The organism is Cupriavidus malaysiensis, assembly GCF_001854325.1.
GTDB classification, from domain to species: Bacteria; Pseudomonadota; Gammaproteobacteria; order Burkholderiales; family Burkholderiaceae; genus Cupriavidus; species Cupriavidus malaysiensis.
This window is the reverse complement of sequence record NZ_CP017754.1, coordinates 460,241-517,018: the sequence shown is the minus strand read 5'-3', so window position 1 is coordinate 517,018 and position 56,778 is coordinate 460,241. Positions and strand designations below refer to the sequence as shown.

49 protein-coding genes and 1 pseudogene (2 of these 50 only partly in view) are annotated in these 56,778 nt (G+C 71.6%); 30 read left to right on the top strand and 20 right to left on the bottom strand.

Annotated features, from left to right (window positions below):
- Positions 1-178, bottom strand: the 5' portion of a protein-coding gene (locus tag BKK80_RS02115; RefSeq protein WP_071068546.1) for a GntR family transcriptional regulator. Its footprint begins 551 nt before the window's first position; only the first 178 of its 729 coding nucleotides appear in the window; it begins with the start codon at positions 176-178; its stop codon lies beyond the left edge, outside the window.
- A gap of 198 nt (positions 179-376) precedes the next feature.
- Between BKK80_RS02115 and BKK80_RS02110 the strand changes: the two genes are divergently transcribed.
- The 4 genes from BKK80_RS02110 (at position 377) to BKK80_RS02095 (ending at position 5,543) form a co-directional block, all read left to right on the top strand.
- On the top strand, positions 377-1,675 hold the full coding sequence (locus BKK80_RS02110) for an MFS transporter (protein ID WP_071010656.1): 1,299 nt from the start codon (positions 377-379) through the stop codon (positions 1,673-1,675).
- Between the two features lie 114 nt (positions 1,676-1,789).
- Complete coding sequence (locus tag BKK80_RS02105; RefSeq protein ID WP_071010655.1) at positions 1,790-2,518, top strand: maleate cis-trans isomerase family protein; 729 nt, start codon at positions 1,790-1,792, stop codon at positions 2,516-2,518.
- A 44-nt stretch (positions 2,519-2,562) separates the two neighbouring features.
- On the top strand, positions 2,563-3,984 hold the full coding sequence (gene hydA / locus BKK80_RS02100; protein WP_071010654.1) for a dihydropyrimidinase: 1,422 nt from the start codon (positions 2,563-2,565) through the stop codon (positions 3,982-3,984).
- 821 nt (positions 3,985-4,805) lie between these two features.
- Entirely contained in the window at positions 4,806-5,543 is a 738-nt protein-coding gene (locus tag BKK80_RS02095) for an aspartate/glutamate racemase family protein (protein WP_071010653.1), read from the top strand.
- A 92-nt stretch (positions 5,544-5,635) separates the two neighbouring features.
- Here the strand turns inward: BKK80_RS02095 and BKK80_RS02090 are convergent, their stop codons facing one another.
- A complete protein-coding gene (locus tag BKK80_RS02090) occupies positions 5,636-6,568 on the bottom strand; it encodes a LysR family transcriptional regulator (protein ID WP_071010652.1) in 933 nt (310 codons plus the stop codon).
- A 146-nt stretch (positions 6,569-6,714) separates the two neighbouring features.
- On the opposite strand from BKK80_RS02090, the gene gstA reads away from it, so the two are divergent.
- On the top strand, positions 6,715-7,341 hold the full coding sequence (gene gstA / locus BKK80_RS02085) for a glutathione transferase GstA (protein ID WP_071010651.1): 627 nt from the start codon (positions 6,715-6,717) through the stop codon (positions 7,339-7,341).
- Between the two features lie 31 nt (positions 7,342-7,372).
- On the opposite strand, the gene BKK80_RS02080 is transcribed toward gstA, so the two are convergent.
- From BKK80_RS02080 to BKK80_RS02070, 3 genes are all read right to left on the bottom strand, one after another.
- Complete coding sequence (locus BKK80_RS02080) at positions 7,373-8,161, bottom strand: oxygen-binding di-iron domain-containing protein (RefSeq protein ID WP_071010650.1); 789 nt, start codon at positions 8,159-8,161, stop codon at positions 7,373-7,375.
- A gap of 143 nt (positions 8,162-8,304) precedes the next feature.
- Positions 8,305-8,958, bottom strand: a complete 654-nt coding sequence (locus BKK80_RS02075) for a glutathione peroxidase (RefSeq protein ID WP_083383906.1) — start codon at positions 8,956-8,958, stop codon at positions 8,305-8,307.
- 110 nt (positions 8,959-9,068) lie between these two features.
- The gene (locus tag BKK80_RS02070; protein WP_071038492.1) at positions 9,069-10,565 is read right to left on the bottom strand and encodes an MDR family MFS transporter; all 1,497 of its coding nucleotides are present in this window, start codon (positions 10,563-10,565) and stop codon (positions 9,069-9,071) included.
- Positions 10,566-10,941: 376 nt separating this feature from the next.
- Between BKK80_RS02070 and BKK80_RS02065 the strand changes: the two genes are divergently transcribed.
- Together BKK80_RS02065 and BKK80_RS02060 are read left to right on the top strand one after the other, a co-directional pair.
- On the top strand, positions 10,942-12,111 hold the full coding sequence (locus BKK80_RS02065) for a BMP family ABC transporter substrate-binding protein (protein ID WP_071068545.1): 1,170 nt from the start codon (positions 10,942-10,944) through the stop codon (positions 12,109-12,111).
- Positions 12,108-13,193, top strand: a complete 1,086-nt coding sequence (locus BKK80_RS02060) for an aromatic ring-hydroxylating oxygenase subunit alpha (RefSeq protein ID WP_084084633.1) — start codon at positions 12,108-12,110, stop codon at positions 13,191-13,193. Before BKK80_RS02065 ends, BKK80_RS02060 begins: the two co-directional genes overlap by 4 nt.
- A 185-nt stretch (positions 13,194-13,378) precedes the next feature.
- Here the strand turns inward: BKK80_RS02060 and BKK80_RS02055 are convergent, their stop codons facing one another.
- Together BKK80_RS02055 and BKK80_RS02050 are read right to left on the bottom strand one after the other, a co-directional pair.
- Entirely contained in the window at positions 13,379-13,819 is a 441-nt protein-coding gene (locus BKK80_RS02055) for a CBS domain-containing protein (protein WP_071010648.1), read from the bottom strand.
- A gap of 260 nt (positions 13,820-14,079) precedes the next feature.
- Positions 14,080-14,817: a TetR/AcrR family transcriptional regulator gene (locus BKK80_RS02050; protein WP_083383904.1), complete on the bottom strand. Its 738-nt coding sequence runs from the start codon at positions 14,815-14,817 to the stop codon at positions 14,080-14,082.
- Positions 14,818-14,871: 54 nt separating this feature from the next.
- Here BKK80_RS02050 and BKK80_RS02045 point away from each other — a divergent pair, with 54 nt between their 5' ends.
- Complete coding sequence (locus BKK80_RS02045; RefSeq protein ID WP_236903714.1) at positions 14,872-16,065, top strand: DUF2855 family protein; 1,194 nt, start codon at positions 14,872-14,874, stop codon at positions 16,063-16,065.
- Positions 16,066-16,264: 199 nt separating this feature from the next.
- The gene (locus BKK80_RS38105; RefSeq protein WP_071068544.1) at positions 16,265-16,735 is read left to right on the top strand and encodes a CDGSH iron-sulfur domain-containing protein; all 471 of its coding nucleotides are present in this window, start codon (positions 16,265-16,267) and stop codon (positions 16,733-16,735) included.
- A gap of 32 nt (positions 16,736-16,767) precedes the next feature.
- Here the strand turns inward: BKK80_RS38105 and dbpA are convergent, their stop codons facing one another.
- The 6 genes from dbpA to BKK80_RS02010 all read right to left on the bottom strand — a co-directional run bounded on the left by dbpA (position 16,768) and on the right by BKK80_RS02010 (position 24,228).
- Positions 16,768-18,180, bottom strand: coding sequence for an ATP-dependent RNA helicase DbpA (dbpA, locus tag BKK80_RS02035; protein ID WP_071010646.1), 1,413 nt, complete (start codon positions 18,178-18,180; stop codon positions 16,768-16,770).
- Positions 18,181-18,678: 498 nt separating this feature from the next.
- Positions 18,679-19,563: a DUF72 domain-containing protein gene (locus tag BKK80_RS02030; RefSeq protein ID WP_071068543.1), complete on the bottom strand. Its 885-nt coding sequence runs from the start codon at positions 19,561-19,563 to the stop codon at positions 18,679-18,681.
- 76 nt (positions 19,564-19,639) lie between these two features.
- A complete protein-coding gene (locus BKK80_RS02025; protein WP_071010644.1) occupies positions 19,640-20,593 on the bottom strand; it encodes an N-carbamoyl-D-amino-acid hydrolase in 954 nt (317 codons plus the stop codon).
- Positions 20,594-20,667: 74 nt separating this feature from the next.
- The gene (locus BKK80_RS02020) at positions 20,668-21,957 is read right to left on the bottom strand and encodes a Zn-dependent hydrolase (protein WP_156811105.1); all 1,290 of its coding nucleotides are present in this window, start codon (positions 21,955-21,957) and stop codon (positions 20,668-20,670) included.
- A complete protein-coding gene (locus BKK80_RS02015; RefSeq protein WP_071038495.1) occupies positions 21,954-23,186 on the bottom strand; it encodes a diaminopropionate ammonia-lyase in 1,233 nt (410 codons plus the stop codon). Before BKK80_RS02015 ends, BKK80_RS02020 begins: the two co-directional genes overlap by 4 nt.
- 154 nt (positions 23,187-23,340) lie before the next feature.
- A complete protein-coding gene (locus BKK80_RS02010) occupies positions 23,341-24,228 on the bottom strand; it encodes a MurR/RpiR family transcriptional regulator (RefSeq protein ID WP_071010642.1) in 888 nt (295 codons plus the stop codon).
- 521 nt (positions 24,229-24,749) lie between these two features.
- Here BKK80_RS02010 and BKK80_RS02000 point away from each other — a divergent pair.
- From BKK80_RS02000 to BKK80_RS01925, 16 genes are all read left to right on the top strand, one after another.
- The gene (locus BKK80_RS02000) at positions 24,750-25,544 is read left to right on the top strand and encodes a transporter substrate-binding domain-containing protein (protein ID WP_071068541.1); all 795 of its coding nucleotides are present in this window, start codon (positions 24,750-24,752) and stop codon (positions 25,542-25,544) included.
- Positions 25,545-25,691: 147 nt separating this feature from the next.
- On the top strand, positions 25,692-26,351 hold the full coding sequence (locus BKK80_RS01995) for an amino acid ABC transporter permease (protein ID WP_071010639.1): 660 nt from the start codon (positions 25,692-25,694) through the stop codon (positions 26,349-26,351).
- Between the two features lie 12 nt (positions 26,352-26,363).
- Positions 26,364-27,014: an amino acid ABC transporter permease gene (locus tag BKK80_RS01990; RefSeq protein WP_071010638.1), complete on the top strand. Its 651-nt coding sequence runs from the start codon at positions 26,364-26,366 to the stop codon at positions 27,012-27,014.
- 70 nt (positions 27,015-27,084) lie between these two features.
- Positions 27,085-27,897, top strand: coding sequence for an amino acid ABC transporter ATP-binding protein (locus BKK80_RS01985; RefSeq protein ID WP_083383901.1), 813 nt, complete (start codon positions 27,085-27,087; stop codon positions 27,895-27,897).
- A gap of 518 nt (positions 27,898-28,415) precedes the next feature.
- Positions 28,416-29,213, top strand: coding sequence for a class II aldolase/adducin family protein (locus BKK80_RS01980; RefSeq protein ID WP_071010637.1), 798 nt, complete (start codon positions 28,416-28,418; stop codon positions 29,211-29,213).
- Positions 29,214-29,330: 117 nt separating this feature from the next.
- A complete protein-coding gene (locus BKK80_RS01975) occupies positions 29,331-30,896 on the top strand; it encodes an ABC transporter substrate-binding protein (protein WP_071010636.1) in 1,566 nt (521 codons plus the stop codon).
- Between the two features lie 28 nt (positions 30,897-30,924).
- Positions 30,925-31,899 carry an ABC transporter permease gene (locus BKK80_RS01970; protein WP_071010635.1) on the top strand — a complete coding sequence of 325 codons (975 nt, stop codon included), beginning with the start codon at positions 30,925-30,927 and terminating at the stop codon, positions 31,897-31,899.
- A complete protein-coding gene (locus tag BKK80_RS01965; RefSeq protein ID WP_071010634.1) occupies positions 31,896-32,738 on the top strand; it encodes an ABC transporter permease in 843 nt (280 codons plus the stop codon). Before BKK80_RS01970 ends, BKK80_RS01965 begins: the two co-directional genes overlap by 4 nt.
- Positions 32,735-34,405 (top strand): dipeptide ABC transporter ATP-binding protein, encoded by a 1,671-nt coding sequence (locus tag BKK80_RS01960; protein ID WP_071068540.1) that lies wholly within the window; start codon positions 32,735-32,737, stop codon positions 34,403-34,405. Before BKK80_RS01965 ends, BKK80_RS01960 begins: the two co-directional genes overlap by 4 nt.
- Positions 34,402-35,430, top strand: a complete 1,029-nt coding sequence (locus BKK80_RS01955) for a 2-hydroxyacid dehydrogenase (RefSeq protein ID WP_084545461.1) — start codon at positions 34,402-34,404, stop codon at positions 35,428-35,430. The genes BKK80_RS01960 and BKK80_RS01955 overlap by 4 nt, the downstream gene beginning before the upstream one ends.
- 90 nt (positions 35,431-35,520) lie before the next feature.
- On the top strand, positions 35,521-36,939 hold the full coding sequence (locus BKK80_RS01950; protein ID WP_071068539.1) for an aspartate aminotransferase family protein: 1,419 nt from the start codon (positions 35,521-35,523) through the stop codon (positions 36,937-36,939).
- A 74-nt stretch (positions 36,940-37,013) separates the two neighbouring features.
- Positions 37,014-37,946: a DMT family transporter gene (locus BKK80_RS01945; protein ID WP_084545622.1), complete on the top strand. Its 933-nt coding sequence runs from the start codon at positions 37,014-37,016 to the stop codon at positions 37,944-37,946.
- A 2-nt stretch (positions 37,947-37,948) separates the two neighbouring features.
- Positions 37,949-38,674, top strand: a complete 726-nt coding sequence (locus BKK80_RS01940; RefSeq protein WP_071010631.1) for a GntR family transcriptional regulator — start codon at positions 37,949-37,951, stop codon at positions 38,672-38,674.
- The gene (locus BKK80_RS01935; protein WP_071068538.1) at positions 38,671-39,699 is read left to right on the top strand and encodes a histone deacetylase family protein; all 1,029 of its coding nucleotides are present in this window, start codon (positions 38,671-38,673) and stop codon (positions 39,697-39,699) included. Before BKK80_RS01940 ends, BKK80_RS01935 begins: the two co-directional genes overlap by 4 nt.
- 62 nt (positions 39,700-39,761) lie before the next feature.
- Positions 39,762-40,832 carry a phosphotransferase gene (locus BKK80_RS01930; RefSeq protein ID WP_071068537.1) on the top strand — a complete coding sequence of 357 codons (1,071 nt, stop codon included), beginning with the start codon at positions 39,762-39,764 and terminating at the stop codon, positions 40,830-40,832.
- Positions 40,833-41,011: 179 nt separating this feature from the next.
- Positions 41,012-42,259, top strand: coding sequence for an aspartate aminotransferase family protein (locus BKK80_RS01925; RefSeq protein WP_071070629.1), 1,248 nt, complete (start codon positions 41,012-41,014; stop codon positions 42,257-42,259).
- Positions 42,260-42,289: 30 nt separating this feature from the next.
- Here BKK80_RS01925 and BKK80_RS01920 read toward each other — a convergent pair whose 3' ends face one another.
- On the bottom strand, positions 42,290-42,631 hold the full coding sequence (locus tag BKK80_RS01920; protein ID WP_071037648.1) for a nucleotide pyrophosphohydrolase: 342 nt from the start codon (positions 42,629-42,631) through the stop codon (positions 42,290-42,292).
- Positions 42,632-42,850: 219 nt separating this feature from the next.
- Positions 42,851-43,681 carry an AraC family transcriptional regulator gene (locus BKK80_RS01915; protein WP_071010627.1) on the bottom strand — a complete coding sequence of 277 codons (831 nt, stop codon included), beginning with the start codon at positions 43,679-43,681 and terminating at the stop codon, positions 42,851-42,853.
- Positions 43,682-43,815: 134 nt separating this feature from the next.
- Between BKK80_RS01915 and BKK80_RS01910 the strand changes: the two genes are divergently transcribed.
- The 4 genes from BKK80_RS01910 (at position 43,816) to BKK80_RS01895 (ending at position 50,929) form a co-directional block, all read left to right on the top strand.
- Positions 43,816-44,694 (top strand): NAD(P)-dependent oxidoreductase, encoded by an 879-nt coding sequence (locus BKK80_RS01910; protein ID WP_071068536.1) that lies wholly within the window; start codon positions 43,816-43,818, stop codon positions 44,692-44,694.
- A 309-nt stretch (positions 44,695-45,003) separates the two neighbouring features.
- Positions 45,004-46,599, top strand: a complete 1,596-nt coding sequence (locus BKK80_RS01905) for an efflux transporter outer membrane subunit (RefSeq protein WP_418235876.1) — start codon at positions 45,004-45,006, stop codon at positions 46,597-46,599.
- Positions 46,596-47,762, top strand: a complete 1,167-nt coding sequence (locus BKK80_RS01900) for an efflux RND transporter periplasmic adaptor subunit (protein WP_071068534.1) — start codon at positions 46,596-46,598, stop codon at positions 47,760-47,762. Before BKK80_RS01905 ends, BKK80_RS01900 begins: the two co-directional genes overlap by 4 nt.
- Before the next feature lie 65 nt (positions 47,763-47,827).
- Entirely contained in the window at positions 47,828-50,929 is a 3,102-nt protein-coding gene (locus tag BKK80_RS01895) for an efflux RND transporter permease subunit (RefSeq protein ID WP_071068533.1), read from the top strand.
- A 237-nt stretch (positions 50,930-51,166) separates the two neighbouring features.
- Here the strand turns inward: BKK80_RS01895 and BKK80_RS01890 are convergent, their stop codons facing one another.
- A complete protein-coding gene (locus BKK80_RS01890; protein ID WP_071010622.1) occupies positions 51,167-51,928 on the bottom strand; it encodes a hypothetical protein in 762 nt (253 codons plus the stop codon).
- Positions 51,929-52,053: 125 nt separating this feature from the next.
- Entirely contained in the window at positions 52,054-52,962 is a 909-nt protein-coding gene (locus BKK80_RS01885; RefSeq protein ID WP_071068532.1) for a LysR family transcriptional regulator, read from the bottom strand.
- Between the two features lie 166 nt (positions 52,963-53,128).
- Between BKK80_RS01885 and BKK80_RS01880 the strand changes: the two genes are divergently transcribed.
- A complete protein-coding gene (locus BKK80_RS01880; protein ID WP_071068531.1) occupies positions 53,129-54,148 on the top strand; it encodes a zinc-dependent alcohol dehydrogenase family protein in 1,020 nt (339 codons plus the stop codon).
- Positions 54,149-54,173: 25 nt separating this feature from the next.
- On the opposite strand, the gene BKK80_RS01875 is transcribed toward BKK80_RS01880, so the two are convergent.
- The 3 genes and pseudogenes from BKK80_RS01875 to BKK80_RS01865 form a co-directional block, all read right to left on the bottom strand.
- Positions 54,174-55,451: a DUF445 domain-containing protein gene (locus tag BKK80_RS01875; RefSeq protein ID WP_071068530.1), complete on the bottom strand. Its 1,278-nt coding sequence runs from the start codon at positions 55,449-55,451 to the stop codon at positions 54,174-54,176.
- A gap of 202 nt (positions 55,452-55,653) precedes the next feature.
- Positions 55,654-56,103, bottom strand: coding sequence for a DUF3293 domain-containing protein (locus tag BKK80_RS01870; RefSeq protein WP_071010618.1), 450 nt, complete (start codon positions 56,101-56,103; stop codon positions 55,654-55,656).
- Between the two features lie 209 nt (positions 56,104-56,312).
- Positions 56,313-56,778: pseudogene (locus BKK80_RS01865) on the bottom strand (M81 family metallopeptidase); its annotated part runs 1,004 nt beyond the window's last position; the annotation flags it as partial.

The following is a 56,778-nucleotide window of genomic DNA, read 5'->3' as shown; positions in this document are numbered from 1 at the left end:
CCTCGCGCAGCGGCGTCTTCGACACATCGAACAGTTCGCAGAAGGCGCGCTCGTCGACGCGGGCACCAGGCGGCAGCTCGCCCTCCTCGATCATGGTCCGCAGCCGGGCGGCGATTTCGGCCGACATGCCGAGCGTGCGCAGGCGCGGGGTGGAAGCAAGCGTTTGTGTCACAGACATCACCAAAAGGGGGACAGACGGGGCGAATGCACCAGCGCAAGGCTATCACACACCAAAAATGTGCGCTTGCATCATAATAAAATCAGTAACTTACATAGATTGTAATTACAGATTACGTATCCTATACTCCGGCCTGTTGCGCGACACCCATTCCATAACAGCCCCCTTCCACCCCAAGGAACCTAGGAGACAAACGTCATGCAAACCACCAGCCGGGCCGGCGCGCTCGCGGAGACCAGGAGCTCCGTGCGCTGGAAGATCTTCCTGATGATGCTGTTCCTCATCGCGATCAACTACATCGACCGGGCCTCGCTCTCGGTGGCGATGCCGCTGATCGCCAAGGAATTCGACCTCAGCCCGACCATGCAGGGCCTGATCCTCAGCGCCTTCTTCTGGACCTATGCCCTGATGCAGGTGCCCGGCGGCATGCTGGCCGACAAGTACAAGCCGCGCATCGTGATCGCCACCGCCACCGTGTTCTGGGGTGCCTTCCAGGCCCTGGCCGCGGTCTGCACCAGTTCCACCGCGCTGCTGCTGACGCGCCTGGGACTGGGCGCGGCGGAAGCGCCGATATACCCGGCCGGCGGCAAGCTCAACGCGATCTGGATGACGCAGAACGAGCGCGGCCGCGGCGCCACCCTGCTCGACGGCGGCGCGCCGCTGGGCGCGGCGCTGGGCGCCATCCTCATCACCTGGCTGATCACCGCGCTGGGCTCGTGGCGCCTGTCCTTCGTGGTGGCCGGCGGCGGCACGGTGCTGGCCGGGATGTGGGCCTGGTACTACATCCGCAACCATCCGCGCGAACACAAGGGCGTCAACGAGATCGAGGCGAAGTACATCGAGGAGGCCCAGGCCAGCGAGCACCGCGCCGAACCCGCCAACCTGTCGGGCCGCTCGCTCGACTTCTTCAAGTACCGCTCGGTGTGGTGCATGGCGCTCGGCTGGATGTGCTTCAACACCGTGTTCTACGGCCTGCTGACCTGGATGCCGAACTACCTGAACAAGGTGCACGGCTTCGACATCAAGGCCATGGGCGGCGCCAGCTTCATCATCTTCTTCTCCGGCTTCGTCGGCGAACTGATCGGCGGCTGGATCGCCGACAAGTGGAAGGCCGCCGGCGGCTCGCCCAACCGCGTGATGCGCACCCTATTCGGCATCGCCGCGGTGGTGGCCACCGTGTCGATCTTCTCGGTCGCCTACGTCAAGGACGCGGTGGTGGTGGTGGCGCTGCTGTCGTCCACGCTGTTCTTCCTGCGCTGGTGCGGCCTGTTCTGGTGCATCCCGTCCATCCTCGGCACCCGCGACAAGGTGGGCTTCCTCGGCGGCGTGATGAACCTGGGCGGCAATATCGGCGGCATCTCGGTGCCCATCATCGTCGGCATGATCGTGCAGTACACCGGCTCCTACTTCCTGGCGCTGATGTTCTTCGCCGCCGCCGGCGTGGGCCTGCTGATCGCCTCGACCGCCATCGACTACGAGAAGAAGCTGCCGGTGTGACGCCGCGCCGGCCACGGCCGGCGCCCCCCGGCACCTCCACGACAGAGACAACGACAAACGCGGCGGCGCGGCCCTCCCGGCCGCGACCGCGCGCCACCTCCTGAGAGCAGAACCATGAGCAAACCCATCCGCCTCGGCATGCTGACGCCGTCCTCCAACACCGCGCTGGAACCGATCACCAGCGCCATGGTGAGCGGCCTGCCGGGTGTCAGCGCGCATTTCTCGCGCTTCACCGTCACCGAGATCTCGCTGCGCGACCAGGCCCTGGGACAGTTCGACCTCGACAAGATCCTGGGCGCGGCGCAACTGCTGGCCGATGCGCGCGTCGACGTGATCGGCTGGAACGGCACCTCGTCCGGCTGGCTCGGCTTCGAGCGCGACGAAGCGCTGTGCCGCCAGATCACCGAGGCCACCGGCATCCCCGCCACCACCTCGGTGCTGGCGCTCAACGAGATCCTCGACAAGACCGGGGCACGCCGCTTCGGCCTGGCCACGCCCTACCTGGCCGACGTGCAGCAGCGCATCGTCGCCAACTACGCGCGCAGCGGCTTCGACTGCGTGGCCGAGCGCCACCTCGACCTGCACGTCAACTACAGCTTCGCCGAGGTCGAGGAAGCCACCATCGCGCGCATGGTGCGCGAGCTGGCGCAGACGCGTCCGCAGGCCATCACCACCTTCTGCACCAACCTGCGCGCGGCCCACCTGGTGGAAGCGCTCGAGGCGGAGACCGGCATCCCGGTGTACGACACCATCGCCACCGTGGTGTGGAAATCGCTGCGCCTGGCCGGCGTGGACACGCGCGCGCTGGCCGGCTGGGGCCGGCTCTTCCGCGAAGTCGAATAGGCCCGCGCCGCAGACAGGCAACGACAGCAACAGGAGACCAGACCATGCCCGCCCACGACACCCTCGATCTCGTCATCCGCAACGCCGACGTGGTGACCGCATCGGACCGCTTCCAGTGCGACATCGGCGTACGCGACGGCCGCATCGCGGTGCTCGGCCACGACCTGCCGCGCGGCGCGCGCGAAGTGGATGCCACCGGCCTGCTCGCGCTGCCCGGCGGCGTCGACGGCCACTGCCACCTCGACCAGCCGATGCCCGACGGCCTGCGCATGGCCGACGATTTCTTCACCGGCACGCGCGCCGCCGTGTGCGGCGGCACCACCACCGTGATCCCCTTCGCCGCGCAGGAGAAAGGCGGCTCGCTGCAGGCCGCGGTGGACGACTACCACCGCCGCGCCGAAGGACGCGCCGTGGCCGACTACGGCTTCCACCTGATCGTCGCCGACCCCACGCCGAAGGTGCTGCGCGAGGAACTGCCCGCGCTGATCCGCCGCGGCTACACCTCGTTCAAGGTCTACATGACCTACGACGACCTCAAGCTGTCCGACCGCGAGATGCTGTCGGTGCTCGAGGTGGCCAAGGAGAACGGCGCGCTGGTGATGGTGCACGCGGAAAACGCCGACTGCATCTCCTGGCTCACCGACAAGCTGATCGGCGAAGGACGCATCGCCCCGCGCTTCCACGGCCTGGCCCGCCCGGCCGCGGTCGAGCGCGAAGCCACCCACCGCGCCATCACCTTCGCCGAACTGGTCGACGTGCCCATCCTGATCGTGCACGTCTCCGGCCAGGAAGCCATCGAACAGATCCGCTGGGCCCAGGGCCGCGGCCTGCGCATCCTCGCCGAGACCTGCCCGCAATACCTCTACCTGACCGCCGATGACATGGGCCTGTCCGGCGACCATGGCTATGAAGGTGCCAAGTGCGTGTGCAGCCCGCCGCCGCGCGACTTCGAGAACCAGGCCGCGGTCTGGCGCGCGCTGGCCGGCGGCGTGTTCAGCGTGTTCTCCTCCGACCACGCGCCCTTCAACTACGACGACCCGGCCGGCAAGCAGCCTGGCGGCGAACGCCCGTCCTTCGACCATATCCCCAACGGCGTGCCCGGCATCGAGACGCGGCTGCCTCTGCTGTTCGACGGCATCGCGCGCGGCAAGCTGACACTGCACCAGTTCGTCGCCCTGACCTCCTACCGGCCGGCGCGGCTGTACGGCCTGTACCCGCGCAAGGGCACCATCGCGGTCGGCGCCGATGCCGACATCGTGCTGTGGGACCCGGCGCGCAAGGTGCGCATCGCCAATGCGGAGCTGCATCATGCGGTGGACTACACGCCTTATGAGGGGATCGAGGTGACCGGGTGGCCGGTGCACTGTTTCTCGCGGGGCGAGATGCTGGTGGAGGGGGGGAGGTATCTGGAGCCCCTGGCGGGGCGGGGGAGGTTTTTGGCGGCGGGGGTGCCGGTGATGGATTGAGGGGGTTCGATGCTTGGTTCGAGCGGTGTCGGTTTGCGGGGCAACGGCCTGTTTCGGTTCTCGTGACTTGGTGCTTTGGTTGGGGCGATGTCGGTGTGCGAGGCAAAAGCCTGTTTCGACTCCCCTGCGGGGAGCCGACCTACTTTCTTGTCTTGCCAAGAAAGTAGGCAAAGAAGGCGCGCCGGGTGCGGCTCAACACCCCCTCGCGTGCTGAGGCAAAGAGCGGCCGGGCCCCAACTCGGATCGCCTTAAGGCGATCCTCAGACAGGGGGCCCTCTTTTCCGCTCTTTGCCTCAGCACGCGAGGCGCCGCACACGGCAGGGAACAGACGCCACGCCTCGCTTCGCTTCGGGTGGGGGGTGTTCGGCCAGCGAGCTGGCCGAACACGAAGGCTCAACCAGCCAAGCCAGCATGCAAGAGCAAGCCCGCTCGCATACCAACGGTTTGGCCTTTCCCTCCCGTGTGCGGCGCCTCGCGAATGGGCCCCGGCCGCCGATGAAGCCCGTCCGCTGTCTGAGCGGCCGCAGGCCGCGAGTTCGGACGGGCGCGGCGGCCGGGGCCCATTCGCGAGGGGGGGTCGCCGCACCCGGGTCGCCTTTCTTTGCCTACTTTCTTTGGCGAGACAAAGAAAGTAGGTCGGCTCCCCGCAGGGGAGTCGAAACAGGCCGTTGTCTCGCAAACCAACACCGCCCGAACCCACACGACAAGCGTCAAGTCACGAGAGCCGAAACAGGCCGTTGAATCGCAAACCGACACCACCCGAAACCAAGCCCAAGAACACCAGCAAACCAAGCCCCCAAACAAAACAAGGAGCCCCCATCATGCAACTCCTCATCATCAACCCCAACACCTCCCAATCCGTCACCGACCTGATCGAAGCCGAAGCCAGGCGCAGCCTCTCCCAAGGCACCCGGATCACGATGGCCACCGCCCCCTTCGGCGTCGCCTACATCGAAACCCGCTTCGAAGCCCTGGTCGGCGGCTACGCCACCGCCTGCGCCGCCGCCGAGCATGCGGGCCGCTTCGACGGCCTGGTGGTGGCGGCCTTCGGCGATCCCGGCCTGGCCGGGCTCAAGGAGCTGTTCGACGTGCCGGTGGTCGGCATGACCGAAGCGGCGCTGGCCAGCGCCTGCCTGCTCGGCCAGCGCTTCTCCATCATCGCCATCTCGCACCGCATCGAAGCCTGGTACCGCGAATGCGTGGCGGCCAACGGCCTGACGTCGCGCCTGGCGAGTGTGCGTTCGCTGCAGGAGCCGCTGCGCGACATCGGCAGCGTGCAGCAGGACCACGCCGCACGGCTGGAACAGTTGAGCCTGCAGGCGGTGCGCGAGGATGGCGCCGATGTGATCATCGTCGCCGGCGCACCGCTGGCGGGTCTGGCGCGCGAGCTGAAGGAGCGCATCCCGGTGCCGGTGGTGGACGGCGTGTCGAGCGCGGTGCGGCATTGCGAATCGCTGGTCGCGCTGGCGCCGCGCGGTGCGCGCGAGGGCAGTTTCGCGCGGCCGCCGCGCAAGCCGAACGTGGGCCTGCCGCCGGCGCTGGCGCGCCTGCTGGACTGAGGGACTGAGGGACTGCGGGATCGACCGATCGTGCCGCTGGCCACGGCGGCACGGGCCTGTCCTGCGCTACCCGGCGTGACGATCCGCCCTCCCTATTCGGGCACGGCAATGCGCGCGGCCAGATGCGTCACCACCGCGGCGATGCGGCGCAGGTGGCGCGACTCGGGATGGGTCAGCAGCCACAGGTCGGTCTCGCAGGGCTCCAGCGCCGGCGTCAGCGCCACCAGGTGCGGGCTGCGCGCGGCGATGGCCAGCGAGATCACGCCCGCGCCCAGGCCGGCCGCCACCGCTTCGGCCAGGCTGCCGATGCTGTTGACACCGTACTGCGGCACCACGCGCGGCAGGTGCTTGCGGCGCCAGCGCACCGAGGGATGCTCGGGCAGCGCCTCGTCGGGCCCGATCCACGGCAGCGCCGACAGTGCGGCAGCGTCCCAGCCGGGCGCCGCCGCCGCGCCGTCCTGCTGCGCCGGCAGCGGCGCGACCTGCTCGGCCAGCCCGCGCGCGGCGAACACGGCCACGCGCAGCGGGCCGAGGCGGCGGCCGATCAGGTGCGGCGGCGGCTGGCGCGTGGCGCGCACGGCGATGTCGGCATCGCGCCGGCTCAGGCTGGCCAGTTCGTTGGTGGCCGCCAGCTCGAAGCGCAGGCCGGGATGGGCGCGGCCGAAATCGCTCAGCGCAGGCAGCAGCAGCGCATGCAGCACGGTGTCGGTGGTGGAGATGCGCACCAGGCCGCTCAAGGTGCCGGCGCTGCCCGCGGCATGGCCGCGCGCGGCCTCCAGCTCGGCCTCGATGCGCTCGGCATGCTGGGCGAACTGCTGCGCCAGTTCGGTGGCCAGGTAGCCCGCGCGGCTGCGCTCGAACAGGCGCCGGCCCAGCCCCTTCTCCACCCGTTGCAGCACGCGGAACACGGTCGAGGCGTCGACCCCGAGGCGGCGCCCGGCCTCGGCCAGCGTGCCGCCGCGCACCAGCGCGAGCACTGCGTCGAGGTCGGCCGGCGTCAGCTGGTATTGCGAGTTTGCAGCCATGATTTGCGGCGATGCGCATTGCGATTGCGGGCCCGCAATCCTAGACTGCTCCGGTTGCCGCCACAAGCCCGGCCACCGGAACAGGCGCCGCCCCTGCCGTGCACGCGCGCCACCGCTCCGCCAATCAACGCCAACCGGAACCCGACATGAAGCTCTACTACACGCCCGGCGCCTGCTCGCTCGCCACTCACATCGCCCTGCGCGAGGCCGGCCTGCCCTTCACGCTGGCCCGCGTCGACCTCGCCACGCACAAGCTGGCAGAGCCCGAGAACGGCAGCGACGATTTCTATGCCATCAGCCCGCGCGGCTACGTGCCGCTGCTGCAGCTCGACAACGGCTCGCGCCACACCGAGGGCGTGGCCCTGCTCGAATACGTGGCGGACCGCGTGCCCGAGCGCGCCCTGCTGCCGGCGCCCGGCACGCCCGAGCGCATGGAGGCGGTCGGCTGGCTGGCGCTGGTGGCCACCGAGCTGCACAAGGTGTTCAGCCCCTGGCTGTGGCACAAGGAAACCGCCGCCAGCACGCGCGAGGACTGCAAGGCCAAGCTGGCGCTGCGCTTCGCCGAGCTCGACGCGCACCTGGCGCGGCGCGAATACCTGATGGGCGATACCTTCACGGTGGCCGACGCCTACTGCTTCACCGTGGTCAACTGGGCCAATATGCTCGGCCTCCCGCTGGGCGCCTATCCCTCGCTGCAGGCCTACCTGGCGCGCGTGGCGGCCCGCCCCAAGGTACGCGAGGCGCTGGTGGCCGAGGGCCTGGCCAAGGACTGAAGCGGAGCGCGTGCCGGCGCCGGCCCTGGCCTCAGTGGGCGCCGGGCACGCGCGGCACCCGGTAGTGCTCCTGGGTCAGCAGGTCCAGCCCGCAGGCCAGCGAGCCCACCCAGTCGATGAAGCGCGCCACCATCGCCTTGCCGCGCAGCGGCGGGCCGTGCTGCGGCACGATCCATTCGATGTCCAGGCCGCGCGCCATCCCGGCCCACAGCCGGCAGGCGCGGTTGCCGCTCATGTAGCGCTGGTGGAAGGGCAGCATGGCGGCGACGTGGGCATCGAAGTCGGTCACCACGGTGCCGGCCTCGGCCGCGCTGGTCATGGCCGCGCCCAGGTCGCCCGAGAACAGGATCTTGCTGACCGGGTCGTAGAACTGGAAGTTGCCTTCCGAATGCAGGAAGTGGGCCGGCACCGCCAGCAGGTGGCAATGCCCGAGCGGGATGGCGGCGCCCGGGTCGGGCAGCGTGACGATGCGCCCGGCGGTCTTGCCGGCCTGGCAGAAATGCGGCAGGAAACGGGCCCACACGCGCGAGATCAGCACCTTGCTGTCGGACGCGGTCAGCCAGCGCCCGACCGAGGCGACGATGTCGGGGTCGGCGTGCGAGGCCAGCACGTAGTCCAGCTGCTTGGGCGGGAAGTAGCGGCTGATGGCGAGATAGAGCTCGCCGTAGGTCATGTGGCCGCCAGGGTCGATCAGGGCGCCGTGGCCATGGTCCACCACCAGGAACTGGTTGGTCTGCACGACCTCGCCGTGCTCCTCCTCGACCAGGTCGGCGAACATCAGGCAGCTGTGCCCGTCCGCCTCGTAGAGCGTGATTGCCATCGTCTCGCTTCCTCGCCCGCGCCGCCTCCCCGGGGAACGGCGCCGACGGGGGCGGCCGGTGGCGCGCAAAGCGTCGAGGCTAATGCGGCGGGCGCGGCGCCGGCTTGACGCAGGTCAAGCGGCGCGCGCGGCGGCCGCGCGCGCTATCGCGATGCGTCCAGCAACTGCTCGATGCGGGCGACGAAGGGCGCCTCGTCGGGCTTGGTCAGGCTGTTGAAGCTGGCCACCACCCGTCCGTTGCGGTCGATCAGGTATTTGTAGAAGTTCCACTTCGGCGCGGTGCCGGTCTCCTTGGCCAGCAGCGCATACATCGGATTGACCTCGCTGCCGCGCACATGGCTCTTGCCCAGCATCGGGAACTTGACGCCGTAGGTGTTGTAGCAGAACTCGGCGATCTCCTTGGCCGAGCCCGGCTCCTGCGAGAAATCGTTGGAGGGGAAGCCGAGCACCACCAGGCCGCGCTCGCGGTATTTGCTGTACAGGGCTTCCAGGCCTTCGTACTGCGGCGTGAATCCGCAATAGCTGGCCGTGTTGACCACCAGCACCACCTTGCCGGCGTACTGGCAGAGATCCTGCGGCGCCTCGTCCTGCAGGCGCGGGAAGCGGAAGTTCAGGGCGGCGGGACAGGCGCCCGGACGGGCGCCGGCAGGTGCGGCCGCGGGCTGGTCCGCCGCCGCGGCCGCACGCGGCAGCGCGGCGGCGGCCAGGGCCAGCAGGGTGGCGCCGAGCAGGACCGGCAGGCTGGCGGCGGGCGCGGCGCGGCGCGCGCGCGGCAGGGCAAGGGGGAACGCGTGCATGGCGGGGGCTCCGGAAGTCGGTTTGCCCTGTAGTGTATGCCGGCCGGTGCGCGGCCGCGCAGGAGGCAAGGCGCGCCAGGCAGCCGCGACGGCGCCGCGCGCCGCCCGCCTCACTCCATCGCCAGGGTGGCGGCGTGCTCGGTCACGCTGCTGCGCAGTTCCACGTCGGGACCGCGGCGCGCGATCAGCAGGGCCAGCAGCGCGGCGGCGGCGCCGGCGGCGAAGATCAGGTGGAATCCGGAGGCCACTCCCGCGCCGAGCGCGTCGCGCACGGCCGGCGCAAGCTGCGCCAGCGCCTCGCTGCCGTGGCGCAGCGCGCCCAGGTCCAGTTCGGCCGGCAGTCCGGCCGCGGCCTGGGCCCGGCGGAACTCCAGCGTCAGCAGCGTGCCGGCCAGCGCGCCGCCGAAGGCGCTGCCGAGCGAGCGCAGCACCAGCAGGGCGCCGGTGCCGGCACCCATGTCGCGGCGCTCCAGCGCGTTCTGCACATTCATCAGCGTGCCCACCATGGCCACGCCGAGGCCGACACCGGCCACCACCATGGCCAGCAGCACCACCGGCAGCGGGATCGTCGCCGGCACCACGGCCAGCACGGCCAGGCCCACCACGGCGGCGGCCAGGCCCGCCACCAGCAGGCCGCGCAGGCGGCCCAGGCGCGGCGCCAGCCAGGCCACGATGAAATTGCCGGCCACCGTCGCCAGCAGGAAGGGCACCACCAGCAGGCCGGACAGCGAGGCGTCGGCGCCGCGCACCAGCTGGAACTGCAGCGGCAGGGCGAAGATGCACAGGAAGATGTCGAGGGCGGCCAGCGCCGAAGCCGCCGCGCCCAGCACGTAGGCACGGTTGGCGAACAGCCGCGGCGGCAGCATCGGATCGGCGGCGCGGCGCTCCTGCCAGGCCAGGGCCGCCAGCGCCGCCAGCGTGGCCAGGGCGAGCCCGCCCATTTCCGGCGACAGCCAGTCGAACAGGTCGCCGCCCCAGCTCATGGCGAGCAGGAAGGTGACGATGGCCACCGTCAGCAGCATGGCACCCAGCCAGTCGACGCGCAGCCGGCCGCCGGCGCGCGGCAGCGCCAGCCGCGCCAGGCCCCGGTGGCACATCAGCATGGCCAGCAGGCCGAGCGGCACGTTGATCCAGAACAGCCAGCGCCAGGACATATGGTCCGACACCCAGCCGCCCACCAGCGGCCCGGCGATCGACGCCACCGCCCACACCGTGGCCAGGTAGCCCTGGTAGCGGCCGCGCTGGCGCGGCGCCACCACGTCGGCGATGGCCGCCTGCGCCAGCGACATCAGGCCGCCGCCGCCCACGCCCTGCAGCGCGCGGAACAGGATCAGCTGTCCCAGCGACTGCGCCATGGCGCAGGCCACCGAGGCCAGCATGAACAGGGCGATCGCCGCCAGCAGCAGGCGGCGCCGGCCGAAATGGTCGGACAGCTTGCCGTACAGCGGCGTGGTCACCGTCGACACGATCAGGTAGGCGGTCACGATCCACGACAGGTGGCCGAAACCGTTGAGGTCGGCGGCGATCGCCGGCACCGCCGGGATCACCACGGTCTGGTCGAGGGCGGCCAGCAGGATGCACAGCACGATGCCGCCGATCACGCGCATCACGGCCTGGTGGTCGTGCACGGGCGCGGCGGACTCCGCGGCTGGGGCGGAGGGGGAGGAAGACGTTGACATCGGGGGAACTGCCGTCAAGATGCAGCCAACGGCTGCGAAGGCATGGCGAGACGCGGGATCTCCCGCCCGCCGGCGCATCCGGGTGCGGATACGGTGGCGCTGGCCGCCTGCTTATTCAGTGAACGCATAATTATATGCGTGCAGCGGCTATCGCGTTGGTACCAATCCGGGCGGATGGATGGTGCCACGGCATGGGCTGGGCCGTGCCATCGCCAGGCGGGAGCGCGCGGCCGCGCTGGCACAGCGCTTGCTCGCCCTGTGGCGTAACCGACGCGCCGGCTTCCCGGCCCTCACAGGAGACCCCATGACGCTCACCCGCCGCCGCCTGCTGCAATGGTCCGCCGCGCTGGCCGCCGCCCCCCTCGCCGCCTGCGGCCGCAAGGAAGACGTGCCCGCCGCGGCGCCCGCCTCCGCCTCCGCCGCCGAGGCCGCGTCCGCGCCTGCTGCCGCGGCCGCCGTCACCGGCAAGCCGCTGGAGATCGGCTTCGTCTACCTCGGCCCGGTCGGCGATGCCGGCTGGACCTATGCCCACGAGCGCGGACGCCAGGCCCTGATCGAGGCCTTCGGCGACCGTATCCGCACCACTTACGTGGAAAACGTGCCCGAAAGCGGTGCCGAGGCCGAGCGCGTCTTCCTCGATCTCGCCAGCCAGGGCAAGCAACTGATCTTCGGCACCAGCTTCGGCTACATGGAACCGATGCTGAAGATCGCCAGGCAATTCCCCGAGGTGCGCTTCGAGCACGCCACCGGCTACAAGACCGCGTCCAATCTGGGCGTCTACGCCGGCCGCATGCACGAGCCGGCCTTCCTGGCCGGGGTCATCGCCGGCCAGATGACGCGCAGCAACGTGCTGGGCTTCGTCGGCGCGGTGCCCATCCCGGAAGTGATCCGCAATATCAATGCCTTCACGCTGGGCGCGCGCGCCGTCAACCCGAAGGCGGTGGTCAAGGTGGTCTGGGTCAACAAGTGGTTCGACCCCGGCAGGGAGCGCGAGGCGGCGGAAGCGCTGGCCGCCCAGCACGCCGATGTGCTGATCCAGAACACCGATTCGCCGGCCGTGCTGCAGTACGCCGAGGAAAAGGGCCTGCGCGCCTTCGGCTGGGACTCCGACATGTCGCGCTTCGGGCCCAGGGCGCACCTGGCCTCGGCGGTCTTCAACTGGGGCGTCTATTACAAGCAGACCGTGGGCGACCTGCTGGCGGGCCGCTGGCAGCCCGCCACCACCTGGTGGGGCATCAAGCAGGAGATGAACGACCTGGTCTCGCTCGACGACAAGCTGCCGGCCGCGGTCCGCGCCAGCCTGGCCAGCCATCGCCAGGCCATCGTCGCGCAGGGCAATGCCGCCATCTTCCGCGGCCCGCTGCAGGACAACACCGGCAAGACCGTGCTCGCCGCGGGCGCCAGCGCCGACGACGCGGCCTTGCTGGCGATGAACTATTACGTGGCCGGCGTCGAAGGCAGGATCCCGTCATGAGCGCACACCCGCAAGACCGTCCGCAAGACCACCCCCAAGCCGCCCCGCAACATGCCGCGGTGGCGGCCGGCCAGGACGCCACCGGCCCGGAACACGATCAGTGGCACCCCGTCCTCGCGCTGGAGCACGCCGATGGCGACGGCCCCTATCCCGTGCGCCTGCTCGAGCGCGACCTGGTGCTGTGGCGCAATGCCGATGGCTGGCATGCCTGGGACGACCGCTGCCCGCACCGCGGCGCCGCCTTCACGCTGGGCCGGGTACAGGACGGCCTGCTGCGCTGCGGCTACCATGGCTGGCGCTTCGAGAGCAGCGGGCGCTGCACGCGCTATCCCGCCCATCCCGGACTGGTGCCCGCCCCGCGCGCCTGCGCCGTCACCCATGCGGTGCGCGAGGCCTACGGCCTGCTGTGGGTGCGCCTGGCCCGCGCCGGCGACGGCGCAGCGCCGCCCCCCGCGCTGCCGCCCTTTCCCGAATCCGGCGCAGCGGGCTGCCGGCAGGTCATCGCCGGACCCTACGATGTCGCCACCTCGGCCCCGCGCCTGGTGGAGAACTTCCTCGACATGGCCCACTTCGGCTACGTCCATGACGGCTACCTCGGCGATCCCGAGCACACCGAGGTGCCGCCCTACGAGGTCGAGGCCAGCGGCGACCCGCGCGCGCCCGACGCGCTGCGCACCATCGGCTGCCGCGCCTGGCAGCCGCGCTCGCATGCCAGCGCCGAGGGCGGCGCCATGGTCGAGTACGAATACCGCGTGGTGGCGCCCTATACCGCCGTGCTGACCAAGGTGCCCGACCTCGGCGACGACCACCGCGCCGCCATTGCGCTGTTCATCTGCCCGCGCGAGCCGGAGGCCAGCCGCGTGTGGTTCGTCATGTCGCTGGTCAGCGAGGACGACGACGCCAGCCTGCGCGCCTTCCAGGACACCATCTTCCTGCAGGACCAGCCCATCGTGGAATCGCAGCGGCCGCGCCGCCTGCCGCTGGCCACCGGCGTGGAAGTGCCGCAGCCGGCCGACCGCATGGCGAGCGCCTACCGGCGCTACCTGGCGGCGCACGGGGTGCGCTTCGGCACGCTGCCCTGAAGCCGGCCACGAGCAGGCGGCGGCGCGGCGCAGCAGAAGACGAAACGCGGGACGGGGCGAAGCACGAAAGACGAAAGACGGAAGACGGAGGTGTGAAAGAGCGGCAGGCGGGAAGGAACCGGCGGGACCCGCCGGCCGCTCCCTGGCGGCCGGCTTGCGCGCAGCGCTGTGCGGCGCCCGGGACGTCAGCTATGCGTCCCCGTGATGTAGTGCTCGAGTTGCTCGATGATGAAGCGCTGTTCGGAGATGATGTCCTTGACCAGGTCACCGATCGACAGCATGCCGATCAGGTCCTCGCCCTGCATCACCGGCAGGTGGCGCAGCCGGTGCTCGGTCATCAGCGCCATGCACTCGTCGGTGCTCTGGTCGCCGCGCACGTAGATCACGGCCGTGGTCATGATCTCGCGCACCAGCGTATCGCGCGAGGTGCGCTGCATCAGGATCACCTTGCGCGCGTAATCGCGCTCGCTGAGGATGCCGACGATCTTGCCGTACTCCATCACCAGCAGTGCGCCGATACCCTTCTCCGCCATGAGCTGCAGCGCCGAATAGACCGTGGCCCCCGGCTGGATGCTGAAGATCGCCTGGCTGGACTTCGCTTCCAGAACCTGTCGTGCGGTTTTCATCCCCGACTCCTTGTTGTCGCGCCCAGAGAGTAGTGCTGCCCACCCCGGCCCTGGCCGGAGCGCGGACGGGGCCCTCCCCCGATGTGCCGCCGCCTCGTTTCTCCAGATTAGCAAAGGTTGGCGCCGCCTTGCAGGGTGACGCAGGCGATTCTTTGTAACCGCGCCACGGTGCGTGGCCCGCTCCCCCCGATGCCGCGCCCGGCGGGAGGCCCCCTCCATCGCGCGGCCGGCCGCTCCGGCGGGCACGCGCGGGCACCGCTTCATTGCGGCCTGGGGTGCGGCCCGGGGTGTGGCCCGGGGGGTGGCCCGGCACCAATGCCGCAGGCCTGCTCCAGCGCCAGTACACAGAAGCGCTCCATCTGCAGCGCCCAGTCGCTGGCCGGCGGCACCGGCGCCAGCAGCAGGCGGTAGCGGCGCGCGCCCCAGACGGCCTGCGCCAGGCTGGCCACCACGGCCGCGTCCGGCTGGCGCGGCAGGTCCGGGCAGGCGGCCAGCACCCGCAGCCACGCCGCGCACAGCTCCTCGAAGAAGCGCTGGTGGTGCTTGGGCTCGGCGATGCGCGCCTCGAGCGCCATCATGTCGCGGTCGTAGGCGGTCCAGGCGCCGTCCTCCGCGCTGCAGCACAAGCGCACCAGGCGCCCCACCCGTTCGCGCCAGTCCGCGGCCGGCGCGTGCGCCGCCTCGTCCTCGATGCGCGCCAGCAGCCGCTCGATGGCATGGCGCACGAAACCCGACAGCAGGGCTTCCTTGTTGGGGAAGTATTCGTACAAGGTGCCCACCGAGCACCCCGCCTCCAGCGCCACCGCGCGCGTGGTCACGCCGGCCCAGCCGCGCGCCTGCCAGATCCGAACAAAGGCCTCGTAGATGGCCGCCACGGTGAAGCGCGCGCGCTGCTGGGACGGCCGCTTGAGCGGCCTGGCCGGGCGTGCGGCCGCGCCGTCCGTGGCCGCGGCGTTTCCGAACCCGGCGCGGCCGGCGCGGCGATACAGTCGAGTCATCGATGACAGGGCGCACCGGCCGCAGGGGCCGGGCGCGGCAACCAGGAGAGAGAGATGACGGCAGGCATGGCAACGGAGACGATGGTGCAGGCGCCCGCGCACAGGGATGCGCACAGGGATGCGCACAGGGACGCGCAGACGGACGGTCAGCTCGAGGTGACGCGGCTGCTCACGCGCAAGGATGCCTTAAACGAGAGCCGGCTGGAAGCCGCGCAAGAGCCCGCCGGCGCGGCCGCGGGCGAGGTCCTGCTGAGGCTGGACCGCTTCGCCCTGACCACCAACAACATCACCTATGCCGCCTTCGGCGAGGCCATGCAGTACTGGCAGTTCTTCCCCACCGGCCAGGCCGGCTGGGGCCAGATGCCGGTCTGGGGCTTCGCCGACGTGGTCGCCTCGGGCGTGCCGGGCATCGAGGCCGGAGAGCGCTTCTACGGCTACTTCCCCATCGCCAGCCACGTGCGCATGCAGCCCGAGCGGGTCACGCCGCGCGGCTTCTACGACGCCAGCGCGCACCGCCGCACGCTGACCTCGGCCTACAACCAGTACACCCGGGTCAGCCAGGATGCCGCCTACCGGCGCGAGCTGGAGGACTACCAGATGCTGTACCGCCCGCTCTTCCTCACCTCCTTCATGCTGGCCGACTTCCTCGCCGACAACGGCTTCTTCGGCGCCACCCGGCTGCTGTTCTCCAGCGCCTCCAGCAAGACCGCCTACGGCACCGCCTTCTGCCTGCGCGGACAGGCCGGCCTCGCGCTGCACGCGCTGACCTCGCCGCGCCACCGCGGCTTCGTCGCCGGCCTGGGCTGCTACGGCGCGGTGAGCGACTATGCCGCGCTCGAATCGATCGATACCGCCACGCCCACGCTCTACGTCGACTTCTCCGGCGACGAAGCCCTGCGCGAACGCGTGCACCGCCACCTCGGCGATGCGCTGGTCTACGACTGCTTCGCCGGCTCGGCGCAGAACACCGGCTTTCTGCGCGAGGCTGCCTTGCCGGGACCGGCACCGGCGTTCTTCTTCGCCCCCGTGCAGATCCGCAAGCGCAACGCGGACTGGGGGCCGGAGGAGGTCAACCGGCGTTTCCATGCGGCACAGCAGCAATTCATCGACCATGCCAGGGAACCCGCCCACGGCTGGCTCACGCTGGTGCGCGAGCAAGGCTTCGCGGCCGCGCGCGAGCGCATCGCCAGCCTGGCCGAAGGGCGCGCGGAGCCGCGCGAAGGCTATGTGGTGCGGCTCGGCGGCTGACCGCCGCGCCCCGCATGTCACGACCGTGTCACGACCGTGGCGCGGTCGAGGTGCGGTGGTGGTGCGGTGGTGGTGCGGTGGTGGTGCGGTGGTGGTGCGGTCGCGATCGAGTGATCGCGGGCGAAATTCTCCTGCCCCAAGGCCGGGGTCAGGCGCTATAACGGAAAGACCACCGCGCGGCAACCAGGAGACGCCATCCATGGCCAGCGAAACCGCCGCGGGCAAGCCCGCCTCCACGGCCGCGCCAGCGGCCGCCGGCGCGAGCGAAGCCACGCTCGTCAATATCGTCCGTCTGTGCGAAAACGGCCCGCTGGCCGTGCGAGCGCCGGTGCTGATCGACGGCCGGCCAGCCGGCCTGCGCGTCAGCCTGTGCCGCTGCGGCGGCTCGCATCGCAAACCCCTGTGCGACGGCAGCCATGCCGAGAACGGCTTCCAGGCACCGGGAGACATACCGCCCGGCCCCTGCGCCGTGCTGGCCAGCAGCGGCGGGCCGCTGGCGGTCCACCCGATCCCGAACGGGCCGCTGCACGTGAAAGGCAACCTGGAACTGGTGGGCGCAAGCGGCCGGCTGATCGACCGCATGGAGGAAGCGTGGCTGTGCCGCTGCGGGCATTCGGGCAACAAGCCCTTCTGCGACGGCACCCACAAACGCATCGGTTTCCGCACCTGAGTGTGCGGCGCCGGCGCGCCGGCCGGAACGGCTTACTCGGTCAGCATGCGCACCTTGACCTTGCGCCCCTTCAGCTTGCCGTCGTTGAGCCGGCGCATCGCCTCGCGTCCGATGGCGCGGTCCACCGCCACGTAGGTCGACATCTCCATCACGTTGATCTTGCCGATCTGCTCCTTGCTGAAGCCGGCGTCGCCGGTCAGCGCGCCCAGCACGTCGCCAGGGCGGATCTTCTCCTTGCGCCCGCCCAGGATCTGCAGCGTGACCATCGGCGGCAGCAGCCGCTCGGGGCTGGCCGGCGTCAGCTCGGCCAGCGGATGCCAGACCACCTCGGTGCCCTGCGCCTGCTCGATGTAGCCGACGCGGCCCATCTCGCCCAGGCTGGCCAGGCTGAAGGCCCAGCCGTCCTCGCCGGCGCGCCCGGTACGGCCGATGCGGTGGACGTGCACCTCGGGATCGGGCGTGACGTCGACGTTGATCACCGCCTCGAGCTGCGCGATGTCCAGCCCGCGCGCCGCCACGTCGGTGGCCACCAGCACCGAGCAGCTGCGGTTGGCGAACTGCACCAGCACCTGGTCGCGCTCGCGCTGCTCCAGCTCGCCATGCAGCGCCAGCGCCTGGAAGCCCTGCGCGCGCAGCAGTTCGACCAGGTCGCGGCAGCGCGCCTTGGTATTGCAGAACGCCAGCGTGCTGGCCGGACGGAAATGGTCGAGCAGGCGGCCCACGGCGGCCAGGCGCTCGCCCTCCTCGACTTCATAGAAGCGCTGGCGGATGGTGTCGCCGGCGTGCTGCTCGACCAGCTTCACTTCGCGCGGCTCGCGCAGGAACTGCCGGCTCAGCTTGGCGATGCCATCCGGATAGGTGGCCGAGAACAGCAGCGTCTGGCGCGCCTTCGGGCAGGCGCTCGCGACCATGGCGATATCGTCGAAGAAGCCCATGTCGAGCATGCGGTCGGCTTCGTCGAGCACCAGCGTGTTGAGCGCGTCGAGCTGCAGCGTGCCGCGCTGCAGGTGGTCCAGGATGCGGCCCGGCGTGCCGACGGCGATATGCGCGCCGTGGGCCAGGCTCTCCACCTGCGGGCGCATCGGCGTGCCGCCGCACAAGGTCAGCACCTTGACGTTGTCGGCACCGCGCGCCAGCCGGCGGATCTCCTGCGTCACCTGCTCGGCCAGCTCGCGCGTGGGGCACAGCACCAGCGCCTGGGTGGCGAAGCTGCGCGCATCGAGCCGTTGCAGCAGCGCCAGCGCGAAGGCGGCGGTCTTGCCGCTGCCGGTCTTGGCCTGCGCGATCAGGTCGTGGCCGGCCAGCGCCAGCGGCAGCGCGGCGGCCTGGATCGGCGTCATGTCCTGGTAACCGAGCTGCGCCAGCGTCGCCAGCGTGGCGGGCGGCAGGGGCAGGCGGGAGAAGGGGGTGCCGTCGGACGGCTGGGGGGTCTGGCTCGAGGTCATGCCGGATTGTAGCCCGGCGCCTGGGCCAGGGCGTCACATATGCCGTCCGGTCTTGTGATGCCTCCGGCTTGGGTGCGTTTCGGCGGCTCCGGCCGGCCTACGGGATTTGCGCCGCGACGGTTTGCTCCCCTCTCCCGCCTGCGGGAGAGGGGTTGGGGGTGAGGGCGGGCGCTGGCTGTGCCGCAGTGGCTGGGATCACACCGTCGGCTTCGTCTTTGCGCTCGCGTGCTGGATCACACCGTTGGCTTCGTTGGATGTGGCACCTTGCTAAACCACCCCTCACCCCCACCCTCTCCCCATGCGGGGAGAGGGAGCCAAGACCGTGTGCTTGGCGCTCGGAGTTGGTGCATCGTCGGCTCCGTCCAGCGCGACGTGGTCCGCACCGCGCCGGTCCGCTCCCCTCGCCCGCCTGCGGGAGAGGGGTTGGGGGAGAGGGCCGGCCTTCGCTGGCACGACGGCATTCACTTCGCGCCGGTGCCCGCCCTCACCCCCGCCCCCTCAGGCCGGCGGCCAGCCCGGCCCACGCCAGCCGAGCCGGTCCAGCAGCGCCTGCGCCGCGGCCGGCGCGCGCTCCTTGGCGCCGTTGATGAAGAAGACGAAGACCTCGCGCTGCCGGCGCGGCGCCGGTGCCTCGCCGACGCGCGGCAGGTCGGCCGGTTCGTCGCCGGCGGACCACGCCATGGCGCGCTCGCGCCAGGCGTCCAGGGCCTTGGGTGCATAGCCGTGCTTGAGCTTCTCGCTGCTGCCCATCAGCCGCGCGTAGACGAAATCCGCGCTGAGGTCCGCCAGCGAGGGGAACCTGGGCGAATCGGCGAATACCGTCGCCATCCGGTAGCGGCGTGCCAACGCGAGGTAGTCCGGCGAGGCGAAGCTCTCGTGCCGTACCTCCAGCACGTGCCGCAGGCGCACACCCTCCACCTGCGCCGGCAGCAGGTTCAGGAAGGTCTCGAAGTCCTCGGCCTCGAAGCGCTTGGCCGGCGCGAACTGCCACACCACCGGCCCCAGCTTGTCGCCCAGCGCGGCGATGCCGCTGTCGAGGAAGCGCGCCACCGAATCGCCCGCTTGCGCGAGCACGCGGCGGTTGGTGGCGAAGCGCGAGGCCTTGACCGAGAAGACGAAGCCATCCGGCGTCTGCTCGCGCCACTTGAGGAAGGACGCGCGCTTCTGCGTGCCGTGGTAGGTGCTGTTGATCTCGATGGCGCTCAGGTGCCGGCTGGCGAATTCCAGCTCGCGCGCCTGCGCCAGCCCGGCCGGATAGAAGTTGTCGCGCCAGGGCGCATAGGCCCAGCCACCGATGCCGACGCGGATGCGCGCGGCCGCCGCCGCCTCCTTCGAACTTGCCGTGACCGCCGCCGCCCTGCCGCTGCCTGCCTTGCCTGCCATCGCCTGCTCCTGCGGGGAGATGGCTGGCAGTGTAGCCGCAAGCGCGCCCCTGCGTGCCGCTGGCCGCGCGAGCGCCTCAGCCCGCCACCGCGCTGCCGTCCGCCATCAGCGTCTCGCCCTTGCGCGCCACGATCATGCCGTAGGCGTGCGGCTGGCGGTGCAGGTCGAAGTTGAAGGTGGTGCGCTTGTAGACCGCGCAGAAGTCCAGGTCGCAGCGCGCCAGGGCGAGTTCGTCGTCCTTGGTGACGCAGCGCGCCACCACCTCGCCCGATGGCGCCACCACGCAGCTGCCGCCGATGCTGTCCACGCCCTCCTCCATCCCGGCCTTGGCCACGCCCGCGACCCAGGTGCCGTTCTGGTAGGCGCCGGCCTGCAGCGAGAGCTGGTTGTGGAACAGCGAGAGGTCATCGTGCGCGGGTGCGGGGGCGTTGTGCACGGGCGTGTTGTAGCCGATCAGCACCATCTCCACGCCCTGCAGGCCCATCACGCGGTAGGTCTCGGGCCAGCGGCGGTCGTTGCACAGGGCCATGCCGACCTTGCCGCCGAAGGCCTCGTTGACGCCGAACCCGTCGCCGGCGGTGAAATAGCGCTTCTCCAGGTGCTGGAAGCGGCGCCACGGCTCGTGCTCGCGATGGCCGGGCAGGTGGACCTTGCGGTATCTGCCGACGATGCGGCCGCCGCGGTCGACCAGGATCGAGGTGTTGTAGCGTTGCCTGCGCCCCCCCTCCTCGGCCAGTTCGGCATAGCCGAGATAGAAGCCCACGCCGAGTTCGCGCGACAGCTCGAACAGCGGCAGGGTGTCGGGGCCCGGCATCTCGCGCTCGAAGAAGCTGTCGAGCTCGGCTTCGTCCTCGATGTACCAGCGGGGAAAGAAGGTGGTCAGCGCCAGTTCGGGGTAGACGATCAGGTGGGCGCCGCTGGCGTGCGCCTCGCGCATCAGCGCGCACAGGCGCTTGACGACCTGGGCGCGGCTGTCGGCGCGGGCGATGGGACCGAGCTGGCCCAGGGCCAGGTTGACGATTCGGGTCAAAGGGAATCTCCGGTGATGCGGTAAAGGGATCTGCGCTGGTGAGGGCGCTGGTGAAGGCGATGGCGATGGCGCTCTCAAGGCGCGCCGAGCGGCCGGTCGGCGCGCGCCAGCAGCACGCGCATCAGCACGCGGGCGCCGTCGACCAGGTCCTCGGGGCGGGTGAATTCGCGCACGTTGTGGCTCAGGCCGCCCACGCTGGGCACGAAGATCATCGCCGCCGGGCAGGCGCGCGCCAGCATCTGCGCGTCGTGGCCGGCGCCGCTGGGCAGGCGCATGGCGGGCAGCCCGAGCGCCTGCGCGTGCCGCGCCACCTCGTCCACCAGCGCGCAGTCGAAGGCCACCGGGGCGAAGCGCGCCAGCGCGCGGCGCGACCATGCCAGGCCGGCCTCCTCGCAGCACTGCGCGACGAAGGCCTGCACCTCTTCCTCGGCGGCACGCAGCGCGGCGTTGTCGGTATTGCGCAGGTCGACGGTGAAGACGGCGCGGTGCGGGATCACATTGATCAGGTTGGGCGCGAACTGCATGGCGCCGACCGTGCCGATCTGCCGCCCGCCGTAGCGCAGCGCCAGGTCGTGCACGAAGGTGGCCACGCGCGCGGCGGCGTGGCCGGCGTCGCGGCGCAGCGCCATCGGCGTGGTGCCGGCGTGGTTGGACACCCCCTCGATGGTGTACTCGTTCCAGGAGATGCCCTGCACGCCCTCCACCACGCCGAGGCGCAGGCCCTGCTGCTCCAGCACCGGCCCCTGTTCGATATGCAGCTCGACGAAGCTGTCCACGCGCGGCGCGCCGACCGCCGCCGTTCCCTGGTAGCCGATGCGCGCCAGCTCCTCGCCCACGGTGGCGCCGTCGATGCCGCGCGTGGCCAGCGCCTCGGCCAGCGGCAGGCCGCCGACATAGACCAGGGAGCCCATCATGTCGGGCTGGAAGCGCGCGCCTTCCTCGTTGGTGAAGACCGTCACCGCCAGCGGCCGGCGCGTGCGCACGCCCGCCTGGCGCAGCGCGGCCACCACCTCCAGGCCGGCCAGCACGCCGTAGTTGCCGTCGTAGCGGCCGCCGGTGCGCACCGTGTCGATGTGCGAGCCGGTCATCACGGGGGCCGGCGTGGCGCCGGTGCGGCCATTGGTACCGCTATCGGTGCCGCTATCGCTACCGGCATAAATCCCGGTGATGTTGCCGATGGCATCGATGCTGACCGCCATGTCCAGCGCGCGCATGCGTGCCACGGTCCAATCGCGCCCGGCGCGGTCGGCATCGCTGAGCGCCAGCCGGCACACGCCGCCGCCCTCGATGGCGCCGACCTGCGCCAGTTCGTCGAGGCTGCGCAGCAGGCGCGCGCCGTCGATCTCGGGAAGCCGCTCCATCATGCCGCCCCCCGCGCCGCGGCACGGACCGCCGCGCCGCTCTGCCCGACCAGTTCCGCATAGCATGCGGGGTCGGTATCGCCCTCGCTGCCGATGAACAGCAGGCGGCTGTGCGGCCCCAGGCCCAGCGCGGCCCGCGCCTGCTCGTCCTGCATGGCGGCGATGGCGGCGGCCAGGCCGGCCACGGCGGACTCGCCGGCGACGATGGGCGTGTCGGCGCCGCCCGGCCGCGCCAGCAGGCGCATCACCGCCACCGCGGCATCGTCGCCGATGCGGCAGAAAGCGTCGGCGCCCTGCGCCAGCACTTCCCAGGCCAGCAGCGAGACCTCGCCGCAGGCCAGCCCGGCCATCAGCGTGTCGAGCTCGCCGCCGACGGCCACCGGCCGGCCGGCGCGCGCGCTCTGGTACAGGCAGTCGGCGCGCTCCGGCTCGACCACCACGAAGACCGGCCGCGCGCCGCCCGCGCGCTCCCAGAAGTAGCCGCACACCGCGGCGGCGAAGCCGCCCACGCCGGCCTGCACGAAGACATGGGTGGGCGCCTCGGGCAGCGCGCGGGCGGCCTCCTCCACCATCAGCTGGTAGCCCTGCATGACGTCGCGCGGCACGTCCATGTAGCCGGGGTAGGAGGTGTCGGAGATCACGTGCCAGCCCTGGGCGCGCGCGTCGCGGTCGGCCTGCTGCACGGCCTCGTCGTAGTTGCCGGCGGTGCGCACCACCTCGGCGCCGTAGGCCGCGATGGCGTCGCGCCGGCCGTCGCTGACGGTGGCGTGGATGTAGATCACGCAGCGGCAGCCGAACATGCGCGCCCCCCAGGCCACCGAGCGGCCGTGGTTGCCGTCGGTGGCGCAGGTCACGGTGAGGTCGGCGCACAGCGCGCGCAGCGCGGGCTCGGCGAGATCGGCGGGCGCGATCTCGCGGCCGGCGCGGCGGCCCACCTCGCGCGCCAGCAGGCGCGCCACCGCATAGGCACCGCCAAGCGCCTTGAAGCTGCCGAGACCGAAGCGCGAGCCTTCGTCCTTGTAGTGGATGGCGGCCACGCCCAGGCGCGCGGCCAGGGCCGGCAGCGCCACCAGCGGCGTGGGCTGGTAGCCGGGCCAGCGCGTGATCTCGGCGCGCGCGGCGGCCAGTGCCGCCTCGCCCAGGATGGCACTGCGCGCGGCGCCGTAGGGCAGGTCGCGGCGCAGCGCCGGGTTGGGGAAGCAGTCCAGGGACAGCGACGGCAGCGGGGGCAGCGAGGAAGTCGGTGAGAGATTCGGCGAGAGATTCGGCGAGGAAGTCAGGGAAGGCATCGGTATCGCTTGCGGCTAGGGCAGAGACAGGAACGAGAAGACGGAGAACCGGGTCGAGCGGGGAGAACGGGAAAACGGGAGAACGGGTAACGCCGCGCTAGGCGAGTCCCTCCAGGTCGGCCAGCACGGCGTGGGCGCGTTCGATGCGCTGCATGCGCGCCCGCGCACGCTTGCGCGTGCGCGTCACCACCGCCGTGGCCAGGTAATTGACCAGGCTCACCGCGGCCACGTAGGAATCGAAGACCTGTTCGCCCTGGTGCGCGCAGCCGAGCACGGCGTCGGCCTCGGCCGCCAGCGTGGAGACCGGTGTGTCGGTCAGCAGGATGCAGCCGGCGCCGGCCTCGCGCGCCAGCCCGACCACCGCCGGCAGCCGCTGCGCGCGGCGGCGGAAGTCCACCGCCAGCAGCACATCGCGCGGCTCGATCTCGGCGATGCGCTCGGCGTCCTGGCCGGCCGCATCGTTGAGCATGGCCACGTCGGGCCGTCCTTGCGACAGCAGCGCGCACGCGTGCATCGCCACCAGGTAGCTGTTGCGGTAGCCCACCACCCAGACGCGGCGCGCCTCGGCCAGGGCGTCGAGCGCCGCGCCCAGCGCGCGCTCGCCGACCTGCTCGGGCAGCGCCGCCAGGCGCAGCGCATCGCGCTCCACGTGCGCCGCCAGCCCGCTCCGAGCCGACGGCGCGCCGCGCGCCGCCGACGGCGGCCCGCCACGCTCCAGCTGGCGCAGCGGCGAGCGCGCCGAGACCTGGTCGCGCAGGTTCTGGCGGAAGGCGCTGAAGTCGGCGTAGCCGAGGCGGCGGAAGAAACGCGCCGCGCTGGCCTTGGACACGCCTGCCAGTCCGGCCAGCTCGGTGGCGGAGTAGCTGAGCAGCTCCCGCTGGCGCGCCAGCAGCACGTCGGCGAGCTTGCGGTCGGCCGCGGAGAGGTCGCCATAGCGTTGCCGGATGCGTGCTTCCAGCGCTTCCAGCACTTCATGTGTACTCATGGGTGGCTCATTGGTGGCTCTTGGGTTGGACATCGGATGGCCTGGCAGGCGTTGCCGCATGCCAGGCCTTGGTACGCGCCTTGGTGCGCGCCTTGGTGCGTGCCTTGGTGCGTGCCTTGGTGCGTGCCTTGGTGCGTGCCTTGGTGCATCCCCCGCTGCACGCCGCCGCGCGCAAGGCGTCAGCGTCGGCACCCTTGCATGCGCTGCGGCCGCGCCTGCATACCTTGGTGCGCGCCGCCTCATTTCTGTGCGCGCGCACCATGGCGGAACGCGCCGGTGCGGCACTGAAACGGGAATTCCCGCTGTTTCTTCCGCATGAAACACCGGTTCCAGCGCCTGGCCGCGGTACAAGCAATCTCGATGCCAAGTCCTCGCCGCAGCGCGCCATCTCCCCGCCGGGCCTTGCCCCGCCTGGCAGGCGCAGGCTCGCGGGAAAGCGCCGCAGCGGTGGCATTGCGGCAGTGGCACACAACTTGCCTCAGCGGTTTCGTTGCTTCCGATTCCAACGCAAGAGGTCTTTCATGAAACGCAGAGAGTTCACCGTCGCCGCCAGCCTGCTCGCCTGTGCCGCGCTGACCGCCATGGCACCGGCACGCGCCGACGATTCGCTCCAGGCCGTGATGGCCAAGAAGTCGATCGCGATCGGCATCCCCGTCGACTTCGCGCCCTACGGCTTCATGGGCCCGGACCTGAAGCCGCAGGGCCTGGACGTGGCAGTGGCCCAGCTGATCGCCGACCGCATGGGCGTCAAGGCCGAGCTGGTGCCGGTCAGCACGCCCAACCGCATCCCCTACCTGCAGACCCGGAAGATCGACCTGATCGTGTCGGCGCTGGGCAAGAACGCCGAGCGCGCCAAGGTGATCGACTTCTCCGTGGCCTACGCGCCGTTCTACCAGGCCGTGTTCGGGCCGAAGTCGCTCTCCATCAAGAGCTTCGCCGACCTGGGCGGCAAGACCATCGCGGTGACGCGCGGCACCATCCAGGACGATGCGCTGCAGCAGGTGGCGCCGCCCACGCTGAAGATCCAGCGCTTCGAGGACGACAACTCCACCGTGGCCGCCTTCGTCTCGCAGCAGACGCAGCTGATCGCCACCGGCGCGGCGGTGGCGGCGATGGCGATCCAGAAGCACCCGCAGGTGCAGGCCGAGTACAAGCTGCTGCTGAAGGACTCGCCCAACTTCGTCGGCGTGCGCAAGGGCGACGCCACGCTGCTGGCCAAGGTCAACGACATCCTGCGCCAGGCCAAGACCGACGGCACCCTCAACACCTACGCGCAGAAGTGGCTGGGCCGTGGTACCGGTGAACTGCCCGAGTAAGCACGGCCGCCGCCGGGCGGCGCCGTGCCGCGCGGACCGCCGCCAGCGGTGCGCGGCCACGGCGCGGCGCCCGCGTGCCAGCGCGCTTCCCCGCCCGCTTCCCCGGCGGCGCGCCCCGCGCGCCGCCCCGCCTTATCGATGCCAGGCATGATCTCTTTCGACTTCACCCCCGTCTTCGCGCAGTGGCCGATGCTGCTGCGCGGCCTGCTGCAGACCGTGCTGCTGACCGCGCTGTCGGCGCTGCTGGGCACGCTCGCCGGCATCGGCTGCGCCTGGCTGCGCCTGCATGGCACCGGCTGGGCGCGCTTCCTGGCCGGCGCCTACGTCGAGCTGATCCGCAACACGCCCTACATCATCCAGCTCTTCTTCATCTTCTTCGGCCTGCCTTCGCTGGGCGTGCGGCTGTCGCCGGAAGTGGCCTGCGTGCTGTCGATGACGCTGAACCTGGGTGCCTATGCCTGCGAGATCGTGCGCGCCGGGCTGGACGCCACGCCGCGCGGCCAGATCGAGGCCGCGCAGAGCCTGGCGCTGAACCGCTGGCAGATCTTCACGCGGGTGGTGCTGCCGCCCTCGCTGGCGCGCGTGTGGCCGGCGCTGGTAGGCCAGATCATCATCGTGATGCTCGGCTCTTCCGTGTGCAGCCAGATCTCGGCCGAGGAACTGTCGTACGCCGCCAACCTGATCGCCAGCCGCACCTTCCGCAATTTCGAGTCCTACATCGTCGCCACGCTCGCCTACCTGGCGCTGGCCGCGGCGCTGCGCCAGCTGCTGAACTGGATCGGGCCGCGCTTCGTTTTCCGCCGCTGAAGGAGTGCCGGCATGATCGAATTCTCTCTCTGGGACATCCTGCGCAACCTGCTGCTGGCGCTGCGCTGGACCGTCGGGCTGTCGCTGATCGCCTTCGTCGGTGGCGGCGTGCTGGGGCTGGCGCTGCTGGTGGCGCGCATCGCCCGGCTGCCCGGCGCAGAACGCGGCGTGGCCCTCTATGTGCAGCTGTTCCAGGGCATCCCGCTGCTGATGCAGCTCTTCCTCGCCTACTTCGGCCTGGCGCTGGTCGGCGTCGACGCCTCGCCGCTGTTCTCGGCCGCGCTGTGCCTGTCGCTCTATACCGGCGCCTACCTGACCGACATCTGGCGCGGCTGCGTCAACGCGGTGCCGAAGGGGCAGTGGGAGGCATCGGCCAGCCTGGCCATGAGCCTGGGCGAGCAGCTGCGCCACGTCATCCTGCCGCAGGCGGCGCGCCTGGCGGTGGCGCCCACCGTGGGCTTCCTGGTGCAGGTGATCAAGGGCACCGCGCTGGCCTCGGTGATCGGCTTCGTCGAGGTGACCAAGGCCGGCCAGATCATCTCGAACGCCACCTTCCAGCCCTTCCTCGCCTACGGCTGCGTGGCGCTGCTGTACTTCGCGCTGTGCTTCCCGCTGTCGCTGTGGAGCCGCCAGCTCGAACGGCGGCTGCGGCCGCAGCGCTAGGCGGCGCCCCCTTCCTCCCACGCTCCCCTCGCCCCCATCTTCAACCGCGCATCCGCAGACAGGTTTCCCCATGCAAGACGCTATCTCCAGCCCGGCCGCTTCCGCCACGCACCCCGCCCCCTCGCAGCAGGGCGATGTCCCCGCCGCCGCGCCCTTCGCCCTGGTCGACATCCAGGGCCTGCGCAAGCGCTACGGCGACAACGAAGTGCTCAAGGGCATCGACCTGCGCATCGGCCGGCGCGAGGTGGTCACCATCATCGGCCGCAGCGGCTCGGGCAAGAGCACGCTGCTGCGCTGCGTGAACGGGCTCGAGGCCTTCCAGCAGGGCGGGCTGGCCGTCGACGGCCAGCCGCTGCGGCACGACGATGCCAAGGCGATGCGCGCGCTGCGCCAGAACGTCGGCATGATCTTCCAGAACTTCAACCTGTTCCCCCACCTCAGCGCCGGCCGCAACGTGATGCTGGCGCCCGCGCTGGTCAAGGACATGCCGAAGGCCGAGGCCGAGCGGCGCGCCCGCGCGCTGCTGGCGCGCGTGGGCCTGGGCGACAAGTTCGACAGCTACCCCGACCAGCTCTCCGGCGGCCAGCAGCAGCGCGTGGCCATCGCCCGCGCGCTGGCGATGGACCCGGCCGTGCTGCTGTGCGACGAGATCACCTCCGCGCTCGACCCGGAACTGGTGGGCGAGGTGCTCGGCGTGGTCGAGAGCCTCGCCGCCGACGGCATGACGCTGATCATGGTCACGCACGAGATGAACTTCGCGCGCAAGGTCAGCGATCGCGTGGTCTTCATGCACCAGGGCAAGGTGCACGAGGTGGACACGCCCGAGCGCATCTTCGGCAGCCCGCAGACGCCGGAGCTGAAGCAGTTCCTGTCGATGATCTGAGCGCCGGCGGGAAGCCTCCCGCCCGCCCCGTCCACCGCCGGCGCAGCCCCCTCCGCTGCGCGGCGCCGTAGCCGCGCCGCAGCCCCTCCCGGCGCCCCCCTTCGCTGCCCCTTCGCTGCCCCTTCGCTGCTCCCTTCGCCGCCCCCCCGGCGGTCCCCCTTCACCTCCCGCCAGCCCCCTGCGGACCGCCCCATGACGGAACCTGGAGCTGGTGCATCGCACCATCGCAAGGCAGCGCCGCCCGGCACGCCACCCCGCCGGCCGTGCCGGGCGGCGTCGGCCTGCTGGCGCGAATCTTCATGCAAATCAAAGGATTAAGGGAAATCTCCAACGGGCCGGCGGCCACCCCGGCAACGCTTGGCCCGAACCTTGCTGCATTGCTTCGCGACGCTGTCGACAGTTGACGATTCGGCTCAGAGCGTCTTGAATCATCCTGTCGACAGTTGACCATCGACGTAAAACCGAGCCAGAAGACCTGCCGCCAAGGCACCACCAAGGCACCAGAAAGGAATCGAGACATGGGCATCCAACTCGCCACCGCCACCCCGCGCTCCCCCCGCTCCGACGCCGAGCAGCAGGTCCGCGCCGACCTCGCCGCCGCCTACCGGCTGGTCGCGCACTACGGCATGGACGACAGCATCTACACGCATATCTCCGCGCGCGTGCCCGGCACGCACGACCGCTTCCTGATCAACCCCTTCGGCACCCTGTTCCGCGACATCACCGCCTCCTCGCTGGTGTGCATCGACCTCGACGGCAACATCGTCGACGGCGCGCCCGGGCAGGACGTCAACCCGGCCGGCTTCACCATCCACAGCGCGGTGCACGCGGCACGCCCCGACGCCCTGTGCGTGCTGCACACCCACACGGTGGCCGGCGTGGCGGTGTCCTCGCTGGCCTGCGGCCTGCAGCCGTGCAACCAGTGGGCGCTGCAGTTCCACGACCGCGTGGTCTACCACGACTTCGAAGGCATCGCGCTGGACCACGACGAGCGCGAGCGCCTGGTGGCCGACCTCGGCCCCTCCGCGCGCGCCATGATCCTGCGCAACCACGGCCTGCTGACGCTGGGCCGCAGCGTCGCCGAGGCCTTCATCCTGATGCACAACCTGGAGCGCGCCTGCCGCGTGCAGCTCGCCGTCCAGTCCAGCGGCGAAGCGGTCTACGCGGTGCCGGAAGCGATCCGCGAGAAGACCGCGCGGCAGTACGAGAGCGGCGACAGCAACCGCCTGGCCGGCAGCGCCGACCCGTACGCGCGCGAATGGCGCGCGCTGCTGCAACGCCTGGAGCCGGCCGCCCCGGTGCCCTACCACGCTTGATCACGCTTGATCACGCTTGATCACGCCTGACCCCGCGCGGCGCCCGCCAGCATCCGGGCGCGCCGCGGCGCTTGTTCCGCATCGTCCCCATCCTCAGCCCCCTAGGAGAGTCACGCCATGAACCGCCGCCAACTGCTCAAGCTGGGCGCCGCCACCAGCGGCCTGTCGATCGCAGGCATTCCCCTCCACGTCCTGGCCGCCGGCAAGAAAGGCGGCATCATCAACGCGCTGGTGCAGCCGGAGCCTTCCGGGCTGATGATCGGCATCACGCAGAACGGCCCCACCCAGCTCATCTCCGGCAACATCTACGAGGGCCTGCTGCGCTACGACGACAAGCTCGAGCCGCTGCCGGCGCTGGCCACCTCCTGGACCGTGGGCGGCAACGGCACGGTCTACACCTTCAAGCTCAAGCCCAACGTCACCTGGCACGACGGCAAGCCCTTCACCGCCGCCGACGTGGTGTTCTCCGCCGACGTGTTCCTGCGCAAGACCCATGCGCGCCTGCGCGCCAACCTGGCGGCGGTGGAGAGCATCCGCGCGCTCGACCCGCTCACCGTCGAGTTCAAGCTGAAGTACCCCTTCAGCCCCTTCCTCGGCATCTTCGAAGTGGGCTCGATGCCGATGGTGCCCAAGCACCTCTACGAGGGCACCGATTTCCTCAACAACCCGGCCAACGCCAGGCCGATCGGCACCGGCCCGTTCAAGTTCAAGGAGTGGGTGCGCGGCTCCTACATCCAGCTGGTGCGCAATGAGCAGTACCACCAGGCCGACGTGCCGCTGGTCGACAGCGTCTACTTCCACGTGATCCCCGACGCCGCCGCGCGCGCCGCCGCCTTCGAGTCGGGCAAGGTCGACGTGGTGCCGGGCGGCGCGGTCGAGTACTTCGACGTGGCGCGGCTGGCCAAGCTGCCGGGCGTGCAGGTCAGCACCAAGGGCTGGGAATTCTTCGCGCCGCACTCGTGGCTGTGGGTCAACCACCGCAAGGCGCCGATGGACAACATCAAGTTCCGCCAGGCGCTGGCCTTCGCCATCGACCGCGACGCCATCGCGCGCGTGGCCTGGCAGGGCTTCGCCAAGACCGCCACCGGCCCCTTCAACAGCCACATCAAGTTCTACAGCACCGACGTGGCCAAGTACCCGCGCGACCTCGCGCGCGCCAAGCAGCTGCTGGCCGAGTCCGGCTACAAGGGCGAGACCCTGCGCCTGCTGCCGCTGCCCTACGGCGAGACCTGGCAGCGCTCGGCCGAGATGGTGCGGCAGAACCTGCAGCAGGCCGGCATCAAGATCGAGATGACGCCCACCGACGTGGCCGGCTGGGGCGAGCGCCTCAACAAGTGGGACTACGACCTCGCCTTCACCTACGTCTACCAGTACGGCGATCCGGCGCTGGGCGTGGCGCGCAACTACACCTCGGACAACATCGCCCAGGGCTCGCCCTTCAACAACGTGGAGGGCTACCGCAACGCCAAGGTCGACGAGCTGTTCCATGCCGGCGCGCGCGAGATGGACCCCGCCAGGCGCGGCGCCATCTACCAGCAGGTGCAGAAGATCCTGCTCGACGAGATGCCGGTGGTGTGGATGCACGAGCTCAACTTCCCCACCCTGTACCGCAGCCGCGTCAACAACCTGATCAGCTCCGGCATCGGCCTCAACGACAGCCTGGGCCGGGCCTGGCTGGCCTGAGGCCGGCACCGTACGCGGGAGCGACGCCATGCAACGCACGCAACGCCTCGTGGGCCGCCTGATCCAGGGCGTGCTCGCCATCCTCATCATCGCCACCGTCAACTTCCTGCTGATCCGTGCCGCGCCAGGCGACCCGGTCTCGGTGATGGCCGGCGAATCGGGCGCCTCCGACGCCCAGTTCGTGGCCCAGCTGCGCACGCAGTTCGGCCTCGACCAGCCGCTGCCGCAGCAGCTCGGCAAGTACCTGGTGCACGTGGCGCAGCTCGACCTGGGCTTCTCCTACCGGCAGCAGCGGCCGGTGCTGGACCTGATCGTCGAGCGCCTGCCCGCCACCCTGCTGCTGACCGGCACCGCCTTCGCGCTGTCGCTGCTGTTCGGCGTGGTGCTGGGCGCGCTGGCCAGCCGTCGCGCCGGCACCTGGGTCGACAGCGCCATCACGGTGCTGTCGCTGCTGTTCTACGCCACGCCGCTGTACTGGCTGGCGATGATGGCGGTGCTGCTGTGCTCGGTGCGCTTCGACTGGCTGCCGGGCTTCGGCTACGCCACCGTCGGCGCCGACCTGCACGGCGTGGCGCGCGCGCTCGACATCGGCCAGCACCTGGTGCTGCCGGCGCTGACGCTGGCGCTGTTCTACATGGCGGTCTACGCCCGCATGACGCGCGCCTCGATGCTGGAGGTGGCGCAGATGGACTTCGTCAAGACGGCGCGTGCCAAGGGCCTGCATCCGGGCCGCATCCAGCGCGCCCACATCCTGCGCAACGCGCTGCTGCCGGTGGTCACGCTGGCCGGCATCCAGGCCGGCGGCATGATCGGCGGCGCGGTGCTGACCGAGACCGTGTTCGCCTGGCCCGGCATCGGCCGCCTGATGTTCGATGCGCTGCTGCAGCGCGACTACAACCTGCTGCTGGGCTGCTTCCTGGTGACCGCCGCCATGGCCGTGGCCTTCAACTTCGTCACCGACTTCGTCTACACCCTGGTCGACCCGAGGATTGAACTGAAATGAACCACACATTCTGGCGGCGCTTCTGCCGCAACAAGGCCGCGCTGCTGGGCCTCGCCGTGCTGGCGGCGGTGGCCGTGCTGGCGCTGTTCGGTCCCTGGCTGGCCGGCAACGATCCGTGGGAGATGGCGCAGCAGCCCTTCCTGCATCCGCTGCAGCAGCCGGGCTTCGCGCTCGGCACCGACACCATGGGGCGCGACATCCTGTCCGGCGTGATCCACGGCGCGCGCATCTCGCTGCTGATCGGGCTGGTCTCCACCGTGGTCTCGCTGGCCATCGGCGTCACGCTGGGGGCGCTGTCGGGCTACTTCGGCGGCTGGGTCGATGCCGCGCTGATGCGCTTCACCGAGCTGTTCCAGGCCGTGCCCAGCTTCGCGCTGGCGCTGGTGCTGGTGGCCATCTTCGAGCCCTCCATCGCCTCCATCGTGACGGCCATCGCGGTGGTCTCCTGGCCGCCGGTGGCGCGCCTGGTGCGCAGCGAGTTCCTGACCCTGCGCCAGCGCGACTTCGTCGCCGCCGCGCGCCTGGCCGGCGAATCGACGCCGCGCATCATCCTCACGCAGATCCTGCCCAACGCCACTTCGCCCATCGTGGTGATGGCCTCGCTGATGGTGGCGACCGCCATCCTGCTGGAATCCAGCCTGAGCTTCATGGGCCTGGGCGATCCCAACCACATGAGCTGGGGCTATATGGTCGGCCAGGCGCGCACGGTGCTGCGCCAGGCCTGGTGGATGGCAGTGTTCCCCGGCACCGCCATCGTGCTGACGGTGCTGGCGCTGAACATGGTCGGCGAAGGACTCAACGACGCGCTCAACACGCGCCTGGGCGGGAGAGGACGATGAACGCACCCGTGCTCGATATCCAGGGCCTGAGCATCCGCCTGCCCGCCGGCGGCGACCGCGCGCTGGCGGTGCGCGAGGCCTCGCTGACGCTGCAGGCCGGCCAGACCCTGTGCGTGGTGGGCGAATCCGGCTCCGGCAAGTCGATGATCGCCAACGCGGTGATGGGCCTGCTGCCGCGCCCGCACGTGGAACCGGTGGCCGGGCGCATCCTGTTCGAAGGCCAGGACCTGCTGGCGCTGCCCGAGCCCGCGCTGCGCGCGCTGCGCGGCCAGCGCCTCGGCATGGTGTTCCAGGAGCCGATGACCGCCCTCAACCCTGTCATGCGCATCGGCGACCAGATCGCCGAGGTGTTCGACGCGCACCAGCGCCTGCCCGCCGCCGAGAAGCGCCGGCGCATCCTCGCCGCGCTCGCCGACGTCGGCCTGCCCGATCCGGCGGCGCTCTGCGACAGCTATCCCTTCCGCCTGTCGGGCGGCCAGCGCCAGCGCGTGATGATCGCCAGCGCGATGGTGCTGGAGCCGCGCCTGCTGATCGCCGACGAGCCGACCACCGCGCTCGACGTCACCACCCAGGCGCAGATCCTCAAGCTGGTGCGCGAGCTGCAGCAGCGGCGCGGCACCGCGGTGCTGTTCATCACCCACGACTTCGGCGTGGTCTCCGAGATCGCCGACGAGGTGGTGGTGATGCAGACCGGCAGCATCGTCGAGCGCGGCCCCGCCGCGCGCGTGCTGCGCGCCCCGCAGCACGAGTACACGCGCCGCCTGATCGCCGCCATCCCCGGCGGCGAGGCACGCGCGCCGGCGCCGCGCGCCGACGACGCCAACCGCGTGCTGCAGGTGCAGGACCTGTGCAAGACCTACCGCTCCGGCGGCGGGTTGCTGCAGCGCGGCCGCGAGGTGCAGGCCGCGCGCGACATCAGCTTCGAGCTGTGGCGCGGCCAGACCCTCGGCCTGGTCGGCGAATCGGGCTCGGGCAAGTCCACCGTGGGCCGCTGCATCGCCGGGCTGGCCCCCTTCAACGGCGGACGCGTGGTGGTCAACGGCCGCACCCTGGCGGCCGGCGGCAGCGTGCCGCGGCATGCCGCCGGGCAGATCCAGATGGTGTTCCAGGATCCCTACGCCTCGCTCAATCCGCGCCATCGCATCGGCGCCGCCATCGCCGCCGGCCCGATCGCCCAGGGCGTGCCGCGCGAGCAGGCACTCGCGCGCGCGGTCGAACTGCTGGGCCTGGTCGGCCTCGGCCCCGAGGCCGCCGAACGCTATCCGCACGAATTCTCCGGCGGGCAGCGCCAGCGCATCGGCATCGCGCGCGCGCTGGCCATGCGCCCGGCGCTGCTGATCGCCGACGAGCCGGTGTCCGCGCTCGACGTCTCGGTGCAGGCGCAGGTGCTGGAACTGTTCGCCCAGGTGCGCGAGCAGTTCCAGCTCGCCATGGTCTTCATCACCCACGACCTGCGCGTGGCGGCGCAGATGTGCGACCACATCGCGGTCATGCAGCGCGGCGAGATGGTCGAGTATGGCGAGACCGCGCGCGTGCTGGGCGATCCGCAGCATGCCTATACGCGCCGCCTGATCGAGGCCATCCCGCGCCTGGCGCGCCCGGCGCCCGAGCCGCCGCCGTCCGGGCGGGCGGACGGCGCGCCGTACCGCGAGAGGGCCGCGGCATGAACGGCGCCATCGCATCCCCGCTGGCCTCCGCGAACCTCGCCGCCGCGCCCGAGGCGCCCGAGGCGCCCGACGCGCCGCGCGACGCCGCGCCGCCGGTCATCGCCCTGCTCAGCAGCGTGCTCGACATGCGCTACCTGGCGCCCGCCTTCGAAGCGGCCTGCCCCGGCACCGAACTGCGCTACGCCGACGCGCTCGGCGCGCCCGAGCGCATCGACGCGGCGGTGTGCTGGTATCCGCCGCCGGGCCTGCTGGCCACGCTGCCGCGCCTGCGCCTGGTGCAGTCCCTGGCCGCCGGCATCGACCACCTGCCCGCCGGGGAGGCGCGGCGCGCGCCGCTGCTGTGCCGCATCGTCGACCCCACCATGGCCGGCGGCATGGCCGCCTATGTGGCCTGGGCGGTGATCCACCGCCAGCGCGCCATGGACGCCTACCTCGCCAGCGCCGCCGCCGGCCGCTGGCAGGAAGAGCCCATCGTGCCGCCGGCGCGCCATCGCGTCGGCATCGCCGGCCTCGGCACGCTCGGCGAAGCCTGCGCGCGCGCGCTGCTGGCGCTGGGCTATGCGGTGCGCGGCTGGAGCCGCACGCCGCGGCCGGCAGCGCCGGCGCAGGTCGAGTGCTTCCACGGCGCCGCCGGCCTGGACGCCTTCCTGTCCGGCTGCGACACCCTGGTGTGCCTGCTGCCGCTGACCGAGCAGACGCGCGGCTTCCTCTGCGCCGAGGTGTTCGCACGGCTGCCGCGCGGCGCGCACGTGGTCAATGTCGGGCGCGGCGCCCACCTGGACGAGGACGCCCTGCTGGCCGCGCTCGCCACGGGCCAGCTCGGCGCCGCCACGCTGGACGCCTTCGTGCAGGAACCGCTGCCGGCCGGCCATCCGTTCTGGCATCACCCGCGCATCGTCGTCACGCCGCACGTGGCCACGCGCACCGATGCCGCCGTCATCGCGCGCCAGACGCTGGACAACCTCGCGCTGGCGCGCCGCGGCCTGCGCCCGCCGGCCGCGGTCGACCCGGCGCAAGGCTATTGATGGCGGCCTGCGACGACTGAGTCCTGACGAGTAACGCCTGACGACCACCGATCACGATCCGCGATGCCAACCACAAGGAGACCCGCCAGCATGGACACCGCCCCCGACCGACTTGCCGACCGGCATGCCAGCCTCGCCGCCGGCGACATCGCCGCCCACCTGCATCCCTTCACCAACCTGGCGGCGCATCCCGAGGTGGGCCCGCTGGTGATCACGCGCGGCGACGGCATCTTCGTCGAAGACGACCAGGGCCGGCGCTACCTGGAGGGCATGTCCGGGCTGTGGTGCAGCGCGCTCGGCTTCAGCCACGCGCGCGTGATCGAGGCCGGCGTGCGCGCGCTGCGCACGCTGCCCTACTACCACACCTTCAACCACCGCTCGAACCCCGCCGCCATCGAACTGGCGCAGGCGCTGCTGGCGCTGGCGCCGGTGCCGATGTCCAAGGTGTTCTTCGCCAACTCCGGCTCGGAGGCCAACGACAGCGCCGTCAAGCTGGTCTGGTACTACCACAACGCGAGCGGCCGCCCGGCCAAGAAGAAGATCATCGCGCGCCGGCGCGCCTACCACGGCGTGACGGTGGCGGCCGCCAGCCTGAGCGGCCTGCCCGCCAACCACCAGGACTTCGACCTGCCGATCGCGCGCATCCTGCACGTGGGCTGCCCGCACCACTACCGGGAGGCGCTGCCCGGCGAGAGCGAGGAAGCCTTCGCCACGCGCCTGGCCGAGGAGCTGGAGGCGCGCATCCTCGCCGAAGGCCCCGACACCGTCGGCGCCTTCATCGCCGAGCCGGTGATGGGCGCGGGCGGCGTGATCGTGCCGCCCGCCACCTACTTCGACAGGATCCAGGCCGTGCTGCGCCGTCACGACGTGCTGCTGATCGCCGACGAGGTGATCTGCGGCTTCGGCCGCACCGGCGCCATGTTCGGCTCGACCACCTTCGGCCTGCGCCCCGACATCCTCACCTGCGCCAAGGCACTGTCCTCCGGCTACCAGCCGATCTCGGCGGTGATGGTCAGCGCGCGCGTGCACGAAGCCATCGCCGCCAACAGCGGGCGCCTCGGCACCTTCGGCCACGGCTTCACCTATTCGGGCCATCCGGTGGCCACCGCGGTGGCGCTGGAGACGCTGCGCGTCTATGCCGACGAGAACATCCTGGCGCACGTGGCCGAGGTGGCGCCGCGCTTCCAGCAGGGCCTGCGCGCGCTGGCGCAGCGGCCCTGGGTGGGCGAGGTGCGCGGCATCGGCCTGATCGGCGCGGTGGAGCTGGTGGCGGACCGCGCCAGCGGACGGCCCTTCCCGCCGGCCGCCAAGGTCGGCGCGCGCCTGGCCCGGCTCGCGCAGGAAGAGGGCCTGATCGTGCGCGCCATGGGCGACGCCATCGCCTTCTGCCCGCCGCTGATCATCACTGCCGCGCAGATCGACGACATGCTGGCGCGCTTCGGGCGCGCGCTGGACCGGCTCGAGGCCACCCTCGCCGGGGAGGCAGCGGCCAGCGGAGCCACGGCGTGAAGCCGGACGCGAGCCTGCACGGCGGCGCGGTCCCGCTGGCGGCGGGCGCTGTGGCGGGCGCTGTGGCGGGCGCTGTGGCAGGTGCCGTGGCAGGTGCCGCCGCGCCAGCGCCCGCGCTGACGGCGGCGCAGGCCGCGGCGCGGCGCCGCCGGGGCATCGCGCTGTTCTTCTGCGCGCTGCTGGCCTTCGCCAGCTACGACGCCTTCTGCAAATGGATGCTGCGCACGCACGCCGCCACCCTGATGAACCTGACGCGCTACCTGGCCGTCAGCGCCATCGCCCTGGCCTGGCTGCTGCGCAGCGGCATGCCGCCGCTGCGCGCGATTCCCTGCAAGGGGCTGCTGCTGGCGCGCGGCACCGCGCTGGCCATCGTCGCCACCTGCTTCATGGCGGCGCTGCTGTGGATGCCGCTGGCCGAGGCCACCGCGATCTACTTCACCGCGCCGCTGATCATGGTGGCGCTGTCGCCCTGGCTGCTCGGCGAGCGCGTGCGGCCGGCGCAGTGGGTGGCGGTGCTGGCCGGCTTCGTCGGCATGCTGCTGATCGTGCGCCCCGGCAGCGACCTGCCGGCGCTGGGCACGCTGCTGATGGCGGTGTCGGCGGTCTGCTACGCCGTCTTCCAGCTGCTCACGCGGCGCCTGGCCGCGCAGGTGGAGGCGCCGGTGCTGTACGCTTCCACCGCGCTGGCCTGCCTGGTGCTGACCGGCGTGCCGGCGCTGGCGCTGCTGCCCGAGCCGCTGCCGCCCTGGCCCGAGCTGGCGCTGATGTTCGCCGGCGGCCTGTGCAGCGGCGCGGCACAATTGCTGCTGCTGGCGGCCTTCCGCCGCGTCGCGGCCGCCACGCTGGCGCCGCTGAACTACTTTCAACTGCTGCTCGCGGTGCTCCTCAGCAGCTTCGTCTTCCAGCGCCCGCCCGATGCCATCGCGCTCGCGGGCATCGCCCTGATCATGCTATCCGGCGGCTTCCTGGCTTGGCGCAGCACGCTGGCACCGCGCCGAGAGGATTGACGATGTCTACCGCAACGCTTGACGACCTGCCCGCCTTCTCCTCGATCGAGGTGTCCGACCTGGTGGCCGCCGTCGAGGCCCAGCTCACCCAGGCCATCGTGGAGGGCCGCCTGCCGCCCGGCAGCCGCATCGTCGAGGCCGAGATCGCGCGCCGCATGAACGTCAGCCGCGCGCCGGTGCGCGAGGCCGCGCGCCGGCTGGAGCGCCAGGGCGTGCTGGTGGCGCGCCCGCGCCACGGCTTCGCGGTGCGCACCATCACCACGCGCGAGATCGACGACCTGTTCCAGCTGCGCCTGAACCTGGAGCTGATGGCGGTGTCGCTGGCCTGCCGCCAGGCCTCCGACGCCGGCCTGGCGCGCCTGATGCAGATGGTCGACGAGATGGTGCGCGACGCCGACTCGCTGCCCCAGTCCGAGCGCGTGGCGCGCGACCTGGGCTTCCACACCTACCTGTGCGAGCTGTCCGGCAACGCCTACCTGCACCGCGTGTTCGTCAACATGCAGACCGAGATCCGCATGGTGGTGGCGCTGATCGACCGCGTCTACGCCGATCCGCGCGTGGTGGCCGAGACCCACCGCCCGATCGCGCGCGCGGTCGGGCAGCGCGACGAGCAGGCCGCGGCCGCCGCCCTGCGCTTCCATATCGAGGATGCACACACCCATTTGCGCGCTGTGTTCATGCAGAAGCAGGGCACGGCACCGATCCCCCCCAAGGAGCCCGCCCCATGAAAGTCGTCTACAGCGACCAGCATCTCGACCACGATCCGCGCCAGTTCCTGGTGCGCGGCCGCTTTAAGCGCAGCAACGAACAGCCCGAGCGCGCGCAGCGGCTGCTCGCCGCGGTGAAGGCCGGCGGCCACGCCGTGGTGGCGCCGGCGGCCTACGGCGCCGCACCGCGCGCCGCGGTGCACACGCCCGAGTACCTGCGCTTCCTGGAAACGGCGTACGCGCGCTGGCAGGAACTGGGCGATGCCTCCGAAGAGGTGCTGCCCAACATCCACCCCTTCCCCGGCCAGCCCTTCACCTACCCCGACAGCATCGTCGGCCAGGCCGGCTACCACATGGGCGACGCGGCCTGCTCGATCGGGCCCGCCACCTGGCGCGCGGCCACCGCCTCGGCCGAGGTCGCCACCCATGCCGCGCAACTGGTCGCCGACGGCGAGCGCGCCGTCTACGCGCTGTGCCGCCCGCCCGGCCACCACGCTTACGTCGACCGCGCCAACGGCTTCTGCTACCTGAACAACGTCGCCATCGCCGCGCAGCACCTGCGCCAGTGGCACGCCCGCGTGGCCATCCTCGACATCGACATGCACCACGGCAACGGCACCCAGGGCATCTTCTACCGCCGCGCCGACGTGCTGACCATCTCGCTGCACGGCGATCCGCGCCTGTTCACGCCCTTCTTCACCGGACACGCCCACGAGAAGGGCGAGGGCGACGGCCTGGGCTACAACCTCAACCTGCCGCTGGCGCGCGGCACCGGCGACGAGGCCTACCTGGCCGCGCTGCGCGGCGCCTGCGACACGCTGCGCGCCTTCGCGCCGGGCGCGCTGGTGGTGGCGCTCGGGCTCGACGCCCACGAACGCGACCCCTACCAGGCCCTGGCGGTGACCACGCCGGGCTTCGCCCGCATCACGGCGGAGATCGCCCGGCTCGGCCTGCCCACGGTGCTGGTGCAGGAAGGCGGCTACCTGTCCGACGATCTCGGCCCCAACCTGTCGAGCGCGCTGCGCGGCTTCGAGGGGGCGGCATGAGTGCGCGGGCAGAGGTGGCAGAGGCGGCGGGACCGGCGGCGCGGCCACCTGGCGCGGCAGGCATGGCAAGCACGGCGGCCGGTACCGCGGTGCTGAGCGACACCGTGCGCAAGGTGCCGCTCGAATGGGCGCAGACGCTGGCCGCCTGGCACTACGGGCTGACCGGACGCCTGAGCGTGCTGAGCGGCGAGCGCGACAGCAACTTCCTGCTCGAGGCCGATGCCGGCCACGGCGGCACGCGCGCGCGCCGCTTCATGCTGAAGATCTCGCACCCGGCGGAGTCCGCGCTGGTGGCCGACTTCCAGACCCAGGCGCTGCTGCATGTCGCCGCCACCGACCCGCTGCTGCCGGTGCAGCGCATCGAGCCCACCGTCGACGGGCGCGCCTCGCTGCAGGCCACCGCGCCCGACGGCACCGCGCGCGTGGTGCGGCTGTTCAGCTACCTGGACGGCGAGCCGCTGCCCAAGGCCGCACGCAGCCCCGCCCAGGCGCGCGCGCTGGCGCGCACGCTGGCGCGGCTGGACCTGGCGCTGCGCGAGCTGCGCCACCCCGCCGGCGAACTCGCGCTGCCGTGGGACATCCAGCGCGCCGACGAAGTGCGCGCGCTGCTCGAACACGTGGCGGATCCGCAGCGGCGCGCCATGGCGCTGCGCGTGCTCGACCGCTTCAGCATGCGCGTCAAGCCGCTGCTGCCGACACTGCGGCGCCAGCCCATCCACAACGACCTCAACCTGTACAACGTGCTGGTGGACCCCGCCGACCACGCGCGCATCGCCGGCATCCTCGATTTCGGCGACATGGTGCACGCGCCCCTGGTCAACGACCTGGCGGTGGCGGCGGCCTACCAGGTCGACCCCGCGGGCGACACGCTGGGCGCGCTGGCCGATTTCGTCGGCGCCTACCACGAGGTGCTGCCGCTCGCCGCCGACGAGGTCGCGGTGCTGTTCGACCTGCTGCAGGCGCGCCTGGTGATGGTGGTGGCCATCAGCGGCTGGCGCGCCGCGCGCGAGCCGGCCAACGCGGCCTACCTGATGCGCAACAACGCCATCTCCTGGCAGCGGCTGGAGGCCTGCACGGCGATCGCCCCGGGCCAGGCGGCCAGCGTGCTGGCGCGCCGCTGCGAGCTGGCATGAGCGGCGCCCCAGCGGCGCCGGTCCGGATACAGCGGACGCAACCGTCCGGTGAAACGAAGCGAGCCACGGAAACCATGCAAGCCATGCCAACTCTCCACGCAAGCGCAGCAAGCCAAGCCAACGAAGCCAGCGAAGCCAGCGAAGCCGACGAAGCCAACGAAGCGGCCGGGACGCAGGCCATGCTGGCGCGCCGCGCGCGCCTGCTCGGCCCCGCCTACCGGCTGTTCTACCAGGAGCCGCTGCACCTGGTGCGCGGCGAAGGCGTGTGGCTGGTCGACGCGCACGGGCGGCGCTATCTCGACGCCTACAACAACGTCGCCGCGGTCGGCCACTGCCATCCGCACGTGGTCGCAGCCATCGCGCGCCAGGCCGCCACGCTCAACACGCACACGCGCTACCTGCACGACGGCATCCTCGACTACGCCGAGCGCCTGCTCGGCACCATGCCGGCCGCGCTCGGCCACCTGATGCTGACCTGCACCGGCAGCGAAGCCAACGACCTGGCGCTGCGCATCGCCGCCGCCCACACCGGCGGCAACGGCCTGGTCATCACCCGCTTCGCCTATCACGGCGTCACCGCCGCGCTGGCCGAGGCCTCGCCCTCGCTGGGCACGCAGGTGCGGCTGGGCAGCCATGTGCGCACCGTGCCCGCGCCCGATCCGCGCCTGCCGCCGGAGCAGGTCGGCCCGGCCTTCGCGCGCCGCGTGCGCGCCGCCATCGCCGAGCTGCAGGCGAGCGGCCTGCGTCCCGCCGCCCTGCTGGTCGACACGGTCTTCTCCAGCGACGGCATCCTGACCGACCCGCCCGGCTTCCTGGCCGAAGCCGTCGACGCCATGCGCGCGGCCGGCGGCCTCTTCATCGCCGACGAGGTGCAGCCCGGCCTGGGCCGTACCGGCGAAGCGATGTGGGGCTTCCTGCGCCACGGCGTGGTGCCCGACCTGGTGACCATGGGCAAGCCGATGGGCAACGGCCACCCGCTCGCCGGCGTGGCGGTGCGGCCCGAAGTGATGGCCGCCTTCGGCAGCCAGTGCCGCTACTTCAACACCTTCGGCGGCAACCCGGTGGCGGTGGCGGCCGGCATGGCGGTGCTGGATGTGATCGAAGGAGAAGGACTGATGGCCAACGCCCTGCGCGTCGGCGCCTACTTGCGCGCACGGCTGGACGACCTGGCGCGCCTGCACCCGGCCATCGGCGACGTGCGCGGAGCGGGCCTGTTCACCGGCGTCGAACTGCTCGGCACCGATGCCGCGCGCGCGCCGGATGGCGCGGCCGCCGCGCGCGTGGTCAATGCCATGCGCCGGCGCGGCGTGCTGGTCAGCAGCGCCGGCGAGCACGGCAACGTGCTGAAGATCCGGCCGCCGCTGGTGTTCGGCGAAGCGCACGCCGACCTGCTGGTGGAAGCGCTGGCGGCCGCGCTGGAGGCTTGAAAGGCACGAGCGCGGCCGGCGCCTCCCGGCCTACTCGCCGCCGGGGGCGGGGGCGGGGGCGGGATATTTGCGCGCGTTGCGCTCCATCTTGGCCCGCACCGCCGCGTCCAGGTCCACCCCCAGCGCGGTCACCAGCTGCGCCAGGTAGATCGTGATGTCGGCCAGCTCCTGCTCCACATGCTCGCGCTCGGCGCCGGCCATCACCTCGCGCGATTCGTCCTCGGTCTGCCACTGGAAGATCTCGACCAGCTCGGCCACCTCGACGGACAAGGCCATGGCCAGGTTCTTGGGACTGTGATACTTGCCCCAGCCACGCGCCTCGCCGAAAGCGGCGGCGGCTTGCTGGAGGTTGCGGAGATCGATCAGGGACATGGCGACAAGCGCCCCGGCGGGCGCGCAAGACAACGGTTCGGGGCGTATTGAAGCATGGTTTGCGGTGGACGGGGCAAGGCGGTGGTGGCGCGATGGTCTGCGCGGCTGGCGGGCGCCTGCCCTCTCCCCCGGCCCCTCTCCCGCAGGCGGGAGAGGGGAGCGGACCGGCGCGGTGCGAATCCTGTCGTGCTGATCGAAGCCAACAGAGCCACCATCACCCTACCCCCGCCCCGACAGCGCCGCCGCCCACGCCGCCGGCGTCAGCCCATAGGCGCGCTTGAAGTGCCGCGTCATATGACTCTGGTCGGCAAATCCCGCTTCCAGCGCGGCAGCCCCGGCGGGGGTGCCGGCGGCCAGCAGGCGCCGCACCAGGTCGAGCTGGCGCTGGGTGCGGAAGCGGCCGGGGCTGGTGCCGAACAGGGCGCGGAACTGGCGCGCGAGGGTCCAGCGGTCGAGCCCGCTGGCGCGCTCCAGCGTCTCCATCGCATGGCGTTCGGCCGGGGTCGCGGCGATCAGTTCGCGCACGCGCTGGACGGCATCGAGCGCGCGCGCGCCCGGCCGCAGGGGCGTGCCGCCGGAGGCGGCCACCAGCAGGTTGGCCACCGCCACCGCGATCTCCACGCGCGCCAGCGCGTCGATCTCGCCGTCGAGATCCCAGACCCCGCTGGAGAAGCCTTCCGGCAGCAGCGCGCCGCCCACCACCGGCGCGCGCACGAAGGGCAGCGGGCGGCCGCCCAGCGCCTGCTGGACCAGGCCCGGATCGACGTAGACGATGCGGTAGCCGAAGCCCGCCTCGGTGCCGGCGCCGCCGTCGTGCAGTTCATCGGGGTGCAGGATGTGGCATTGCCCCGGCAGGCAGACGCGGCGCTCGCCGCGGTAGCGGAAGGTCTGCACGCCGGCCGTGGTGACGCCGATGGCATAGGTGTCGTGGCGGTGCGGCGCGAAGGCCTGCCCGTGGAAGAAGGCTTCGGCGCGCTCGATGCCGGCGCCGCCGCGGCCCATGCGGATGCGGTTGCCGCCCGCGCCGGGCGGCCGTGCACAATCGTTCAAGACACCTCCTCCAAGCCGGCCTAAAGTGGTCCTCGACGGTCTGCCCGCCGCGGCTGCCCAGCATAGCGCCAATCCACGGCGCAAGCATGCGGGCAGGCGGCGCCGGGCCCGGCCCATCCAAGGAGACGACAGACATGGCAATCGGATTCATCGGCCTGGGCGTGATGGGGCAGCCCATGGCGCTCAACCTGGCACGCGCGGGCACGCCGCTGGTGGTGTGGAACCGCAGCGCCGACAAGTGCGCGCCGCTGCGCGAGGCCGGCGCCACGGTGGCGGAGGACTGCGCGGCAGTGTTCCGCCAGGCACCCATCGTGATCCTGATGCTCGCCAACGACGCGGCGATGGATGCGGCGCTGGGCCGCGCCACGCCCGCCTTCGCCGCGCGCGTGGCCGGCCGCCTGGTGGTCAATATGGGCACCACCTCGGCGCAGTACTCGCGCGCGCTCGGCGACGACATCCGCGCCGCCGGCGGCCGCTACGTGGAGGCACCGGTGTCCGGCTCGCGCAAGCCGGCCGAGGCCGGCCAGCTGGTCGCGATGGTGGCGGGCGAGGCCGGCGACGTGGCCGAGGTGCTGCCGCTGCTGCGCCCGATGTGCCACCAGGTGGTGGAATGCGGCGCGGTGCCCGCGGCGCTGCTGATGAAGCTGGCCGTCAACCTGTTCCTGATCACCATGGTCACCGGCCTGGCCGAGGCCTCGCATTTCGCCCGCCGCCACGGCCTCGACATGGCGCGCTGGCAGGCCGTGCTGGATGCCGGCCCGATGGCCAGCGCCGTGTCGCGCATCAAGGCCGCCAAGCTGGTGGCCGAGGACTTCGAGGTGCAGGCCGCGATCCCCGACGTGCTGAAGAACAACCGGCTGGTGGCCGAGGCCGCGCGCGCCGCCGGCATCGCCTCGCCGCTGCTGGACGTGTGCCATGCACTCTACGGCGAGACGCTGGCGCTGGGCCTGGCGCAGGCCGACATGGTGGCCGTGGTGCGCGCCATCGAGGCGCGCACCGATGCCGGCGCTTGAAGGCAGCGCACCGCGCACGGGGAACCGCATGCGCCACACGGAGACACTGGACCGATGCCGTGTGCCGCTGGCAACGCTCCGCTGCGCCGGGCAGCGTGCCGGATGCGGCGCAATCCGTCCGATGAGTGACTTGAGCTAACCCGGGCCGCCAAATTGCGCTAGGCTTGCCGAACGCAGTGTCTTTCACGGCCCGCTTCGCGGCATGCCGTGGCGGGGGGCAAGCGGATGGACGACGTGCCGGGTGTTGTCGTCTGCCGGCGGTTCGGGCAGCGCACAGGGAAGGCAGCGGTGATCGGTGCGGCGGGCATCTTGCTGGCAGCCTGCGCCGTGGGGCCCGACTACCATTCGCCGGCGCCGCCCGCGGGCGACCGCGTCACCCCGCAACCCCTGCCCGCCCGCACCGTGGCCACGCCCGGCATGGCGGGCGATGCCGGTGCCGCGCAGCGCTTCGTCGCCGCCGAGGCCATCCCCGGCGACTGGTGGTCGCTGTTCCGCAGCGCCCCGCTCGACGCCCTGATCCGCGACGCCCTCGCCAACAGCCCCAACCTAGATGCCGCGCGCGCCGCGCTGCGCCAGGCGCGCGAGAACTACCGCGCCACCGCCGGCGGCAAGCTGCTGCCGGGCGTGGACGGCCAGCTCGGCGCGCAGCGCTCGCGCGTGTCCGGGCTGAGCTTCGGCGTGCCCGGCGCCAGCGAGGAGTTCACGCTCTACAACGCCTCGGTCAACGTCTCCTACACGCTCGACCTGTTCGGCGGCACGCGGCGCGAGCTGGAGGGACTGCGCGCGCGGATCGACTACCAGCAGTACCAGTGGCAGGCCGCCTACCTGGCGCTGACCGCCAACCTCGTCACCGCCGCCGTCAGGGAGGCCTCGCTGCGCGCGCAGATCGACGCCACGCTGCAGATCGCCGCCGACCAGCAGCAGCAGCTCGACCTGCTGGAACGGCAGTTCGCGCTGGGCGGCGTCAACCAGGCCGCGGTGCTGGCGCAGCGCACCACGCTGGCGCAGACGCGGGCGACCCTGCCGCCGCTGCGCCAGGCGCTGGAGCAGACTCGCCACCAGCTCGCCGTGCTGGCCGGCAGGCCGCCCAGCGACGACACGCTGCCGCGCTTCGCGCTGGCCGACTTCTCGCTGCCGCGCGACCTGCCGGCCAGCCTGCCGTCCGAGCTGGTGCGGCAGCGGCCCGACATCCTCGCCGCCGACGCGCTGCTGCACCAGGCCAGCGCCAATGTGGGGGTGGCCACCGCCGCGCTCTATCCCAAGCTCACGCTGACCGGCAGCTACGGCGCCGAGGCCCTGACGCCGGCCGGCCTGTTCCGCTCGGCCAACACCGTGTGGAGCCTGGGCGCCGGCGTGCTGCAGCCGCTCTTCCACGGCGGCCAGCTCAGCGCGCAGCGGCGCGCGGCCCAGGCCGCCTTCGAGCAGGCCGACGCCCAGTACCGCCAGACCGTGCTGCTGGCCTTCCAGAACGTGGCCGACACGCTGCGCGCGCTCGACAACGACGCGCACGCGCTGGCGGCCCAGGCGGACGCCGCCGCCGCCGCGCAGGCCTCGCTGGAACTGAGCCGGCAGCAGTACCGGCTGGGCGCGGTCAGCTACCTGACCCTGCTCGACGCGCAGCGCCAGTACCAGCAGACGGTGCTGAGCCTGGTGCAGGCGCAGGCGGCCCGCTACGCCGATACCGCCGCGCTCTACCAGGCCGTGGGCGGCGGCTGGTGGAATGCCCGCCAGGACCCGGACGTACGGCCGCCCGCCACCGTGCCGGCGCCGGAGGCCGCACCGGAGGTCGCACCGGAGGCCGCCCAGCTGGCAACACCGCGGGCGACGGCCGCCGGCAGCGCCCCCGCGACGGCAGCGGCCATATCCGCCAGATCGGCCGGCCCGGCCGTGGAGACCAGGCAATGAAGAAACGGATGGCGATCATGCTGCTCGGCGTCGGCCTGCTGCTGGCGGCGCTGGTCGGCTTCAACCTGTTCAAGGCGTATATGTTCAAGAAGTTCATGGCGGGCAACGCGGCGCCGCCGGCCACCGTCAGCGCCACGCGCGCGAGCTACCAGGTGTGGCAGCCGCAGTTGTCGGCGGTGGGCAGCCTGCGCGCGGTGCGCGGCGTCGACGTCACCACCGAGATCGCCGGCCTGGTGCGCCAGGTCCACTTCACCTCGGGCGCGCAGGCACGCGCCGGCCAGGTGCTGGTGCAGCTCAACGCCGATGCCGACGTGGCGCAGCTGCAGGCGCTGCAGGCCGCCGCCGAGCTGGCGCAGACGGTCTACGACCGCGACAAGGCCCAGTACGACATCAAGGTGATCGCCAAGGCCACGCTGGACGCCGACGCCGCCGATCTCAAGAGCAAGCGCGCCCAGGTCGCGCAGCAGACCGCCACGGTGGCCAAGAAGACCATCCGCGCGCCCTTCGACGGCAAGCTGGGCATCACCACCCTGAACCCCGGCCAGTACCTGAACCCCGGCGACGCCATCGTCACGCTGCAGGCCATCGACCCCATCTACGCCGACTTCACGCTGCCGCAGCAGGACATCGGCCAGCTCGCCGTGGGACAGGCCGTGCGCGCCGAAAGCAATGCCTGGCCGGGCCTGCCCTTCCCCGGCAGGATCACATCGATCAATCCCAAGGTCGACACCGCCACCCGCAACGTGCAGGTGGAGGCGCTGCTCGACAACCACGATGGCCGCCTGCTGCCCGGCATGTACGCCACCGTGCGCATCGACGTGGGCACGCCGCAGCGCCGCCTGACACTGCCGCAGACCGCCATCACCTACAACCCCTACGGCGCCACCATCTTCGTCGTGCAGCCGGCGCCCGCGCCCAGGCCCGGCGAAGCGCCGCCGCCCGCGCCCGGCGGCAAGCCCGCCGCGCCAATGCCGGTGGCGCAGCAGGTGTTCGTCACCGTCGGTCCCACGCGTGGCGACCAGGTCGCCATCGAGAAAGGCGTGGCCGAGGGCACCCAGGTGGTCACCAGCGGCCAGCTCAAGCTGAAGAACGGCACGCGCCTGGTGATCGACAACTCGGTGCGGCCGGCGGACGCGCCCAACCCGGCGCCGCAGGAACAGTAGGCGCGGCCGCGCGCGCCGACCGCCATACCGCCACACCATTACATCGTCATAGCGAGCGTGCCGCGATGAACCTCACCGACCTCTTCATCAAGCGCCCCGTGCTGGCCTCGGTGGTCAGCCTGCTGATCCTCGTGCTGGGCCTGCGCTCGCTGGCGAGCCTGCCGGTCAGCCAGTATCCGCACACCGAGAACGCGGTGGTCACCATCACCACCGCCTACTACGGCGCCAACGCCGAGACGGTGGCCGGCTTCATCACGCAGCCGCTGGAGGCCGCCATCGCGCAGGCGCAGGGCATCGACTACATGTCGTCGGCCAGCACCACCGGCATCTCCACCATCACCTGCACGCTGCGCCTGAACTACGACGCCAACCGCGCGCTGACCGAGATCAGCACGCAGATCAGCTCGGTGCGCAACCAGCTGCCGCCGCAGGCGCAGCAGCCCGTCATCACGGTGCAGGTGGGGCAGACCACCGACACCATGTACATGGGCTTCTACAGCGACGTGCTGCCCGGCAACAGCGTCACCGACTACCTGCTGCGCGTGGTCAAGCCGCGCCTGGATTCGGTCGAAGGCGTGCAGACCGCCGAGATCCTCGGCGCGCGCCAGTTCGCGTTGCGCGCCTGGCTCGACCCGCAACGGCTGGCCGCCTACGGCGTCACTGCGGCCGACGTCTACACCGCGCTGAGCAACAACAACTACCTGGCCGCGCTGGGCAACACCAAGGGCCAGATGGTCAGCGTGGACATCACCAGCAACACCGACCTGCACAGCGTCGACGAATTCAAGCAGCTGGTGGTGAAGTCGAAGAACGGCGCGCTGGTGCGGCTGCAGGACGTGGCCACCGTGGTGCTGGGCGCCGACAACTACAACTTCAGCGTGGCCTTCAGCGGCAAGCGCTCGGTCTTCATCGGCATCAAGACCGCGCCGCAGGCCAATGTGCTCGACGTGGCCGCGCGCGTGCGCAGGATCTTCCCCTCGATCCAGGCGCAGCTGCCCACCGGCCTGACCGGCAAGATCGTCTACGACGCCACCGAGTTCGTCACCACCTCGATCCACGAAGTGATCAAGACGCTGGTGGAAGCGCTGCTGATCGTCACGCTGGTGATCTTCCTGTTCCTGGGCAGCCTGCGCGCGGTGGCCATCCCGGTGATCGCCATGCCGCTGTCGCTGATCGGCACCTTCTTCGTGATGCTGGCGCTGGGCTACTCGATCAACCTGCTGACGCTGCTGGCGCTGGTGCTGGCCATCGGCCTGGTGGTGGACGACGCCATCATCGTGGTGGAGAACGTCGACCGCCACATGAAGGTGGAAGGCCGCCCGCCGCTGGAGGCCGCGCTGATCGCGGCGCGCGAGCTGGGCGGCCCCATCCTGGCGATGACGGTGGTGCTGGTGGCGGTGTACGTGCCGATCGGCTTCCAGGGCGGGCTGACCGGCGCGCTGTTCACCGAGTTCGCCTTCACGCTGGCCGGCGCGGTGGCGGTCTCCGGCGTGGTGGCGCTGACGCTGTCGCCGATGATGTGCGCGCGCTTCTTCAGCGCCGAGCAGGAGTCCGGCACCTTCGTGCAGTTCATCGACCGCCAGTTCGACCGCGTGCACCACGGCTACCGGCGCATGCTCTCCAGCCTGCTCGACACCTGGGTGGTGCTGGTGGTGATGGGCGCGCTGCTGCTGGCGGGCACGGTCTACCTGTTCATGACCTCCAAGACGGAACTGGCGCCGCAGGAAGACCAGGGCCTGGTGCTGTCGCAGATACAAGGCCCGCCGAACGCCACCATCCAGCAGATGCAGACCTATGCCGACCAGGTCTTCGCGCTGTCCAAGGATCTTCCCGAGTATGCGCAGATGTTCCAGCTCACCGGCACGCCCACGCTCAACCAGGGCATCGGCGGCGTGCTGCTGACACCCTGGGACAAGCGCAGCCGCGGCGCGCTCGAACTGCAGCAGGTGCTGCAGCAGAAGTGGAACAGCATCGCCGGCGCGCGCGTGGCGGCCTTCCAGTTCCCGCCGCTGCCCGGCTCGCAGGGCCTGCCGATCCAGTTCGTCATCAACACCACCGAGCCCTTCCAGAACCTGAACGAGGTCTCGCAGGCGGTGCTGGCCAAGGCGCGCGCCAGCGGCATGTTCTTCTTCGTCGACAGCGACCTCAAGCTGGACAAGCCGCAGAGCACGGTGGTGGTCGACCGCGACAAGGTCGGCTCGCTGGGCCTGACCCAGGCCGATGTCGGCGCCACGCTGACCGCCGCGCTCGGCGGCGGCTACGTCAACTACTTTTCCATCGCCGGCCGCTCGTACAAGGTGATCCCGCAGGTGCTGCAGGTCGACCGCCTGAACCCGTCGCAGATCCTCGACTACTACATCAACACGCCCGGCGCCGGCGTGGTGCCGGCCAGCACCGTGGCCCGGCTCGAGCACAAGGTGGTGCCGGAGTCGATCAACCACTTCCAGCAGCTCAATTCCGCCACCATCTCCGGCGTGCCGGTGCCCGGCGCCACCGAGGGCGAGGTGCTGGCCGCGCTGCGCCAGATGACGGTGGAAGCGGCGCCGGGCGGCTACTCGATCGACTATGCCGGGCCGTCGCGCCAGTTCGCGCAGGAGTCCGGCGGCTTCGTCATCACGCTGCTGTTCGCCACCATCATCGTGTTCCTGGTGCTGGCCGCGCAGTTCGAAAGCTTCCGCGACCCGGTGGTGATCCTGGTCTCGGTGCCGATGGCGCTGTTCGGCGCGCTGATCTTCATCAACCTGGGACTGGCCACGCTGAACATCTACACCCAGGTCGGGCTGGTCACGCTGATGGGACTGATCAGCAAGCACGGCATCCTCATCGTGCAGTTCGCCAACGAACTGCAGCGCGCCGGCCAGAGCAAGCGCGAAGCGCTCGAACACGCCGCCTCGGTACGCCTGCGCCCGATCCTGATGACCACCTTCGCCATGGTGCTCGGCGTGGCCCCGCTGGTGTTCGCCTCCGGCGCCGGCGCCGCCGGCCGCCACGCGATGGGGCTGGTGATCTTCACCGGGCTGTCGATCGGCACGCTGTTCACGCTGTTCGTGGTGCCGGCGATGTATATGTTCCTGGCCGCCGACCACCACCACGAAGCCCGCCGCGCCGGCGCCATCGGCGAAGACGCCACGGAGGCAGCGCAGCCGCAGACGCCGGCCGTGCCGTGAACGTGCCGCGCGGCGGCCCGCGCACCGCGCTGGTTTTCTCCCCTCTCCCGCCTGCGGGAGAGGGGCCGGGGGTGAGGGCAGGCGCTGGCAGGCCGTGGCGGGTGGGATCACACCAAGGGCTTCGCTGGATGTGCCACCTTGCTAAACCACCCCTCACCCCCGCCGTCTCCGCATGCGGGGAGAGGGAGCCAAGACCTCGTGCTTGGCGCTCGGTGTTGGTGGCTCTGGTGGCTCCGCTCAGCGCACCAGGTCCGGCCAGGGAAACGCCACCACCAGGTCCACGCGGCAGGTGGCCGGCGGCGCTGGCGTCAGGCGCAGCCGGCGCGGCGACAGGCCCGGATGGTTGCGCAACACGTCCAGCGCGCTGTCGGGCCCGGCCGCGCACAGCCACGCCGGCTTGGCATAGCCGTCCAGCAGGGCGCCGGCATCGGTACGGATGCGATCGGCCAGTTGCGCGGCATCTTCCGCCTCGCGCTGCAGCAGGATGCAACTGGCGTCGAGCGCGGCCAGTTCGCGCAGCAGATGCAGCCGCTGGCGCGCGGCGCCTGCGGGCGCGGCCTCGCCGAGGGTGGCGCGCACCAGGATCATCATGGCGTCGGCCAGGCTGCGCGCGCCGGCCAGTACCCAGCAGCCGGCCCGCACCATGGGCAGGTGCGAGGCCTGCCCCAGCACCAGCGCCAGCTCGAGGCGTCCTGCCGTGCGTGCGCGGCGCATGGCATCGACCGGCCCCATCGCGCTCCATGCCGCGCCCGCCGCGCCCGCCAGGCGCGCGGCATCGACCAGGTGCACCATCGCGTCGGAGCGCGTGCGTGCCCGCTCGGCCAGCTGCCACTCCAGCGCGCCGTCGAGCGCCGGCCAATCGGCCAGCACGCCCAGCGTCTCCGCTTCCGAGAAGCCCCAGCGCTGGACCGCCATGCGCGCGGGCCGCGACGGCTCGTGCGGCGCCGGCTCGGCATGTCCGTGCCGGGCGGCGGCAAGGATGAGGTCGTTGTATGCCATGGCCGGCTCTCCTGTGGTCCGTCGCAGGCCGGTCCGCAGCGCACAGCGGCCTTCCGCCTGCCCGGCTTCCACCATAGCACCCGGATCCGGCGCAACGCTACCTCGCGGTGGCGGTTACCGCCCGTTCAGGCATGGGCCAGGCGCCGCGGCAGTTCCTCGACCAGGGCGTCGATGGCCACGCGCACGCGCAGCGGCAGGCGGCGCGAATGCGGCCACAGCGCGTGGATATCGGCCGGCACCACGGCATCGTCGCCGCTCACCAGCGCCAGCCGGCCGTCGCGCAAGGCGGGCGCGACCAGCCAGCAGGGCAGCCAGGCCAGCCCGGCGCCGGCGATCGCCGCGTCGGCGATGGCCTGCAGGTCGTCGAAGCGCAGCCGGCTGGCGATGCGCGACTCGACCGGCGCGCCATCCTCCCCGCGCAGCAGCCACGGCATCGGCCGCCCGGCCCGCACGTAGGCAATGCCGGCGTGGCCGTCCAGGTCTGCCACGCTGCGCGGGTGCCCGTGGCGGGCCAGGTAGGCCGGCGCGGCGCAGATGCTCATGTGCTGCACCCCCAGGCGCCGCGCCGCCAGCGCAGTGGTATCGGGCAGCGGCCCGACCCGCACCGCCAGGTCGAAGCCATCCTCCACCAGGTCGACGATGCGGTCCGAGAAGCAGACCTCCACCTCCAGCGCGGGATGGCGCTGCGCCAGCGCCTGCAGCACCGGCGCCACGCAGTGCCGCCCGAACAGGACCGGCACGGCGACGCGCAGCCGGCCGGACGGCTCGCAGCGCCCGCTCTCGAAGCCGGCCTCGGCCGCCGCCAGTTCGGCCAGCGCGCGCACGCAGTGCTCGTAGTAGGACTGGCCGTCGTCGGTCAGGCTCTGGCGCCGCGTGGTGCGGTGGAACAGGCGCACGCCCAGGCGCTGCTCGAGGCGGGCGACCTGCTTGCCCACCGCCGAGCGCGTCACGCCCAGGCGCTGCGCCGCCACGGCGAAGCTGCCGGCCTCCGCCACCGCGACGAAGACTCCCACCCCATCCAGCTTGTCATTCATGGATTGCATCTTCTATGGAACCGATTGGCAGACAAAATCTATCCAATGCATCGTACAGCGCTCCGATATCGTAGCAACAGATCGACGGCAGGCGCACGTCCCGATGGCATCCCGATGGCATCCCGATGACGTCCCGCCCGGCCGCAAACCCACCCTGGAGCGCCCCATGAAGGCCTATCGACTCACCCCCGGCGCCGGCCTGTCCGGCCTGGAACGCATCGACCTGCCCACCCCGCAGCCCGGCCCGCACGAGGTCGTGGTGCGCATGCGTGCCGCCGCCCTCAACTACCGCGACCTGATGTTCGCGCGCGGCAACTACCTGAACCGGGGGTGGGAGCCGCTGGTCCCGCTGGGCGACGGTGCCGGCGAGGTGGTCGCCACGGGTGCGGCCGTGACCCGCTTCCGTCCCGGCGACCGCGTCATCCACAGCTATTTCCCCGGCTGGATCGACGGCGAGCCCGACCCGGCCAAGACCGCGGGCTCCTTCGGCACGCACTTCCATGGCACGCTGGCCGAGGCCTTCGTCGTGCCCGAACAGGCGCTGGTGGCCATGCCCGCGCACCTGGACTATGCCGAGGCCGCCACGCTGTCCTGTGCCGGCACCACGGCCTGGAACGCCCTGTTCGCCGCCGGCGGGCTGCAGCCCGGCGCCAGCGTGCTGCTGCTGGGCACCGGCGGGGTTTCCATCCTGGCCCTGCAGATCGCCAAGGCGGCCGGACTGCGCGCCGTGCTGACCTCCTCCAGCGACGACAAGCTGGCGCGCGCCCGCGCGCTCGGCGCCGACGCCACCATCAACTACCGCACCACGCCCGACTGGCAGCACGAGGTGCTGCGCCTGACCGGCGGCCGCGGCGTCGACCTGACACTCGAAGTCGGCGGCGAAGGCACCTTCGCGCGTTCGCTGGCGGCCACGCGCCTGGGCGGCACAGTGGCGCTGATCGGCGGCGTCAGCGGCTTCGGTGAGACCACCCTCGCGCCGCTGGCGCTGATCGGCGGCGCCAAGCGCATCGCCGGCATCCTGGTCGGCAGCCGCGCCATGCTCGAGGCGCTGGCCCGCTTCGTCGAAGTGAACCGCATCCGCCCGGTGGTGGACCGCGTGTTCGCCTTCGACGCCGCCGCCGAAGCCTATGCCCACCTGGAGGCCGGGCGGCATTTCGGCAAGGTGGTGGTGCAGGGCGTGGAGTAGCCCGGCGGGTCGCTCCCGCGCGTAGCTACCCCGCCATGCGCCACAGCTCGGCAGCGTGCGACAGCAGATACAGCACGCAGCCGACCATCGCGCCCACCACCGTGCCGTTGACGCGGATACGCTGCAGGTCCTTGCCGATGTGCAGCTCGATCAGCCGCGACATCTCGGCCGCGTCCCAGTTGCGCACCGTATCGCGGATATGGCGCGTGAGGAATTGCGCGAACTCGGGCGCCATGGCGCGCGCCGCCTCCTCCAGCCGGCCGTTGAGCGAGGCACGCAGGGCCGGATCCTGCGCCAGCGCGCCGCCCAGCCAGCCGGCGGCCTCCCGCACGCGCGCGCGCAGCAGCGAGTCGTCGCGCTCCAGGTCCTGCCGCAGCCAGCCGCGCAGTTCGTCCCACAGCTGGCCGACATAGGCATTGAAGGCGGCATCGTCCTGCACGTAGCGCTGGATGGCCTCGGCCCGCTCGAGGAAGGCAGGGTCATGCTTGAGACGCTCGACCAGCCGCGCCGCCGCTTCGTCGAAGCGCTGGCGCAGCACATGGCCGCGATCGTTGCCGACCTGGTCGAGCACGCTGCGCAGCGCGTCGGCGATCAGCTCCGAGCCATTGGCGCCGATCCACTCCGACGGCAGCACCTTCTCCTTGAGCGGATGCTCGCGCTTGAGCCACTCGACGATGCGCGCGGCGATGAAGGCCTGGGTCTGCGGCTGCCGCAGCAGCGCCAGCAACTGCTCGATGCCGGCGTCCAGCAGCTCCTGGTGGCGGCCGCCGCGCGTCAGGCTCTCCAGCGCGATGCCGGCGGTGCGCGACCAGTCCACCTTGCCGATGGCGGTACGCACCGCCGCACGCACGAAGCCCCGGATGCGCTCGTCGTCCATCACCGCGAGCGCGCCGCCCAGCAGCCGCGTGGCATAGGTGCCCAGGCGCGCGGCATGGTCGGGCGACTGCAGCCAGTCGGTCGCCCGCTGCGCGGGATCGTGCTTGCGGATCAGCCCCACCAGCGAGGCATCGTCGAGAAAGCGGTCCTTGACGAAGGCCGCCAGGTTGTCGGCGATCTCATCCTTGTGGGCGGGAATGATGGCGGTGTGGCGCGACACCAGCGGAATCGGCACGCGCCGGAACAGCGCCACCACGGCGAACCAGTCGGCCAGGGCGCCCACCATGGCGGCCTCGGCGACGGCCTTGATCCAGCCGACGGCGAAGCCCGGCGGCAGCCAGGCGGTGATGGCGAAGACCAGCGCCGACAGCCCCAGCAGGGCCAGGGCGCGCGCCTTGCTGCGCTTGAGTTCGGTTTCCTTGTCCATCGGCGACGCGGCGGGAAGTCCAGCGGGAAGTCAGGCGGGCATTGTCGCACCGGGCGGCGCGGTGGTGCGGTGGTGGTGCGGTGGTGGTGCGGTGGTGGTGCGGTGGTGGTGCGGTGGTGGTGCGATGGTGGTGCGGGTGAACGGTGGCTGGCCGCGGCAGGCATCGGCGGCCGGCCCGTGCCGCCTTGCCAGCGCAGCAGCGCTACCGCAGCAGCACCAGTTGCGGCACCGCGTCGGCGCCGCTCCAGACGATGGCGTTCTGCCCATAGTGCCGGCCCAGCGCCTCGGCCGCCTCGCGCGCCAGGCCCAGCACCAGCAGGCTTTCCTCGCCGGCCCAGCCATTGCTGGGGTGCTGGCCGATGCCATCGATATAGCGCAGGCCCGTGCGCATCAGTCCCTGTGCCAGCGCCTGCTGGCGCACGGCATTGGCGGCGGCATTGGCGGCGGCGTCGGGATCGGGCTGGCTATAGGGGTTCCAGGCCGTGATGAAGGCGCTGCAGCGCACGCCCGCCGAGGCGTGCAGCACGGCCAGCGCCTCGCAGCGCTCGCCGATGCGCATCGTGAACGGCATGCCGCCGCGCACGCGGTAGTGAGTCTCCAGGTAGGCCTGGAGCGTGGCGGCATCGATAGCGGTGGTGGTGTTGGGGGACACGGCAGGACTCGCATCGGCCGGGGCGGCTGCGCGGGCGGAACGCCGTTGCCACCGTCCCCATGGAATCAGGGCTTCCGATTGGAGCATGGCGCTTCGCGCAACGTCAAGGCCACGCGCGGCGCGCTTCAGCGGCCGGCCGCCGCGCCGGGTTCCGCATCGGTTGCAGCATCGGTTGCGGCATCGGTTGCCGCAGCGATTGCCGCATCGGCGGCCACCTCCGCCTCCAGCGGATACACCGGCCGCGCCAGCTTGCGGAACGGAAACTGCGCATAGCGCGAACTGGTCACGCCGCCGCCGTCGCACTCCACCACCGCGCGCGCGATCGGCACGAACACCGGGCGGCAGTACATGCGCGACTTCAGCAGCAGGAAGCGCTGCGCGCGCGGGTCCACGCCGATATGGGTGAAGATGCCCAGGTCCCAGTGCTCCTGCGGCGTCTCGGTGACGATCACCAGCGCGGCCCCGGTGTCGAGCAGCGCGCTGCGGCCCATGCGGATGCGCTCGCCGGTATAGGTGGGGCCGCTGATGGTGTACTCGCCGTCGCTGAGGGCGGCGACGCGGCCGCTCAGCACGAGCGGCTCAGGGAACAGGCCGAGCTGCGCCAGCGGCACCTTGTTGCCAACCGGCAGCGTGACGCTGGCGCCGACGCCGGCCGCGGCCAGCGCGGCCACCGCC

Bases quoted from the DNA above. Each gene is read 5' to 3' on its own strand.
- BKK80_RS02045 (WP_236903714.1), top strand. From the start codon at position 14,872: ATGACGGCAGGCATGGCAACGGAGACGATGGTGCAGGCGCCCGCGCAC.
- BKK80_RS38105 (WP_071068544.1), top strand. From the start codon at position 16,265: ATGGCCAGCGAAACCGCCGCGGGCAAGCCCGCCTCCACGGCCGCGCCA.
- BKK80_RS02010 (WP_071010642.1), bottom strand. From the start codon at position 24,228: ATGAGTACACATGAAGTGCTGGAAGCGCTGGAAGCACGCATCCGGCAA.
- BKK80_RS02110 (WP_071010656.1), top strand. From the start codon at position 377: ATGCAAACCACCAGCCGGGCCGGCGCGCTCGCGGAGACCAGGAGCTCC.
- BKK80_RS01955 (WP_084545461.1), top strand. From the start codon at position 34,402: ATGAACGGCGCCATCGCATCCCCGCTGGCCTCCGCGAACCTCGCCGCC.
- BKK80_RS02065 (WP_071068545.1), top strand. From the start codon at position 10,942: ATGACGCTCACCCGCCGCCGCCTGCTGCAATGGTCCGCCGCGCTGGCC.
- BKK80_RS01890 (WP_071010622.1), bottom strand. From the start codon at position 51,928: ATGGCATACAACGACCTCATCCTTGCCGCCGCCCGGCACGGACATGCC.
- BKK80_RS01920 (WP_071037648.1), bottom strand. From the start codon at position 42,631: ATGTCCCTGATCGATCTCCGCAACCTCCAGCAAGCCGCCGCCGCTTTC.
- BKK80_RS01995 (WP_071010639.1), top strand. From the start codon at position 25,692: ATGATCTCTTTCGACTTCACCCCCGTCTTCGCGCAGTGGCCGATGCTG.
- BKK80_RS01985 (WP_083383901.1), top strand. From the start codon at position 27,085: ATGCAAGACGCTATCTCCAGCCCGGCCGCTTCCGCCACGCACCCCGCC.
- BKK80_RS02105 (WP_071010655.1), top strand. From the start codon at position 1,790: ATGAGCAAACCCATCCGCCTCGGCATGCTGACGCCGTCCTCCAACACC.
- BKK80_RS01990 (WP_071010638.1), top strand. From the start codon at position 26,364: ATGATCGAATTCTCTCTCTGGGACATCCTGCGCAACCTGCTGCTGGCG.
- BKK80_RS02075 (WP_083383906.1), bottom strand. From the start codon at position 8,958: ATGCACGCGTTCCCCCTTGCCCTGCCGCGCGCGCGCCGCGCCGCGCCC.
- BKK80_RS02070 (WP_071038492.1), bottom strand. From the start codon at position 10,565: ATGCGCGTGATCGGCGGCATCGTGCTGTGCATCCTGCTGGCCGCCCTC.
- BKK80_RS02095 (WP_071010653.1), top strand. From the start codon at position 4,806: ATGCAACTCCTCATCATCAACCCCAACACCTCCCAATCCGTCACCGAC.
- BKK80_RS01885 (WP_071068532.1), bottom strand. From the start codon at position 52,962: ATGAATGACAAGCTGGATGGGGTGGGAGTCTTCGTCGCGGTGGCGGAG.
- BKK80_RS01980 (WP_071010637.1), top strand. From the start codon at position 28,416: ATGGGCATCCAACTCGCCACCGCCACCCCGCGCTCCCCCCGCTCCGAC.
- BKK80_RS01930 (WP_071068537.1), top strand. From the start codon at position 39,762: ATGGCAAGCACGGCGGCCGGTACCGCGGTGCTGAGCGACACCGTGCGC.
- dbpA (WP_071010646.1), bottom strand. From the start codon at position 18,180: ATGACCTCGAGCCAGACCCCCCAGCCGTCCGACGGCACCCCCTTCTCC.
- BKK80_RS02000 (WP_071068541.1), top strand. From the start codon at position 24,750: ATGAAACGCAGAGAGTTCACCGTCGCCGCCAGCCTGCTCGCCTGTGCC.
- BKK80_RS02080 (WP_071010650.1), bottom strand. From the start codon at position 8,161: ATGGCAATCACGCTCTACGAGGCGGACGGGCACAGCTGCCTGATGTTC.
- BKK80_RS01935 (WP_071068538.1), top strand. From the start codon at position 38,671: ATGAAAGTCGTCTACAGCGACCAGCATCTCGACCACGATCCGCGCCAG.
- BKK80_RS01910 (WP_071068536.1), top strand. From the start codon at position 43,816: ATGGCAATCGGATTCATCGGCCTGGGCGTGATGGGGCAGCCCATGGCG.
- BKK80_RS02020 (WP_156811105.1), bottom strand. From the start codon at position 21,957: ATGATGGAGCGGCTTCCCGAGATCGACGGCGCGCGCCTGCTGCGCAGC.
- BKK80_RS02050 (WP_083383904.1), bottom strand. From the start codon at position 14,817: ATGACTCGACTGTATCGCCGCGCCGGCCGCGCCGGGTTCGGAAACGCC.
- gstA (WP_071010651.1), top strand. From the start codon at position 6,715: ATGAAGCTCTACTACACGCCCGGCGCCTGCTCGCTCGCCACTCACATC.
- BKK80_RS01895 (WP_071068533.1), top strand. From the start codon at position 47,828: ATGAACCTCACCGACCTCTTCATCAAGCGCCCCGTGCTGGCCTCGGTG.
- BKK80_RS01925 (WP_071070629.1), top strand. From the start codon at position 41,012: ATGCTGGCGCGCCGCGCGCGCCTGCTCGGCCCCGCCTACCGGCTGTTC.
- BKK80_RS01875 (WP_071068530.1), bottom strand. From the start codon at position 55,451: ATGGACAAGGAAACCGAACTCAAGCGCAGCAAGGCGCGCGCCCTGGCC.
- BKK80_RS02030 (WP_071068543.1), bottom strand. From the start codon at position 19,563: ATGGCAGGCAAGGCAGGCAGCGGCAGGGCGGCGGCGGTCACGGCAAGT.
- BKK80_RS02060 (WP_084084633.1), top strand. From the start codon at position 12,108: ATGAGCGCACACCCGCAAGACCGTCCGCAAGACCACCCCCAAGCCGCC.
- BKK80_RS01880 (WP_071068531.1), top strand. From the start codon at position 53,129: ATGAAGGCCTATCGACTCACCCCCGGCGCCGGCCTGTCCGGCCTGGAA.
- BKK80_RS01900 (WP_071068534.1), top strand. From the start codon at position 46,596: ATGAAGAAACGGATGGCGATCATGCTGCTCGGCGTCGGCCTGCTGCTG.
- BKK80_RS01950 (WP_071068539.1), top strand. From the start codon at position 35,521: ATGGACACCGCCCCCGACCGACTTGCCGACCGGCATGCCAGCCTCGCC.
- hydA (WP_071010654.1), top strand. From the start codon at position 2,563: ATGCCCGCCCACGACACCCTCGATCTCGTCATCCGCAACGCCGACGTG.
- BKK80_RS01960 (WP_071068540.1), top strand. From the start codon at position 32,735: ATGAACGCACCCGTGCTCGATATCCAGGGCCTGAGCATCCGCCTGCCC.
- BKK80_RS01970 (WP_071010635.1), top strand. From the start codon at position 30,925: ATGCAACGCACGCAACGCCTCGTGGGCCGCCTGATCCAGGGCGTGCTC.
- BKK80_RS01975 (WP_071010636.1), top strand. From the start codon at position 29,331: ATGAACCGCCGCCAACTGCTCAAGCTGGGCGCCGCCACCAGCGGCCTG.
- BKK80_RS02055 (WP_071010648.1), bottom strand. From the start codon at position 13,819: ATGAAAACCGCACGACAGGTTCTGGAAGCGAAGTCCAGCCAGGCGATC.
- BKK80_RS02090 (WP_071010652.1), bottom strand. From the start codon at position 6,568: ATGGCTGCAAACTCGCAATACCAGCTGACGCCGGCCGACCTCGACGCA.
- BKK80_RS01965 (WP_071010634.1), top strand. From the start codon at position 31,896: ATGAACCACACATTCTGGCGGCGCTTCTGCCGCAACAAGGCCGCGCTG.
- BKK80_RS01940 (WP_071010631.1), top strand. From the start codon at position 37,949: ATGTCTACCGCAACGCTTGACGACCTGCCCGCCTTCTCCTCGATCGAG.